This window comes from Aeromonas caviae, from assembly GCF_000819785.1.
In the GTDB taxonomy this organism is placed as follows: domain Bacteria; phylum Pseudomonadota; class Gammaproteobacteria; order Enterobacterales; family Aeromonadaceae; genus Aeromonas; species Aeromonas caviae.
Map to the genome: position 1 here is coordinate 1 of NZ_CDBK01000090.1, position 57,671 is coordinate 57,671.

A 57,671-nucleotide genomic window follows, 5' to 3' on the forward strand; every position below is an offset into this window, starting at 1 on the left:
CTGGTGGACAGCGACGGGGACTCGGCCTCGAACACCTTGAGCGTGCAGATTGTCGATGACGTGCCGACGGCCAACGATGATGCTGACAGTGCTACTGAAGGTGTGTTCACTCCGGTGACGGGGAATGTGATTACCGGGGCGGGTACCATCGGCGGTACAGCCGGTGCTGGGGTGGACGTCATGGGGGCTGATGGTGCGGCAATCAGCCAGGTCGTGAGCTCGAACGGCAATTCAGACAGTAATCCTGCCGGTGGATTCACAGTGACCGGGCTGTATGGGACGCTGACCATGGGGCTGGATGGCGAATACAGTTATACGCTCACGGCGGCATCGGTTCCCGTGGGGGCCTCGGAGGTATTTACCTACACGCTCAAAGATGGCGATGGTGATACGGATCCGGCAACTCTGACCATCAATATTGCTCAGGATACCCGTGTCCCTGTATTGACCATCGGCAATGCGACGGTTGATGAGGAGGGACTGCCTGAGGGGACGGCTGCCAGTGGTAATTCGGAGATATTCAATGGCAGCTTCACCATCAACACCCAGGGGGAAAATCTGACTACCTTGACCATCGGTGGGCAGACTTACAACTTGACCAGTGGCGGCAGTCAGACCTTGATCAACAATACGGAAGGAATGCTGACGGTAACCGGTGTCAGCGGACCCACGGCCGGTGTCTACACGGTGAACTATACCTACACGCTCAAAGACAATGTGCTGACTCACAACGTTCAAGGCAACAGTGATACAGCGAATGGTCCGAGTTTCGTCGTGTCGGCTACGGATGCCAGTGGCGACAGTGGCACGGGTAACCTGCAGGTTGTGATCAGCGATGATGCCCCCATTGCCAATGCTGTTACCAATGCAGGCCAGGCGACTCAGGTGCAGAACACGAATCTGATGTTGATCCTCGATATCTCCGGCAGTATGGGTGATCCATCGGGCTATCAAGGCATGACTCGGATGCAGGTGATGCAAAAGTCCGCTTTGGAGCTGCTGGACAAATACAGCGCCTACGGCAGCGTCATGGTCAATATCGTGACCTTCTCCACTTCAGCCGCCAATCCGACCGGGGTGTGGGTCTCGGTCGATGTAGCCAAGGCCATCATCCTTGGCCTTACCCCCACGGACTCGACCAACTACGATGATGCACTGAACGAGGCAATCAAAGCCTTTGGCGATACAGGTAGACTCGCTAATGCGCAAAATGTCTCTTACTTCATGTCGGATGGTCTGCCAAATGCCAGCTCGTTGAGCGGTACCCCCGCCACAGTTCCTGATGGCAACAACTCGCTTGGCGGTGGGAACGGGATCGATGGTGACGGCACGACACTGAGCGGTGAAACCAAGGACTGGGCCGATTTCCTGACGGCGAACAACATCAATTCATACGCGCTCGGGATGGGCTCGGGAGCAACCCAGTCTGCACTGGATCCCATCGCCTACAACGGGGTCAGTGGTGCCAGTCCGGCGAATACCACCGCAGTGGTGGTGACTGACTTCAGTCAACTGACCGCGACCCTTTTGAGCACTGTGGTAGCTCCGCCCCTGGCAGGACAACTGATCAACGGGGTAGCAGCGAGTGCTGGGGCCGACGGTGGCTGGCTCAATGCCATTACCGTGGGTGGGGTGACTTATACCTACAACCAGAAGACGGACTCCGCTGGCGTCTCGGGAGGAACATCAGTCGGGACTTTCAATACAGCGACCAATGAATGGACCATTACACTTGCAGGCGGCATCCTCAAGGTGGATATGGACAACGGCGCGTACACCTATACTCCGCCGACATCCATTCCGGTCGGGGGGATAAACCAGGTCGTGGGTTACAGTGTGATAGACAACGATGGGGATACTGCGTCCAGCACCCTGTCCATCGTTATCAACCCGGCGGTCGGTCCTACCGTGGTTCGTGATGACTTTATCATCACCAACCAGGACCCCGCGACCATTCCGGATTGGGCCCTGCTTGCCAATGACACCGGGCCTCTGGCTGCGACCCAGATGATCACGAGCGTCTCGGGAGCTGTGGGAGGAACCGTCACAGACAATGCAGGCTCGGTATCATTTGATGATACCTCCGGCAATGCGACTCCCAACTCTTACGAGGGTTCGTTCAACTACACCAATAGCACGACCACAGATACGGCCAAGGTGTATGTGGATGTGCAGAGCGGTTCGACACTCACCGGGAGCTATCTCGACGAGATCCTGATCGGGGGATCTGGAAACGATACGCTCAACGGCAATGCCGGGAACGACATCCTGCTTGGAGGACTCGGTAACGACACCTTGAATGGTGGTGAGGGCAATGATCTCCTGATCGGTGGCGCTGGCAACGATACCCTGAACGGCGGCAACGGCAATGATACGGCCAGTTACTTCGACAGCGCTGCTGGGGTCACGGTCACAGTCAATGGTGCCAGTCAGAATACCGGAGGGGCGGGGACAGACAGCCTGAGCAACATGGAAAATCTGGTAGGGTCCATGTTCAACGACAGCCTGACCGGCGATGGCAATGCCAACGTCTTGAGCGGACTGGCAGGTAACGACATCTTGAGTGGTGGTGGTGGCGACGACCTGCTGATTGGGGGTACCGGCAGTGATACCCTGACTGGTGGGGCTGGCAAGGATACCTTCAAATGGATGGCAGGTGATGCAGGAGGCACGGATACCATCAAAGACTTCACCACGGGGGCCAATGGAGATGTCCTGGACCTGAGTGAACTGCTCAGTGGTGAGCATGCCGATGCGAGCACATTGGATCACTATCTTACCTTTGCTCCTGGTCCGGGCAGTGGCAAGTCGACACTGACCATTGATCTGGATGGAGCGGGAAGTGGCACCACGACTCATACCATCCTCTTTGACAACGTGGATCTGACGGCCGGTAAATCCAATCTGCAGATCATTCAGGATCTGCTGGATCAGGGCAACCTCAAGGTCGATCCGTAAGCAGGGTATGGGGGCCGGGTGTGCCCGGCCCCTGTTATTTGGTGGAGTGGGCAGATAAGATAGCTGCAGTATCAGGAGAGGGTCACCATGCAGTCATTCAACTGGGTCGACATCGACGGCATTCGCTACAGCTGGAACGGGCAGGACAATATCGTCTGCACCGGCCGCTTTGGCTATCAGGCCACGATGACGGGTGACACGCTCAACGGTCTGGAGCTGGAGAGCGAAGATGGTGAGGTGGCGGGGTTGCTCAATGTGGACTTTGCCGCCTCTCGTATCAGCTTCACGCCAGCAGAAGATGCCCCCCTGCCCCACATGATGGTGCTGGTCGGCCATGAGTGGGGGCAGCAGGAGTATTCGTTGCAGAGCCTGAGCGATACCTCCTTGCAGGGGCTGCTCAGCCACGGTGAGGAGCTTGACTGGGGTGTGCTGGCCATCGTGACGACGTCCGAGTCGAATCTGCCATCACAAGGTCATGTTCTGTCGTGGGATTCGTTCCACTTTGAGGATGAATCGCTGTTTGGCAGCCAGGCGCCTGCTCCCGTGATGACAAGCCATGGCAATTCAGGAGGAGGGGAGATCAGCATCAATATCGACATGACCAATCAGGTGCTGGACCAGATCCCGCCGACACACGATATATGAATCCCAATCGACGACATGCATAATGACCTCCATCTAAATGATGGAGGTTTTTTTATGTGGCGTCCCCTTCTTACCCTGTCCGCGCTGGTTGTCAGTGCTCCGTTGCTTGCCATCGAGGTTCCTCAAGCCCCCCATCTGGTCGTCAGTGGCTATGCGGAGCAAAAGGCTGAACCAGACATGCTGACGCTCAATGTCGCCGTCACGGCATTGGAGAAGCAGGGCATCAAGGCCAAACAGCAGGTAGATACCAAGGTTGCAGCCTTCTTTGGCCAGCTGGAGAGCCTGGGCATCAAGCGCAGCGACGTCGAGGCGGGCAACCTGGTGATCTCCCCCGAGTACCAGTACCCCCAGAACAAGCAGCCTGAAATGGTGGGTTACCGTGCCCAGCGCCAACTGGCCGTCAAACTCTATCAACTCGACAAACTCAGCCAGTTGATGGATACCGCCCTCAAGGCGGGTCTGGAGTCCGTGACCCAGATAGAGTACGGCCTGAAGTCACCACAGGTCATCAAGGAGCAGGCCCGGCTTGGTGCTGTCGCTGATGCCACGAGCAAGGCGGAATCCCTGGCCAAGGCTTTCGGCATGAAACTTGGCAAGGTGTATAGCGTCGAATACCGCAACAGTTCCCCCATGCCGGTCTATACCCGTGCCATGAAGGCCGCGGGAGCCCCTGCCGCCGACATGATGGAAAACAGCTATCAACAGCAGCAGATCAGCATCACTGACAATGTAGAAGCCGTCTTCCTGCTGGAATAACACAGCCCCTTTGTCCATCACTCAAACCCGAGGCAACCCCTCGGGTTTGTCATTGCAGGGGCTGGCAGGACAAGCGAGCCGCTAACTGGGTCAGGTGAAACGGGAATGGAGTAAAAAAATGCCGGTCACTGACCGGCATTTTTGTTGGAGGAGGCTCGATGCCTAGCCCAGGTTGGTCGCCAGCTTGCGTTGGCTCTTCTGTTTGAGCAGATAGCCGACACCGAGTACCAGGACCCAGGCCGGGATCAGCTCGACCGAGATGCGGGTGCCGTCGTTCATGTACATGATCACCAGGATGGCGGCCATGAAGGCGAGGCAGAGGTAGTTGCCAAACGGGCTCCACAGTGCCTTGAACTTGGTGGTGACCCCTTCTGCAGCCTTCACCTTGCGGAACTTGAGGTGTGCCAGGCTGATCATGGCCCAGTTGATGACCAGGGCGGAGACCACCAGAGACATCAGCAGACCAAAGGCCTTGCCCGGGATCAAATAGTTGATGAGCACACACAGCAGGGTGGCCGCGGCCGAGATGGTGATGGCGGTCAGGGGCACGCCGCTCTTGTTGGTCTTGAGCAGGGCCTTGGGGCCGTTGCCCTGCTTGGCCAGGCCAAACAGCATGCGGCTGTTGCAGTAGACGCAGCTGTTGTACACCGACAGCGCGGCGGTCAGCACCACCAGGTTAAGTACGTTGGCTACCAGGTTGCTGTCGAGCGCATGGAAGATCATCACGAACGGGCTGCCGCCTTCCACTACCTTGCCCCAGGGATAGAGGGAGAGCAGTACGGTGAGGGCACCGATGTAGAAGATGAGGATGCGGTAGATCACCTGGTTGGTGGCCTTGGGGATGCTCTTCTCGGGATTGTCCGCTTCCGCTGCCGTGATGCCGACCAGCTCCAGACCGCCGAAGGAGAACATGATGAAGGCCATGGCCATCACCAGCCCGCCGACGCCGTTGGGGAAGAAGCCACCCTGGGCCCAGAGGTTGCTGACCGTGGCCTCGGGGCCGCCGCTGCCGGAGAACAGCATCCAGCCGCCGAATCCGATCATGCCGAGAATGGCGACCACCTTGATGATGGCGAACCAGAACTCCATCTCGCCGAACGCCTTGACGTTGGAGAGGTTGATGGCGTTGATCAGCACGAAGAAGAAGGCCGCCGACATCCAGGTCGGGATCTCGGGCCACCAGTACTGGACATAGATACCGACTGCCGTCAGCTCGGCCATGCTCACCAGCACATAGAGCACCCAGTAGTTCCAGCCGGAGGCGAAGCCGGCGAAGTCACCCCAGTACTTGTAGGCAAAATGGCTGAATGAGCCGGCAACCGGCTCTTCCACCACCATCTCGCCCAGCTGGCGCATGATGAGGAAGGCGATGAAGCCGCCGATGGCATAACCCAGCAGCACCGCAGGGCCCGCCATCTTGATGGTGTCGGCAATGCCGAGGAACAGGCCGGTACCGATGGCACCGCCCAGTGCGATGAGCTGGATATGGCGGTTTTTCAGACCGCGCTTGAGCTCCTCGCCGTGTTGTTGAAGATCCATGCTTCCTTCCTTACGTCGCTGAAATCACTCGGCTCGCGTCCCGTCAGCCACAGCACGTCCTCTGCCTGGCGCGGCATCTTGTGCCGAAAACGTGACGAAATCCGTATTTATATCGTTACGGTTTGCCGCTGGCTGTTTTTTGTAGCGGCTACCAACCCGAGCAGAATAGTGATAATCGACCGTCCATGCACCTGTTTTCCTCATCATTGGCTGCTGTTTTGTGCGCCATGCAGGTTTTTCATGATCTGGAAAGGGGTTTTGAGAGTGATTGCTGGTTTTGTGTTCGAATGGATTTCCATCTCTTGACTCAGTTTGGTTTTCATGGCGTTGTTTCCCTTTGATAAAAAGGGACTCATATGATGGAGCGTATAGTCGGTGGCCTGGTGATGGTCGTGCTCTGGCTCGGGATCTGGCTATCCCCCATGTTGCTGACGATGGCGATGAGCAGCCTTGTTGTCTGGGGCTGGTTGGGAGCGGGTTACCTGGTTAACCACGTCGCCATGGTGCTCATCCTTGCTGCCGGGATGGGGCTGGTGCCAGCCTGCTGGCTGAGCGAGCGAGTCCGCAAGGGCAGGGGACTCATCCATTTTCACGGCATGTTGATGAACAACAAGGAGCTCAACAAGCCCTGAGCCTGCTTGCCCCGCGAGTGATAGGATGCCAGCGATGATGCTGGCATCATTTTTTCATCCTGTTTCTCTGTTTCGTTATCTTGCCACTCATCTATTTCATGGTGCGTTGTGCTGTGACAGCCTTGCAGGTTAGCAGAGCTGGCGGCGAAGGCCGGTCGCTTCCAGGATCTTGGCGCTGATCTCCTCGACCGAGTGGGAGCTGGTATCGAGGAAGCGGATCGCCTCCTGGCGGAACAGCCTCTCGACGCTGGCCAGCTCCTGTTTGCATTGATCAAGCGAGGAGTAGCGGCTGTTGGCGCGGCGCTGGTTGCGGATCTCGTGCAGCCGCTGCGGCATGATGGTGAGGCCGAACAATTTGTGGCGATTGGCCTTGAGGGCGGCGGGCAGCTCCAGCGATCCCATGTCCTGCTCGATAAAGGGATAGTTGGCGGCGCGAATGCCAAATTGCAGTGCCAGATAGAGGCTGGTCGGTGTCTTGCCGCAACGGGAGACCCCGATGAGGATGATGTCTGCCTCGTCATACTCCCTGGTGGTGATGCCATCGTCGTTGGCCAGCGCAAAGTTGACCGCTTCGATGCGATCGTCGTACAGCTTGCGGTTTTCCATGCCATGGGTGCGATGCAACCTGGGTTCGGCCTTGATACCGAGCTCCTGTTCGAGAGGGCTCACGAAGGTGTTGAGAAAATCGTGGCTGCTGGCCTGGGCCTTGAGTACCTCTTCACGCACCATGGGGTCGACGATGGTGTGAAAGAGGATGGGGCGCACCCCGGTCTGGCGAAACTGTTCGTCAATACGTGCCCGTACCTGGCGCGCTTTCTCCTGGGTCTCGACAAAAGGGATGGTGATCTGTTCGAAGGCCAAGGGAAACTGGCTCAACACTGCGTGGCCGAAGACTTCGGCGGTGATGGCGGTGCCGTCGGATACATAGAATACGGTGTGCACTGCGGACTCCTGTGGTGCGCTCCAGGGGGCGGCGAGAAATAAGTATCTCTCGAAACCATATCGTTTTTGTCAACAGATCTGCCATGCCCAAGTTGTGAACTCGGTTGCAAACCTGAGTCGTTACCTTTTTGTGTCGCTATTGTAGAATGCCTGTGTCAAACGACCATCCCCAACTCTTGCTCGGGGATTTTTTTGACAATAAATAGAAAACGTTTTCATGGCCGTTGGCAACAGACACTAACAAAAACACACGACTTGGCACAGCAGGTGAATTGTCACCCTGGCCCCCCAACCTGGAGACATGCAAATGCAACAGTACGTACTCTGGTACGAACAGCTCGGTATGCAGGACGTTGAACGCGTCGGCGGCAAGAATGCATCCCTTGGCGAGATGATCAGCAACCTCTCGGGGGCCGGCGTGTCCGTACCGGGCGGGTTTGCGACCACGGCCTTTGCGTTTAACGAGTTTCTGGAGTTAAGCGGCCTCAACGGCAAGATCCATGACTTGCTCGACAGTCTGGATGTGGATGACATCGCCGCCCTCAACCGGGCCGGTCAGCAGATCCGCGACTGGGTGGTGGAAGCACCCTTCCAGCCCGCTCTGGAGCAGGCGGTGCGCGAGGCCTATGACAAGCTGAGCGCGGGGCTCGAGGCATCCTTTGCCGTGCGCTCCTCCGCCACCGCGGAAGACATGCCGGATGCGTCGTTTGCCGGTCAGCAGGAGACCTTCCTCAACGTGCGCGGCATCGATGCCGTCATGACTGCCATCAAGCATGTGTTTGCCTCTCTGTTCAACGATCGCGCCATCTCCTACCGGGTCCATCAGGGCTATGACCACAAGGGGGTCGCTCTCTCTGCCGGGGTGCAGCGCATGGTGCGCTCGGATCTCGCTGCCTCCGGCGTCATGTTCACCCTGGATACCGAATCCGGCTTCAACGACGTGGTCTTCATCACCGGCGCCCAGGGCCTGGGTGAGATGGTGGTGCAGGGGGCCGTCAACCCGGACGAGTTCTATGTGCACAAGCCAACTCTCAAGGCCGGGCGCCCCGCCGTGGTGCGCAAGACGCTGGGCTCCAAGCTCATCAAGATGACCTACTCCGGGGATGCCGGTCATGGCCGTCAGGTGAAGGTGGTCGACACCACCGATACCGAGCGCAACCGCTTCTGCATCACGGACGAGGAAGTGATGGCCCTGGCAAAGCAGGCCCTCATCATCGAGCAGCACTACGGTCGTCCGATGGACATCGAGTGGGCCAAGGATGGTCAGGATGGCAAGCTCTACATCGTTCAGGCCCGTCCGGAAACCGTGCGTAGCCGCCAGGAAGCCAATACTCTCGAGCGCTTTGCCCTCAAGCAAACCGGCAAGGTGCTGATCGAGGGGCGCGCCATCGGCCACAAGATTGGCGCGGGTCCGGCCCGTGTCATCTCCTCCATCAGCCAGATGGATGAAGTGCAGCCTGGCGATGTGCTGGTCACCGACATGACCGACCCGGATTGGGAGCCCATCATGAAGCGCGCTTCCGCCATCGTCACCAACCGGGGTGGACGCACCTGCCACGCCGCCATCATCGCCCGTGAGCTCGGCATTCCGGCAGTGGTGGGTTGCGGCAACGCCACCGACCACATCCAGGATGGTCAGCTCATCACCGTCTCCTGTGCGGAAGGGGACACCGGCTTCATCTATGACGGCGAGCTCGACTTTGACGTGGCGGTGACCGAGGTGGGCAACATGCCGCGCCTGCCCATCAAGATCATGATGAACGTCGGCAATCCGGACCGCGCCTTCGATTTTGCCCAGTTGCCGAATGCCGGCGTGGGCCTGGCCCGCCTCGAGTTCATCATCAACCGCATGATCGGGGTCCACCCCAAGGCGCTGCTGGAGTTCGATCAGCAGACCCCGGAACTCCAGGCCACCATCACCAGGATGATCGCGGGCTACGAGAGCCCACGTGAGTTCTACGTAGCCAAGCTGACGGAAGGGATCGCCACCCTGGCGGCCGCCTTCTGGCCGGAGCGGGTCATCGTGCGGATGTCGGACTTCAAGTCCAATGAGTACGCCAACCTGGTGGGGGGGCGTGGTTACGAACCCCATGAAGAGAACCCCATGATCGGTTTCCGTGGCGCGTCGCGCTACATCGCCGACAGCTTCCGCCCCTGCTTCGCCCTCGAGTGCGAGGCGATGAAACGGGTGCGGGATGTCATGGGGTTGACCAACGTCGAGGTGATGATCCCCTTCGTGCGTACCCTGGGTGAGGCGGAGCAGGTGGTGGAGATACTGGCTGAGAACGGCTTGCGCCGTGGCGAGCGCGGCCTGAAAGTCATCATGATGTGCGAGCTGCCCTCCAATGCGCTGCTGGCGGACAAGTTCCTCGAGCACTTCGACGGCTTCTCCATCGGCTCCAACGACATGACCCAGTTGACCCTGGGGCTGGATCGGGACTCCGGGCTCATCGCCCACCTGTTCGACGAGCGCAACGAGGCGGTCAAGGCGCTGCTGGCCATGGCCATCGCCGCCGCCCGCAAGGCGGGCAAGTACGTGGGGATCTGCGGCCAGGGGCCGTCCGATCACCCGGACTTCGCCGCCTGGCTGGTCGAGCAGGGGATCGATTCCGTGTCGCTCAACCCCGATACCGTGGTCGACACCTGGCTCTATCTGGCCGAGCAGCACAAGGCCGGCTGAGCCGCTTTTGTGCCTGTGTGGCGATAGCGCTGCACTGTGATAAAAGACACGGCGTCCGAGAGGGCGCCGTTTTCATGCCGGCATGCGGTGCATGTCTATGTTGTCCGATGCCTGCCTTCTCCTGCGCAAAAATGGCGTGCCAGATCATGCTGTTACGATCCACAACCTCGCCGAACTATAGGCCAATCTGAGGGCCGGGATGTCGATAAGGGCGTCGGGGGAGGCCGTGCGTGGCCATGAGCCTGAGCCGCAGGCAGGCTAGCAAGTCGCCGCCGCGCCTTGCCCCTGGGGGGCGGGAAATGTGCAGTTGCGGGCAAGCAGATCAAGTTGTGACTTTGGTCCCATTGGTTGGCATAAGTCAGGGAATGAGTGAGGCCGGTGACACTGCGCCCGATGAGAGGGCGCGAGAATGATGCCGTCATGGGCTGCAATCCAAAGCGGGTGCCTCATATTGCCTCTGCCCGGATGGAACCTGGGCAAACACAGTCGTCACCATCGCTGATAACACTCCAATCACAAATAAAGCAATAAGAGGGGTCATGGAGAGAGATATCAGTTTTTTGATGGTCGGTCTCCTTGCCATGATATCAAGGCAAGCCTTGAAAACGCTTTCTCTTGGCGCTCCTCTGTTTTAATAACGGCAATACCTCAGAGTTTAATTCCGAAAAAATTTAAAACTCATTTTTTTATCTTGCTCATTCACGTCCCTTTAGCAGAAATATGTTCATATCTCATTGTTATTAAATGATTTTATTGTTGATGAATGGCAAGGTAATTTGATTGGCATGCACTGGCGGTCTTATTATGTGAGCATAAAACGATTCAGTCTGGATACAGCAATTGAACTGATAATGGTGCCGTATGAGGGGAGATGCCGGTGGGCCAGATAGGGCATGGCTTGATAAAGAGGTAACCATGCTTGAAGTGAATGTCAGCGATGATGAGGTGACCCGTGCCACTTGCTTTTTGCCGTCATTGTGTGGTGGCTGTCGCCATATTAAGCCCAATTCATTCAGTAGGGGGGAATAGCGGGTGACGACCATCATAAGCCATAGCATCGAAGGTCATGATTATATCAGGCATACTATTGAACCCATCGCCAACCTGCATGTCGGGGATATTGTTGCAGTTGAGGTTATTTCATTTTCAGAAAAAAAGGCTGTCTTTTCCAGAGCCAACTTCAGCAACATGACCACCTCCTACGCCGCATGGCTATTTACGCAACAACTGGTGTTCTTTAAAGATCTTAATAAAATCGACAGTCGCCTCTATCAGGCGGTGTTTCTCCGTGTCGATATGCATTTGATGGAATGCTTTATCTCTTGGGAAGATTTCGGTTCGTATATATCGAATTTTGGACTGAGTATGGCCTTTGAGATGGCGGATATTGCTGATGGTATCCCAGATTTGGCATTGAATAATATGGCGAGGCTTAGAAGATTAGGGGTCAAGTTATGGATAAACAATGCCGATGAATCCTTGTTGTCGATGGACCATGTATCCGCAGCCTTGTTCGATGGCATTAGGGTCAATAAACAGTTCTTCTGGCGCTGCTTCACCCGATGTGATGGCACCGCCATGACCAGGCTCACTGCTGACTGGGGACATGACAATGTCATCATCGAGGGGGTCGAAAACAAGCATCACCTCTCATTCCTCAGATTACATGGCTTTGTTCAGGGGCAAGGGTTTTATTGGCGGGCCAGATTATTACGCAACCTCATTTCGAGTCTGTGATTGATGAAAAACCTGACCGGTCCTAACGGAATTAGATGAAAACATATTATGCGTGTTTGGTCGTGATTTAAAAAATAGTTAGAGAAATGCCAGCGCTCTTCACCCTGTAAACAAGGAGCAACGGCAATGAATTACTGCATATTGATGGCTGAGATAAATATCAACGTGATGTCGTGTTGCATCAATGAATTTCCCTGACCTGAGAGAACCTTGTCGATAATATGGACAAGACGGGCAGATGCCGGCTTTATCGCGAGCGGGTCGGGGGACCATACCACAGATGTATCGAGGGTCTCCTGCATGTCTCACACCGCCCGTCCAACGACCAAATACGCCTTTAGTACCAAATATTTCTGGTTACTTGCCATGCCCATGTTGCTGGGGATCGGCGGGGTGTTCGCACTCTCTATTTTCAATCATCGCGCCGCGGTGGAGCAGAAGCTGGTTATTCTCAATCACGCCATTGCGATCGCCGAAGCGGAGAGCCTCGAGCAGGTGGAGCAGGTGCTGGCCACCGAGGTCAATGCTGACCAACTGCGCCCCCTGACCTTCTCCGACGAGACCAAAGCCTTCAGCCGCAATCTGTGGAATGGCAAGGTGACGCTCGGCGAGCAACTGAACCTGATCTACTACGCCGATGCGAGCGGACAGAGTTTTTCCAACGACGAGGAGCAGGATCTGGCCTGGGACACCACCCAGCTTGACTCGACGAATCGTGCCTGGTTCAAGGGGGCGCTCGGCACCTCCGGCTTCAGCTGGACCGGGGCCTATCAGGATGCGCTGACCGGGGCCTATACCCTGACCGTCTCCCATCGGCTAAGGCCCTTTGGGGGGGTGAAGGAGCGTGTCATCGGCCTCGACATCAACCTGCCCGCCTGGTCGCAGCGGCTCAGCACCATGCTCTATCGGGACAACGGCTTGAATCACCTGCTGTTTGACCGATCCAGCGGCCAGATCCTGGTCCATTCCCAGGCCGAGTTCAATGGTCAGGTCATCGCCTATCCCTGGCTAGCGCGGCTGGAGGGGGCGTCCGGCACCTTCTTCTCGGATGAAGTCGGCCAGTATGTGGCTTATCAGGCCCTGCCGGGGCGCTCGAACCTACTGGCCATCACTATGCAGCCGAGGCGAGACGCGGTGGCCCTAGTGGGGGGCGGTGCCGTCATTGTGCTGCTGCTGTTGTCGAGCGCTCTGTTCATCGTGATGGCGATCCTCTTTCGCTTGCGGCTGTCGACGCTGATCGGGGGGCTTATCCAGATGGTGCGCCTGCTGCGTTTGAGCTCGACGCAGGAGAGGGCGACGATGATACTGCCTGATTTCCCGGAGATAGCGGAGCTGCACGAGGAGCTGAATCTGGTCTCCGATCGCTTGCAGGCGTCGCACGATGCCGCCAACCGGGATGCACTGACCGGTCTTTACAATCGCCGCTTCCTGGATGAACGGCTCAGGCAACTGCACAGCGAGGGGAGGCCGTTCGTGCTGGCACTGGTGGATCTCGACAACTTCAAGAGCATCAATGATGGCCATGGCCATGCCGTCGGTGATGTGGTGTTGCGCCGCTGCGCCTCGCTCGGGCAGGAGCGGCTCGCCAATGCGGCCTCCCTGTGCCGCTATGGTGGCGAGGAGCTGGTCGCCCTGTTCGAACACTGCACCCTGGCCGAGGCCGAGTGGCTGATGGCACAGTGGCGCCAGGGGGTGGGTGAGATGAGATGGCGGGATGAGGCGATGAAGGTGACCTTCAGTGGCGGCATCGGCGCGACCGAGGGGCGTACTCCGGAAGCGTTGATGGAGCAGATCGATCAGGCCCTGTACCGCGCCAAGCAAGATGGCAAGGATCGTATCTATCGCGCCACCGGGCTTTGATGGCACAGTCCGGCAGCCCTTCTCTGTGGTGGTGCAATTGGGGGCTGGCCAGCCAACACGATCAGGGGGCGTGACAGAGGGGGCCCGGATGCCCCTTATCGATACGCTCTCACCCCTCAAGCTGTTAAGGTAGCGACAGACAGGTTAACTGGATGGACTCATGACCCAATTGCAGTGGCACAAGGCCAGGCTGGCCCTTCACGGCAGCCAGACCCTCTTCATTCCCGAACTTGAGCTGGCGCCTCAAGCGTGCTGGGCCTTTGTCGGCAGCAACGGCAGCGGCAAGACGGCGCTGGCGTCGGCCCTGTGCGGCGAGCTGGCCGTGCGTGCCGGAGCGGTATCGGGTCGAGTCCGGGCCGAGCGACTCTCGTTCGAGTCGCAGCAACAGCTGGGGGAGCAGGACTGGCAGCGGCGCAATACCGACATGCTGGGAGAAGAGGAGGAGGCGGGGTATCGGGTATCGACCCTGATGCTGGAGGCGGGGGGTGAGGAGCATGAGGCCCACGCGCTGCTGGCCCGTTTTGGCATTGAATCCCTGTGGGAGCGCCCCTATCGCTACCTCTCGAGCGGGGAGGGGCGCAAGCTGCTGCTGGCCCGGGCCCTGCTGGGGCGACCCGAGCTGCTGGTGCTGGACGAACCCTTCGATGGCCTGGATCAGGGGGCCAGGGCTTCTTTGATGATGTTGCTGGCCGACCTGGTGTCAGAGGGGCTGCGCCTGGTGGTGATCGTCAACCGTTTTGACGAGATCCCCCCCTTTGCCACTCACCTCGGCCTGCTCGGCGAGTGTCGTCTGCTGCTGGCGGGGGAGCGCGAGGCGGTGCTCGGCAGCCAGGAGGTGGCCCAGCTGGCTCGCGCCGAAACCACGTCCCCCCGTTTGCCGCCACCGCTGACGACACCCGAGCCCTTGCCTCCCGGCCCTCGGGTCGTCATGAAAGCCATGCGTATCGCTTACGGGGATCAGGTGATCATCGACGGGCTCGACTGGACCATTGACGAGGGGGAGCACTGGCAACTGGTGGGACCAAACGGCGCTGGAAAGTCGACCCTGCTCTCCCTCATCACCGGGGATCACCCGCAAGGTTACAACAATGAGCTCCATCTGTTCGGACGGCGGCGGGGCAGCGGCGAGAGCATCTGGGAGATCAAGCGCCACATCGGGCTCGTGAGCCCGGCGCTGCATCTGGACTATCGTGTCAGCTGCCCGGTGCAGACAGTGATCCTCTCCGGTTTCTACGACTCCATCGGGCTTTATACCCGGCCGGGGGATCGTCAGCTGGCGCTGGCGAACGCGTGGCTGGCCCTGCTGGGGCTGGCCGATCAGGGGGCGCAGCCTTTCCACTCTCTCTCTTTCGGTCAGCAGCGACTGGTGCTGATCGCCCGTGCCCTGGTCAAGCATCCGCCGCTGCTCATCCTGGACGAACCCCTGCAGGGACTGGATCCCCTCAACCGTCACCTGGTACGGGAGATGGTGGCGCGCCTCGTTGGCGAGGGAACCCAGCTGTTGTTCGTTTCCCATCATGCGGATGATGCGCCCCCTGGTCTGACCCACAGGCTGAGCTTTGTGCCAAGGGAGGAGGGGGGATACGACTATCTGCAGGAGCGTCTGGGGGGCTGAGCCGTCCGGGCGGCATGGTCAGAGAGGGGCTGGTTCGGCAAGGAGCGGCGGCATCCCCAGCAGCGTCCACCACAGCCCGAAGAAGAGCATGATCCCCAGCCAGAGCCAGGCAAGATAGTGACGGGTGGCCGCCATCCCCGTCACCGTCACCATGAGTGCCGCCCCGAAGGCGATGAGGGCGAACAGAAAGGGCGCCATATTGTCCATCATGGCGGTCATTTCACCAGGGAGAGGATCTGGCGAAATGCCGGATGGCGGCAATCCCTCATCAGCGCGTAAAGACACATCTCCACCGACGTCAGCGCAGCTCCCCTGGCCGCAAGCTGGCCGATGGCGAGATCCCGGTTGGCAGCGCAGCGAGACGACACCGCATCCACCACCAGCGAGACCCGGGCACCGCTGGCCAGAAGCCCCAGCACGCTCTGGTAGACGCAGATATGGGTCTCGATGCCACATACCAGCCAATGCTCGATCCCACTCTCGGCCAACGCGGTCGCCACAGTGGGCTCCCCCAGGGCGCCGAAGCTGTATTTGGGCAGCACAAGATCGCCTGCCTGCAGCGACTGCAATTCGGGCACGGTGGCACCGAGCTTGTCCGGGTTCTGCTCCAGCCAGACAACCGGCAGCCCCAGCACCCTTGCCCCTTGCACCAGCCTGGCGGTATTGGCAATCAGGGCGTCGCTCTCCTCGACCAGGCGGGCCAGCTTGCCCTGGATATCGACGACCAGCAGGCCGGTGGTGTTTTGCTCAAGCATGAATGTCTCCTTGTTTGTGGCGGACAGCCTCGCCTGAAGGCTTTCGTTGGCTGACTGAGTGGCGCTGCTTCACTCGCTTGCCGTGTCTGGGCATTCAAGGTAGGTCATCGCCTCGATGTTGTTGCCATCGGGATCGCGCAGGAAGGCGGCGTAGTAATTGGGGGCATAGTGGGGACGCAGTCCCGGCAACCCATTGCAGGCAAAGCCTGCCTTGATCCCCGCGTGATGGAACGCATCCACCTGGGTCGCGTCGTCGGCCCTGAATGCGAGATGGCAGGAGGCGCCCTGCTGCCCCCGCTCAATCAGGAAGCCCACGTGATCGCGGCCCATCAGGCCAAAACCGGCTGCCGCCTCATCAGACCATTTGAGTTCTATCAAAAGAGGAGCCAGCACGGTGGCGTAGAAGTGCTGACAGGAGTCAAAACGTACCACCTTGATTTCAACATGATCGAACACGGTGACTCCTTGTGTTGCCTGGGTGTAGAGCAGCCCATCAGGCCCTCATGGGAACCCGTTGAAATGGGTATCGAATGACCACAATAAGTCAGTTTGACGCCAGGCAGGGAGAGGGCAAGGCGCATAACTGCGTGCTCCGTCAAAGATTTTTCATCCAGTTGCGGGATGCGCTTTACATCGTGCTGGCCAAGTTTGCCCGGTTTTGTTGCTTGGCGAAGGCTACGAGCTCTGTTATGGTGTGCTCGGTTAGCCGTTTGGATGGCTAGATGGTTGTGCGCTGACTGCATGTTCGCGCCCCCGACCGCTCACCGTTTTGATGATCATGTTGACAGGGAGTTTTTATGCAACGTCGTTCCTTCTTCACCCTTTCCGCCCTGGCGTTGCTCGCCAGCAGCCTGCCGCTGTCCGCCTTTGCCATCGATGAGGCGAAGAAAGAGATCGTCATCGGCACCACGGTTGGCGACTTTGCCGACATGGTCACCGACGCCATCAAGCCGCAGCTCGAAGCCAAGGGCTACAAGGTCAAACTGGTGGAGTTCACCGATTACGTGACCCCCAACATCGCCCTGGCGGACGGGTCGCTTGACGTCAACTGCTTCCAGCACAAGCCCTATCTGGAGAGCTTCGCCAAAGACCGGGGTCTCTCTCTGGCGCCCATCACCCAGGTGCCGACCGGCCCCATGGGGCTCTACGCCGGCAAGCTGGGGGATCTGAAGGCGGTGAAAGAGGGAAGCACGGTCGCCATCCCGAACGATCCCACCAACCAGGCCCGGGCACTGCTGATGTTGCAGGATCTGGGCTGGCTGAGCCTCAAGGAGGGGATCAATCCCCTCAAGGCGAGCGAGTTCGACGTGGTGAAGAACCCCCACAACCTCAAGCTGGTGCTGCTGGAGGCGGCGCAGCTGCCGCGCTCCCGTGAGGATGTGGATTTCTCCGTCATCAACGGCAACTTTGCCGCCTCAAGCGGGATCCCGTTCAGCTCCGGCCTCTTCCTCGAGCGCAGCTATGACTTCATCAACTGGGTGGTGGTAAAGAGCGCCGATGCGGGCAAGCCGTTCGCCAAGGATGTGGCGGCCGCCTACAACTCCCCTGAATTCAAGGCTTATGCCGCCAAGCGCTTCGTCGGCTACAAGTATCCCGAGGGCTGGCAGCAGAAGGGGTGAGTGGCGTACAAGCGATAAAAACGGGCACCCAGGTGCCCGTTTTTTATTGGAGGTCAGTAGTGGCGCAACCACCAGCGGGCGGCCAGGAGGGCGGTGAGGCTGCCAAGCAGGGCGCTTGCCAGTACATCCAGGGGCCAGTGCATGCCGATAAGGGTGCGCGAGAGGCCAATCCCGATGGCCCAGAGTGGCAGCAGCCAGGCCCCGGCGGGAGCCCGGGCCAGCCAGATCAGGCCGAAGAACTGGGCGAGGCTCATGGCGGCGATGCTGTGACCGGAGGGAAAGGCGTAGTTGACCTCTGCCTGCCAGTGCTGGCCGAGCCAGGCGGGCAGCGCCAGCAACTGGGTCGCGGCGTGGACCTGTTCACTGCGAAGGGCCTGGCTTCCTCCATAGAACTGGCGGATGGCGGGGATCAGCTCCTGGCTCTCCAGCCAGATGAGGTAGGGCCTGGGCTCCTCGGTCAGCAGCTTGATGAGGCTCTTGATGACCCAGTCGCTCGCCAGCACGGCAAAGAGGGCGCCAGCCAGCGCCAATATGGCGCGACCGTCCAGCGTCAGCTTGTGTCTTGTGAGCAGCAGCAGGGCGGCGATGGTGAAGACCAGCCCCGGCAAGTCCACCATGCGGGTGAGGGCGTAGGGCCACCATAGCCAGCCCGATTGCAGGGCCTGGGTCATGAACGGCTGCCAGGGCAGGCAGACGAGCAATAGCAGGGGAAGGAGCAGGAGGGCATTGAAATGAAGCACCTTGCGGCGTGGCAACGAAGAGGAGTGAGTCGGCATCAAGGGGTCCGGTTCGGTGGCGCGAGCGGCTAAAAAGAGGCGTCATTGTGCCAGTCAGGTTGCTCTGGTCAAGGCGAAGGGGGCGAGGGCAACAGGCTGTTACATATGATGCTGCCGGGCATCGTGCCCGCACCTGAGGCCGGGAGGCGAAAAGATGGCCGCAGAGCGGTCTGCCAACAAGCCTCTGAAAATCCGTCGCGTTTGGGCTAGAATGGCGCGCCTGTGGCCCTTGTGGACGAGATGCGTGCCGATGAAGATCGTCGTTGATGAAAATATGCCCCATGCGGTGGAGCTGTTTGCGGAATTTGGTGAAGTGGTTCCCCTGCCGGGACGAGAAATAAAGGCCGCGGATCTGCAAGAGGCGGATGTGCTGCTGGTGCGCTCCGTGACCCGGGTCAACGAAGCGCTCCTGGCGAGTTGCCCCAGGCTGGGGTTTGTCGGTACGGCCACCATCGGTACGGATCACATCGATCAGGGGCTGCTGGCGGCGCGGGGCATCCCCTTCTTCAGCGCCCCCGGCTGCAACAAGGTGTCGGTGGGGGACTACGTGCTCTCCGCCCTGCTGGTTCTGGCGGAACGCCATGAGCTGACCTTGAGCGAGATGAGCCTCGCCGTCATCGGCGCCGGCAACACCGGCGAGAGCGTGGCCGGCAAGGCCGAGGCGCTCGGGATGAAGGTGCTGCGCTGCGACCCGCCCCTGGCCCGTAGCGGCGCCGCTGGCGACTTCGTGGATTTCCGCACTGCCCTGGATGCCGACATCGTCAGCTTCCATGTCCCCTATCTTCGTGAAGGGGATGAAGCCACCTTCCACCTGCTGGGAGTCGAGGAGATCGCCGAGCGTCCGGCCGGGCAGATCCTCATCAACGCCTCCCGCGGCGAGGTGTGGGACAACCGTGCCCTGCTTGTCCGCCAGCAGGGGCCCCATCCCCTGCGGCTGGTGATGGACGTGTGGGAAGGAGAGCCGGAGCCCCTCAAGGAACTGGTGCCCCATACCGAGCTGGCCACCCCGCACATCGCCGGTTACAGCCTGGAAGGCAAGGCCCGTGGCACCTGGATGCTCTATGAGGCGCTGTGCCGGCAACTGGGGCGCACCCCGCGCCAGGATCTGCAATCCCTGCTGCCTGCCCCCGAGGTGCGCGAGCTGACGCCGGGGCAGCCGGCGGATCAGGCGCTCATCAAGCAGCTTGTCCACCTTGTTTATGACGTGCGCCGGGACGACGCCCGTTTTCGCAACCGGATCGGGCTGCCCGGCAGCTTCGATGAGCAGCGCAAGCGCTACCCCGAGCGGCGCGAATTGGGCGCCTTGCAACTGAAAGGGCCCTTCGCCGACGACAGACTGGCCCGACTGGGCTTTGCCGTCTCGAAGCAATAAACCCGATTTCAACAAGGGGAGGGGCTTGCCCAGGCGGCGCTTCCCCCCGGCCCGGCATCATGGCGGGCCTGTCATCAAACCGATACGCGTGCCAGCCGGGGCCCTCATGCCCGGCCCCGACGGGCCGCATCACAGGAGAACAGATCAGTGAGTCAGCAATTCAACGTAGCGGTATTGGGTGCCAGCGGCGCCGTGGGTCAGGCCATGATCGAGATCCTGGAGGAGCGCGCCTTCCCGGTAGCGACCCTCTATCCGCTCGCCTCCAGTCGCAGCGCTGGGGACACGGTGCGTTTTGGCGGCAAGAACGTCGACATCCTTGATGTGGAGGCCTTTGACTGGAGCCAGGTGGAGATCGCACTCTTCTCCGCCGGTGCCGAGGTCTCGGCCAAATGGGCGCCCATCGCCGCCGAGCACGGCTGCATCGTCATCGACAACACCTCCTGCTTCCGCTACGACGAGGACATTCCCCTGGTCATTCCGGAAGTGAACCCGGACGCCCTGGCCGATTTTCGCAACCGCAACATCATCGCCAACCCCAACTGCTCCACCATCCAGATGCTGGTGGCCCTCAAGCCCCTGCACGATGAGGTAGGCATCAGTCGCATCAACGTGGCGACCTACCAATCCGTTTCCGGCTCCGGCAAGGAAGGGGTGAGCGAGCTGGCGGGCCAGACCGCCCACCTGCTCAACGGCCGCCCGGTGGAGCCGACCCTCTATCCGCAGCAGATCGCCTTCAACCTGATCCCGCAGATCGATGCCTTCACCGACAACGGCTACACCCGGGAAGAGATGAAGATGGTGTGGGAGACCCAGAAGATCCTGGGGGATGCCAGCATCGCCGTGAACCCCACCTGCGTGCGGGTACCGGTCTTCTACGGTCACGCCGAGGCAGTTCATGTGGAGCTGCACCAGCCGCTGGACGCCGAGCAGGTCAAGGAGCTGCTGCGCAATGCCCCGGGGGTGACCCTGTTTGATGATGAAGGGGACTACCCGACCCCGGTGCGCGATGCCACCGGCCAGGATGATGTGATGGTCGGGCGGGTACGCCAGGATATTTCTCATCCGAGTGGTATCAATATGTGGATCGTGGCCGATAACGTTCGTAAGGGCGCGGCAACCAACAGCGTGCAGATTGCCGAACTGCTGGTACGCGACTACCTCTGAGGCCGGATGTCGGCCCCGGGCGGGGAGGGAACCCCGCCTTGATGTGGGCGCCCTGGCCCCGGGATGTGACCGGGAACCCACTCTCCGGTTTTTGGAATACCGTGTGATATCAGTGGACTAGGTTTTTTTCTACACTCTGGTTCGCGTCTGGGGCTGCTTTCTGGTCGCCGCCGGGCGCGAAATATGTCGGATCGCTGGCTTGAGACCGGCGCCTGATTTATATTGAGCCGATTGTTTTGGGGTAACTATCCAGATTTTTCAATGTGATAGGGCCGTCATACGAAGGAACGAATATGGGACATTCCCGCATAACGCTGGCAACGCTACTCGCATTGGGGCTTCTGGGCACGGTTCAGGCCGAAGAGGGGGCGCGAGAACCCTTCTTTGTCGAACTCAAGGGACCGGATGGCTCACCGCCCCCCGCGGTGCAACCAGAGCCCCGGGCCCAGCCCGTGGCGCCCGTCACCCTGCCCAGAGCCCAGCCCATCGTGCGTCAGGTGCCTGCTGCGTCGGCTGGCAGTTATGGTCCCGTGCGTCCCACCGATACCCTCTGGAGTCTGGCGAGCAAGCATCGCCCGTCCAACCGGGTAAGTGTCTACCAGACCATGGTGGCCATCTATGACAAGAACCCCCGAAGCTTCGCAGACGGCAACATCAACCATATTCTGGTGGGTTCCCACATCCTGCTGCCCACCGCCGCAGAGGCGGGGCGCATCACGGATGCCGAAGCACGCCGTCGCTTCAACAGCGACAACGCGAGCTGGAAGGGGCTGAGCCCCAAATACCTGGCCAACAAGCAATCCCACGTCGCCCAGCCGGTGGTGAGCAAGCCTGCTCCGGCCAAGCCGGCTGTGGTGGCCAAGAGCACACCGCCCAAGGCGGCGCCGATCCCGGCGGCACCCAAGGCAACGGCTCCAGCCCCCGAGGTGAAGGAGACCGCCAAGGCGGCTGTCTCCACCCCCGTGGTGGTGAGCGCTGCTGCGAGCAGCGCCGCCAGCACGGCGCCGGCGCCCCTGCCCGCCACTGCGGTGGGCAAACCCTCTACCGAGATGGCGCTGGCCCTGGAAGATGCCAACGCCCAGCTCGGCCAGGTCACCGAGATGAACCACAGGCTCAAGCTGCGTCTGCAAGCCCTGACCGAAGAAGTGGAGACCCTCAAGGCCCAGTTGCAGGATCAGACCGCCCTGCAAAAAGAGGTGGCGGAACTCAAGGCCAATCCGACGCCTCCCGTGGTGGCGCCGGTGCCCAAACAGAGCTGGCTGATGGAGCTGCTCTCTTCGCCGCTCAATCTCGCCATGATCATCCTGCTGCCGGTGCTCCTGGTGCTTGCCCTGGTCACGCTCTGGCTGCGTGCTCGTGCCCGCCGCGAGCTGGAAGAGCAGGAGAAGAGCCTCTCCGAGTCGACCTCCATGGTCATGGGAGACGAGAACAGCGAGTTTGAGCAGTTGATGACGGTGGGCATCGCGGATGACGAGCCCCTCCATGGCATGCCGGATCTCAACGAGCCGGAAGTGAGCAGGAAGCAAGATGGTGCCAGTGCTGCCGCCGATGTCATCTTCCGGGATGACGAGACGGCGCTCTCCGCCTTTGATGTGGAACCTGCGGTGACGACGGCGAACCGGGATCCGGATCTGGTGCCCGAGCTGGATCTGGCCCATGAGGGGGACTTCGATCTGCCCGTGGTGCCGGAACTCGATCTCTCCGACGAGCCCACCTCCTCTGCTCGTGGTCATGACGAGATCATGACCGAGGAGGAGCTGCAGGCCGCCCTGTTTGCCGAGCTGGACGCGGATCTGGAAGCGGATCTGGCCCAGGCCCAGAAGGAGAGCCGCAGCCAGCGTGACGAGACACTGGCCAACTTCGATCTGAGCGATCTAGAGACCGGGTTTGGCGAGCCGACCGACGATGAGCTTGCCACCAAGGCGCCGCACATCGACGAGACGGGGTTTGGCAAGGACGATGTGGACGACATGCTGGCCGAGCTCGGGCTGGAGCCCACCAAGCCGACGGCGTCCGAGTGGGATCCCAGCGAGCTGGCCCTGGCGGATTTCGAGGATGCCTTCGCCGAGGTGGAGTCCCATCAGGGGGAGGTGAAACCCCGCGAACAGGTGCAAGACAGCGACTTCGTTGAAATCGACAAGCTGCTGGCCGATGCCGATGCCAGCAGCACGGAGCAGGAACCCTATCAGGGCTTCTCCCTGGATGTGGGGCTGGACGGTTTCCCCGAGGTGCTGCCGGAGTCCAACGGCTTTGATGTGGATGCCGATGACGGCGGGGTGGGGGCCAAGCTGGATCTGGCCCGGGCCTACCTCGAGATCGACGACAAGGAGAGCGCCCGCGAGCTGCTGGAAGAGGCGGTGGCCCAGGGCAGCGAGCATCAGCGCAGCGAGGCGCAGAAGCTGCTCAAGCGCCTGGGCTAGGCAGGCCCTTGTCATCCATGCACCAGAGAGGGCAGCCCGCGGGCTGCCCTCTCTCTTTGGGGGCCCCGCACCGCGGTCTCGCCCGGTCTGGGACTTTTGAGCCCGAGCGCGTATAATCCGCCCCGTTTCTTTCACTGCATCCTTTCATCAGAAGACACCGTTACCCATGCGAATTGCCCTTGGTATTGAATATGACGGCAGCCGGTACTTCGGCTGGCAGCGTCAGCGCGAAGTGATCAGCGTCCAGGAGGAGCTGGAAAAAGCCCTCAGCCGCATCGCCAATCACCCCGTCTCCATCCAGTGTGCCGGTCGCACCGATGCGGGGGTGCATGCCACCGGCCAGGTGATCCACTTCGATACCGAGTCGAACCGCGCAGAAGGCGCCTGGACCCTGGGGCTCAACTCCAACCTGCCCCCTGACATCGCCGTGCGCTGGGTCAGGGAGGTGGACGAGCATTTCCATGCCCGCTTCAGCGCCACCGCCCGTCGCTACCGTTACGTCATCTACAACCACAACTACCGCCCGGCGATCCTGGGCCAAGGCGTCAGCCACTACCACGAAGCCATAGACGCGGCGCTGATGCATCAGGCGGGCCAGAGCCTGCTGGGGGAGCACGACTTCAGCACCTTCCGGGCTGTCGCCTGTCAGTCCAACACCCCCTGGCGCAATGTGACCCACCTGTGTGTCAGCCGTTCCGGCCCCTACATCGTGCTCGACATCAAGGCCAACGCCTTCCTGCATCACATGGTGCGCAACATCACCGGTTCCCTGCTGCTGGTGGGGCAGGGGCTTCAACCGGTGGAGTGGATTGCCGAGGTGCTGGCGGCGAAGGATCGCAACCTGGCGGGCCCGACCGCCAAGGCGGGCGGCCTCTATTTGGTGGATGTGGATTACCCGGCCGAATTCGGGTTGCCCCGGCCGCCCCTCGGCCCGCTGTGGCTGCCGGACTCGGCACCGGGTACGACCAGTTTTTAGTAACTGGGCCCGAAAATTTGTGGTTTAATGATCCGTCGTTTATTGCCATCGAGCCGTTAAGTCATTGAACAATCAAGGCTCGATGTGTTTTGTCAGGCACAAATGCATTAAGGAATTCCATGAGCTGGCTTGAGAAGATCCTTCCCAAGAGCAAGATCACCACACCGCGTCGTCACAACATTCCGGAAGGGGTGTGGACCAAGTGTACTGCTTGCGAACAGGTGCTCTACCGGGCAGAGCTGGAGCGCAATCTCGAAGTGTGCCCCAAGTGTGACCATCATATGCGCATCAGCGCACGTGCCCGTCTCGAGAGCTTCCTCGACGCCGAGGGACGCAGCGAAGTCGCGGCCGAGCTGGAGCCGCAAGACATCCTGAAATTCAAGGATTCCAAGCGCTACAAGGATCGTTTGTCTGCCGCCCAGAAAGAGACGGGCGAGAAGGATGCGCTGGTGGTGATGAAGGGGACCCTCAAGGGGGTACCGGTCGTCGCCTGTTCATTCGAGTTCTCCTTCATCGGGGGCTCCATGTCCTCCGTGGTCGGTGCCCGCTTCGTGCGCGCCGTCGAGGAGAGCATCAAGGAGGGCCGCGGTCTGGTCTGCTTCTCCACCTCCGGTGGTGCGCGGATGCAGGAAGCCCTGTTCTCCCTGATGCAGATGGCCAAGACCAGTGCGGCCCTAGATCGCCTCACCAAGGCGGGCCTGCCCTTCATCTCCGTGCTGACCGACCCCACCATGGGTGGCGTCTCCGCGAGTCTGGCCATGCTGGGTGACATCAACGTAGGCGAACCCAAGGCGCTGATCGGCTTTGCCGGCCCCCGCGTCATTGAGCAGACCGTGCGCGAGAAACTGCCAGAAGGCTTCCAGCGCTCCGAGTTCCTGCTGGAGAAGGGTGCCATCGATCTCATCATCGACAGGCGCGAAATGCGCAACCGTCTGGCCGGTCTGCTGGCCAAGCTGATGAACACTCAGGTCATCGAAGACTGAAGATGAGTTCACACATGCAACAATCCCAAAGCCGGTCGCTGGTCGACTGGCTTTCTTATTTGGAGCAGATCCACCCGGCCAACATCGACATGGGGCTGGAGCGGGTCGGCACGGTTGCCCGCCGCATGGGCCTCACCGAACTGCCGTTCAAGGTGATCACGGTGGCGGGCACCAACGGCAAGGGCTCCTCTTGCGCCATGGCGGCCAGCATCCTGATGGCCGCCGGCTACCGGGTCGGTGTCTACTCCTCCCCCCATCTGCTGCGCTTTACCGAGCGGGTGCGCGTCAATGGCCAGGAGCTGGACGATGGCGATCACTGCGCGGCCTTTACCGAGGTGGAAGCCGCCCGGGGCGACATCGCCCTCACCTTCTTCGAGTTCGCCACCCTGGCGGGTCTGTGGCTGTTTCGCCGCGCCGCGCCCGATGTGCTCTTGCTGGAAGTGGGGCTGGGGGGGCGGCTCGATGCCACCAATGTGGTGGAATCGGACGTCGCCCTGATCACCTCCATTGCCCTGGATCACTGCGACTGGCTCGGGGATACCCGGGAGGCGGTGGCGGTGGAGAAAGCCGGCGTCTATCGCAAAGGTAAACCCGCCATCAGCGGGGAGCCCAATCCGCCGTCGACCATCGCAAGCGAAGCGGCGCGCCTCGGCGCCTGCCTGCGTCAGGTCGGCATCGATTATCGTGGTGACGAGCATGAAGGTGACTGGGATTATCACGGCCTGCACCATTGGTCGGGATTGCCCAAACCGGCCCTGCCGCTGATGAATGCGGTCACCGTGCTGGCGGCGCTGGAGTCCCTCGGTCTGCCATTGGCGGAGTCCGCCATCCGCGACGGCCTGGCCAATGCCCGCCTGGCTGGCCGGATGCAGCAGTTGCAAACCTCGCCGCTGGTCATCGTCGACGTGGCCCACAATCCCCACTCTGCCGCCTATCTCGCCAGCCAGCTGCGTCAGCGCCCCGGCAAGGGCAAGCGCCGCGCCGTGGTTGGCATGCTCAAGGACAAGGACATGGCGGGGTCGCTGGCCGAGCTTGACGGTCTGATTGACGAGTGGTTCCTGGCAAGCCTCCACGGCCCGCGCGCGGCCACGGCCGACCAGTTGGCGACGGCCCTTGGCAGCGGCCGGGGCGCGGCGCTCACCTTTGCCAGCGTGGGGGATGCCTACGGCGCCGCCTTGGCCGCATCGAGTCCTGACGATATGGTCATTGTGTTCGGCTCGTTTTACACTGTCGCCGACGTACTGGCTCTGGGCTCGGTCTGAGCCGTTCGCTCCCCTGGCTCCGTCAACGTGACGACGGGCCGGGTTTTGCACTGGATAATCCCCTTTCAGGCCAAGTGGGTGGCGAGGGACCCGGCTTCGCCAGCCGGCGTGAGGGGAGGCGTTCTTTGCGAAGTGTGCAAGATTGCAATGGATCCTAAGTAACATGGGTGGAAATTAACTTGGCTTCGAAGTTTCAAAACAGATTGGTGGGGACCGTCATCCTGGTCGCCCTGGTGGTCATCTTTCTGCCGGACCTGATGGACGGTAACAAGCTGGAGCAGAAGGACGAGGCCTTCGCCAAGATCCCCCTGCGTCCGGAGCTGGAGCCCGCCAAGCCTGCGCTTCAGGTCTCGGCGGCGAGCACCCTGCCGGCCGAGCATCTGGCGAGTCAGCAGCAGGCCTCTGCCGCGACCCAGTGGCAAGTAGAGGAGATTGGCGATACCGTGACCCTGGCCAATCAGGGGGGAGCCAATCCAGCGGGAGCCAGTCAGGCTCCCATCACCCAGCAGCAGCCGGTACAGGCCGTGGCACAACCCAAGCCCCAGCCCAAACCCGAGCCCAAGCCGGAAGTGATCGCCAAGAAACCGGTGGAGCAGCCCAAACCCAAGCCGGTGCCAACCAAGCCGGTAGAGGTGCAAAAACCGGTGGAGGCCAAGCCACAGGCGGGCCAGATCAAGACCATGGATGATCTCATCGCGAGCAAGATGGCCCAGCCGACTACGGCACCGGCAGCAGCCCCGGCTCAGGGGAGCTGGATCCTGCAGCTTGGCGCCTTCAAGAATGCAGACAGCGTCAATGCCCTGGTGAGCAAGCTGAGGGCGGCGGGCTACTCGGCCCAGACGTCGCCGAGAACTCCGGTGCAGGGGCAGATCAACCGGGTCTTCATCGGGCCGGATGTCTCCAAGGCTAAGTTGCAGGGCATGCAGAGCCGGATCAGCCAGATGACGGGCTTGAGCGGCTCCGTGGTGGCCTACAACCCCTGACAGCATGATGAAATGAAAAGACCGCGCCTCATGGCAACATGGGCGCGGTCTTTTTTTGTGTCCAACACGGGGGAGGCAGTGTGGCTATCGGGCTGCCGAGGAGCCCTAGATGCACTTCACCGGCTTGGGGAGGCCTGCGATCTTGGTGGCCTGCTTGGCGGGGCCTTCCGGGAACAACTTGTAGAGGTAGCGGCTGTTGCCCTTCTCCGGGCCATACTGCTTTTCCATTGCCTTGACCAGGGCGCGGATGGCGGGGGAGGTGTTGAACTCCAGATAGAAGGCCCGTACGAAACGCACCACTTCCCAGTGGGGATCCTCCAGCACTATCCCCTCTTTCTCGGCCAGCACCAGGGCCAGCGCCTCGCTCCATTGCTCGCTGTGGCGCAGATAGCCCTGGGCATCGGTCTCGATGAGTTGGCCGTTGAACTGCAAATGATGTGCCTCGGACATGACGCTTCCTCGAAAAGGCTATCTCAATGGGGCGGGCATGGTAGCGCCTTGTGTCCCGTCCGGCAACCGGGGCAGAGCTTGGCGCCTGCCTCGGGCGGGACTGGCCCGGCGGCTATGTCCGGCCCTGATCTGTCAGCAACTGGCCGTCGTTGGCCAGCACCAACAGCTCGTCTGCCAACTGGCTGATGAGGGAGAGCTGCTGGCTCAGCATCAGCTGTTCCTCGCTGCTCTCAGGAGCGATGGCCGGACAGGCTCCCGCGAGCGGCGTCGGCATCTCCCCCGCCAGGTGACCGGCGGCCTGCTCCAGGGTCTGGCTGATGTGGCGGCTTATCTCCTCCAGCCCCTCGATGGGCTCGAGTTTGTCGCGATGGGCCCCGAGCGCCGAGATATAGGAGAGCAAGGCATGGTTGCGCCAGGTGAGGGTAAAGCAGAGATCCAGGAAGCGGCGGCGCTTGCTCGGCTCCACCAGCATGCTCTGCCAGGCCATGGCCAGCTCGCTGTCGGCGAGGTGGGCACACTTGCGGGCCACCCGGTAGTCCAGGGATTCATCCCGTTGGCGATGCAGGCTGGCGAGTACCGCCGAGAGGTACTTCGCATTGGCGGACAGGGAGTTGGCGATAAGGGTCGGCAACCGCTTGTATTGCCAGTCGGGCCAGAGCCAGGCCACCAGGGCGTAGGAGAGCAGGCAGCCGAGCAGGGTATCGAGCAGCCGGGGTCCGAGGATGGCGAAGCCGATGCCATCCAGCAGGTTGAACGCCATCAGCACGTAGAGGGTGATGAAGCAGACGGCGGCGCTGTAGTTGCTGCGTACCTGGGTGAAGAACAGGAAGGCGGCAAGCCCCATGATCCCCAGTTGCAGGTGCAGCTCGGGGAAGAACCAGAGCACGGGCACGCCGATGAGGATACCGGCAAAGGTGCCGAGCATCCGCTGCACCAGACGACGGCGGGTGGCGCTGTAGCTCGGCTGGCAGACGAACAATACGGTGAGCAGGATCCAGTACCCCTTGTCCAGGTGAAACGCCTGCAGAATGCCATAGCCCACTACCAGCCCGAGGGAGAGCCGCAGGGCATGGCGAAACACCATGGAGTTCGGGGTCAGGTGCTGCCTGAGCAATGCCAGCAGGGGCAGGGCGACCGGCCGTGCCAGGGGAGGCAGGCTGGTGGGCGGCGCGGCGGGGTTTTGCAGCTCTTCGGCGCTTTGCAGCAACTGGTTGATGCTGGCTAAGTTGCGACGCAGGAACTTCATCGGTGTCAGCAGGGTCTTGGGGTAGTGCTGCTTGAGGTGGGTGAACTCCAGCTGATCGCCGAGGGCCTCCAGGGTCCAGTGAATGCGTTTGTGGTGGGTGTAGGGCTTGTGCACCAGGATGGCGTAGCCAAGCTGCTGACAGGCGTCGGCAAGCTGTGACAGCACCTCCTGGAAGCCGTCGAGGACGATGCCCTGCTTGAGCTCTGCTTCCAGCTTGCTGTAAGGGTAGTGGCTGGAGGTGGCCCGCTCCTGGATCTCCAGGGCAAGCAGGTAAAGGCGCAGCAGGCCCGCGAGCTCGGGGGCCACCCCGTGGCGGCCGGGGGCATGAAGACGGGCATTGAGCGCCGTCTTGGCCTGGTTCAGGGCATTGACCAGGTTGATGTTGAGCTGGGCCAGATTGTGGCGGATGGCCTGGGCGCCGTGTTCGTCGGCCGGGAAGAAGCGGGATTTCTCCTGCAAGTAGCGGGCGAGGGCGAAGTAGCTCTGGGCCAGTTGCTCGTGCAGGGTCTTGTAGGGCAGCAGCCAGAGCCAGACCAGGGACACCAGGCCGTACCAGAGGGCCCCGGCGCACAGGGCCAGCGGCTGATAGAAGAGATCCGGCGCCTTGGCGGCCCCCAGCATGGTGTAGATGGCAATCAGCAGGGAGCCGAAGCTGATGGTGGCGTAGCGTTGGCCGAGGGCCCCCACCATCACGAAGATAAAGGTGGAGCCCGCGAGCCCGATGGCAAAGAGCCAGGGGGTGGGGAAGAGATACTGTACGCACAATGAGGCAAACAGGAAGCAGAGCAGGGTCATGGCGAGGTTCTTGACCCGGCCCCAGAGGCTGTCGTCGGTCTCGGCGATGGCGCCGGCCACCACCCCGAGGGAGAGCAGCACGGTGAGCTGGATGTCACCGGTAGCCAGCGCGAAGGCGAGCAGCCCCGCGATGGCGAGCAGGACCTTGAGAGCGAAATAGATGTGGCTGTCTGTCAGCAGCCGGCGCAGCAGGCCGGAGAAATCCATCGGCATGCTAGGCACCACCCTTGAACGAGGTGAAATCGATGTGGCTGTCTGTCAGCAGACGGCGCAATAAACCTGAGAAGTCCATGGGCATGGGATGAAGGCAACCCTTGAGCGAAACGAAAGCGACAGCATAACCCGTCGGCAACGAAACGGCCCTGATTTGGATCAGGGCCACTTCGCTTCATATCCTTGATTTGCAACTTATCCTGACAGAAATGGGCGCCAATAAAAACCCCGCCGAAGCGGGGTCTTGTGCATATCAAGCATCCATCAGTTGCGGTTGCCGCCAAGCAGGCTCAGCAGGCTCAGGAAGATGTTGTAGATGGAGACATACAGGGTGACGGTGGCAGAGATGTAGTTGGTCTCGCCGCCGCGCACGATCTGCTGGGTGGTCAGCAGGATGGCGCCGGAGGAGAAGAGCATGAACATGGCGGACAGGGCCAGGCTCAGGGCGCTCATCTGCAGGAAGATGTTGGCGACCATGGCTACCAGCAGTACCCAGAACCCGACGAACAGCATGCCGCCGAGGAAGGAGAGGTCCCGCTTGGTGGTCAGGGCATAGGCAGACAGGCCGAAGAAGGTGAGCGCAGTACCGCCCAGCGCCGTCATCACGATCTCGCCGCCGCCGTTGTTCATGTACATGTTGATGATGGGGCCGAGGCTATAGCCCAGCAGGCCGGTCAGGGCGAAGGTGAACACCAGCCCCATGCCGTTGTCACGGTTCTTCTCGGTCAGGAACATCAGGCCGTAGACACCGATGAGGAACACGGCCCAGTGCAGGGGCGGCATGTTCATGACGGTCGCTACCCCGGCTACCACGGCTGAGAAGCCAAGAGTGAGGGAGAGCAGCATGTAGGTGTTGCGCAGCACCTTGTTGGTGTCGCGCACGGCACCCTGGGTGCCAGTGTAGATAGAACGGGTATCCATCTTGATGTCCTCTTGATTTCCGGGGTGAAGCGACCAAGTGTGCTTCGTTAACGCATTGTATGCACTGAATGTGTGGATGACGAGCGCTGATTTCAAGCGCCACCCCACCTGCGTGGTGCCTACTATCCCAGAGCAAAGATGTATTGCGCATGAACAAGGAGGCTCAAGGCGTTGCAGAGGGCGCCTGCTCCTGCTCTTTACCCTGTTTGGCGATCCGCGTCGGCGAGAAGCCGAACTGCTTTCTAAACGCCGTGATGAAATTGGCCACATGGTCATAGCCGGCGTGGGCGGCGGCCCCTTGCAGAGAGAGGCTGCGCGCCTCCAGCCTGGCCCGCGCTTCTTGCAGCTTTCGCTGGCGAAGGTAGCGCTGCAGGCTCATGCCCAGCTCTTTTTTTGCGGCTCGCTGCAAGGTGGAGACGCTCATGCCGAGGGTGGCCGCGATCTCGGTCAGGGTCATCTCGTCCACTTTTTCATCCCTGAGCAGCATCTTGAGGCGCGTCGGTTGCTCGTTCTGGCGCTGGCAACAGGGGGAGGCGGCCTGCTGGAGGTGGGTCATCAGGCTCTCCCAGACACTGAGGGCAAAGGCCTTGCGCATCAGCATCTCGGAGGCGTTCTGGCTGCTGGTGAGATTGAGCGCTTCCGCAATCTGTCCAAGCGCCGCGGGCAGGGTCCAGTCGACGCGGCTCAGATGGCGGCTGAAGGTCTGTGCGAAAGCCTTGCGATGCGCCTGTGCCAGGTTGTGGGCGAGCCAGGTGTGGTCCAGGGAGAGGACGATGCTGCGGCTGCGCACCTGGGCTTTGGCCGCTCCCTGCACGATGTCGGGCTCGGTATAGAGGATGGCGGTTGCCACTATGGGGTCGGACTCATGGAAGCGGCACCCCTTGAGCCTGTGAGTGGCGCCATAGGTCATCAGGGCACGGCTCTCGAGAGGAATGGCGATGATCAACTGCGGCGGCAACTCCCGCTCGGTGGCGAAGTCTGCCTTGTGAACGATGTCCTTGTTGTGAAAGCGAAGACCCTCCTGGATCACCAGGTTCTCCACCCTGCCGGTGAAGCGGCCCCGCTGGCGTGCGCTGGTATCCCTTGCCACTGTGTCAGTCATGTGCAATTTGACCATGTCGAAGAGTGAAATGACCACACCGCAAAACTGCGGCGGAAGATGGAGTGATATATTAGCCCCCGGAAAATTAAATGAAAATGATTATCATCTCTATCTTGGGGTCACTGTTACTATGGTTGTCTTGAAGGATAAAGCGCGAAGCCCGCTGGCTCTGGCCATCTCTGCCGCTCTGGCCGTCACCTTTGCCGCCCCGGCAGGGGCACACACACCGGACATCAAGCCGGACGAAACCCTGGTCGTCTATGGCAATCCACTCTACGGGATGTCGCCGTCGGAGGAGACGGGAGGCTATGGGGTCGACTCGGCCACCGTCGGCACCAAGACGCCGGCGGCCCTCAAAGACATCCCCCAGTCGATCACCGTGTTGACCAACGACTACATCGAGGAGCGCAACTTCGTGGCGGTGGACGATCTGGCCAAGTACACGCCGGGTCTGCGCACCCTGGTCAACGACAGCGGTCGCTCCTCCATCTTCTCCCGCGGCTATGAATACGACGAGGTGAACCTCAACGGCCTGCCATCGCCCATGCAGAGCAAGTACGGCACCCTGCCGTCGCTGGCGGCGGTGGATCGGGTGGAGATCATGCGGGGCCCCTCCGGCCTCTTCAACAGCACCAGCGAGCTGGGGGGCGTGATCAACATGGTGCTCAAGCGTCCGACCGACGCCTTCAAGGGCTCGGTCACGGCGCGCTATGGCAGCTGGGACAGGCACTACCTGGAGGCGGACATGGGGGGCGCACTCAACGACGAGGGTTCCCTGCGCGGTCGCGTCGTGGTGGCCAACGCCGACATCAAGAACCAGGTGGACTACAACAACAACGACAACGGTACCTACTATGGCACCCTGGAGTTCGATCTCTCGGATCGCACCCGCCTCTCCGTCTACGCCCTGCACCAGACCAAGGACATCCTGCCTACCAACGGCCTGCCGGCGTACAAGGACGGCTCCCTGCTCGACATCGGCCGCAGCACCTACCTGGGGTCGGCTGAAGACTTCTTCGACGCCGACACCACGGATGTGGGGGCCTCGCTGCAACACGCCTTTGCCAACGGCGGGGTGGGTCAGGTCTCGGCCCGCTACATGGATCACGACATGCGGCTGGAGCAGACCTTCACCAACGGCCCCGTGGATGCGGCGGGCAACACCGGGCTGATGTTCAACGGCCAGGGGAACCAGCAGAAGAACATGGCCTTCGATGCCAACTACAGTCAGATGTTCGATCTGTTGGGGCACAAGAGCGAGTTTGTGCTGGGCTCCGACTACAAGCGCTACGAGTCGGACATCCAGACCTACACCAACCGCAACCTCGGCAAGATCAATGTGTTCGATTTCGACCCGACCCGGGTCGCCAAGCCGGACTACAGCTACACCAAGAATGATCATGAGGAGCAGTCGGAGCTCGGTCTGTATGGCAAGGTGAGCTGGCGTCTGCTGGAGCCGCTCGCGGTGATCACCGGGGCCCGCGTCTCCTGGTACGATCTGGATGCCGTCAGCACGACCCTGAGTTCCGGAGCCCAGAGTGGCGAGTCCAGTGCGTTCAACGGCAAGCTCACCCCCTACGCGGGGGCCGTCTATGACCTGAGCGACGAACACGCCTGGTATGCCAGCTACTCCAAGGTGTTCAAGCCCCAGACCAGCCAGGACGAGAGCGGCAACCTGCTCAAGCCTCGGGAGGGCAGCCAGTGGGAAACCGGCATCAAGTCCTCGCTGCGTGACGGCCTGCTCAACACCCGGGCGACCCTCTTCCTGATGAAGGACGACAACATCGCGGCCCAGGCCTACGACGATCAGGGCATTGCCATCACCAACACCTACTGGGCCACCGGCAAGGTGGAGACGCAAGGGGTCGAGCTGGAGGCGAGCGGCTATCTCAGCCAGAACTGGATGGTGATGGCCGGCTATACCTTCACCGACATCGAGGAGAAGGCCGGGGATCACAACCCGAAATTCGACACCATCCCCCGTCATGCCCTCTCACTCTGGACCGACTACCACCTGGCCGACTGGGTGCAGGGGCTGCACCTCGGGGCCGGGATGACGGCGGTGAGCGACTACGGCTTCAACCAGAAGGGGGTCGAGACCCATCAGGGGGGCTATGCCCTGTTCGATGCGGCGGTGCGTTACGAGATCAACGACAGGATGCAGGCGACCCTGAACCTCTACAACCTGCTCGACCGGGAGTACTTCTACCGGGTCGGCTCCACCAGCACCTTCAACATGTACGGCGAGCCGGCGAACCTGATGGCAGGCTTCACCTACAAGCTGTAACGACCGACGACAGCAGGGTCTGCGGGCCCTGCTGCCGTCTCTGTGCGCCGCCCTACGGGGGATCCCCAAGGTTGGCGACACAATTCTGGTTCATCCCATGACAAGACTCATCATCCTGCTGCTCACCATGATCACACTCTCTTCTGCCCAGGCAGACATGCTCCACTACGCCCAGCGCTTCACCCACCATTCGGCCCTGCTGGGGGAGACGCGGCAATACAGCGTCTCCCTGCCCCAGGAATATGAACGCGAGCCCGGGGCTCGGTTCCCCGTGCTCTATCTGCTCGACGGGGAGAAGAGTCTGCTGGAGGTTGTCGGCATCACCCGGGCCCTGCGGGCCGGGCTCAATCCGGCGATTCCCCCCCTCATCATCGTCGCGGTCCACAACACCGACCGGATGCGGGATTACACCCCGAGCCACACCATGACCTTGCCCAATGGGTCACCGGCGGGGCCCGGCTATGCCGTGACGGGGGGCGGGCCCCGATTCCTGCGCTATCTGAGTGAGGAGCTGCGCCCCCTCATCGAGGAGAGGTTTCGGACCCGGGCGCCGGCCCTGCTGGTGGGCCACTCCCTCGGCGGCCTGCTGGCGCTCGATGCACAGGCGCAAGACGGCGGCCAGTTCCAGGGAGTGATCGCCATCGACGCCAGCCTCTGGTTCGATTACCCCCGCAATTACGAGCGCATCGCGTCGGAGTTGACCGGGCCGCTCAAGCACGCCTCCTCGCTGTTCATGGCGGTGGCCAACAACCCCTTCACCCCGGGATTCGGGCGCTCGGCGTTTCACCGGGATCGCCTGCAGCAGTTTGCCCGGCAGGTGGTGGCAGCGCCCGGCGCAAACCTGAACGTCACCAGCCGCTACTTCGAGGAGGAGGATCACCACAGCGTCTACCACCCCGCCGTCTATCAGGGACTCCAGTGGCTGTTTCAGGGCTATCGGCTGGATCTGGCGCCCGGTCACTTCAGCCGACAGGGGGTGATCGCCCGCTTTGATGCCCTGAACCGCCACCTCGGCAGCGCACTGCGCCCGGAGCTGGGGAGCCTGCGGGACATCAGGGAGAAGGCCGTGCGCTGGCCGCAGATGGCGATCTCCGTGGACGAGGCCGATGCCCTACTGACCCACTACTACGGGTCGAAGCCGTGAAAAGCCGATATTTTTGCCTGTGTCTGGAATCGTCACAACGGCGCCGGAGACGGGTGTCGGTCCGGCGCCATCTCTGGGTAGACTGCCGAAACGAGGGGCGCTGGGTCGGTGCCCCGACAGAGGCAGGGAGTGAGCGATGGCGGTTGCAGGAAAGAGGGGAGGCATGCTGGCTCTGTGGTGCGGCGCACTCCTGATGTCGGGGTGCAGTGGGTTTGCGCCTGCGCCCATTCCCGTCACCTATCTGAGTCAGGATCCGCCCCCAGGCAGGCTGCCCCTTGGGGAGACCGCCTATGTGGATGACGGTCGCTGCCCACCCGGGCAGGTCAAGCGGCTCATCGGCGGGGACGCGAAGCACAATGTGCCAAGAAAGGTGGAGTGTGTGGCAAGACCGCAATGATGATGTGATTTTCACAGCCTGAAACATCCAAAAAAGAGCCCTGAGGCAGTCGCCTTGGGGCTCTTTTCGTCTGGCTGGCCTGGTCGGTGTGATGCCGCAGCGGGCTAGAAGGCATCTCCAGGGACCCGCACCCAGCCTTCCATCAGGATGCGGGCGGAGCGGGACATCACCGCCTTGGTGACCGTCCACTGTCCCGCGACCTGCTCTGCCTGGGCTCCGACTCTCAGAGTGCCGGAGGGGTGACCAAAGCGCACCGCTTCGCGCTCGCCGCCCCCGGCGGCCAGATTGACGAGGGTGCCGGGAATGGCCGCCGCCGTGCCGATGGCCACTGCGCAGGTGCCCATCATGGCGTGGTGCAGCTTGCCCATGGAGAGGGCCCGCACCAGCAGATCGATCTCGCCGGCAATAATCTCCTTGCCGCTGGCAGTGCGGTAATCCTTGGCGGGTGCGACGAAGGCAATTTTCGGGGTGTGCTGGCGAGTGGCCGCCTCTTCGGGGCGCTTGATGAGCCCCATGCGCAGGGCACCGGCAACCCGGATTGCCTCGAAGCGGGCGAGCGCTTGCGGATCTGTGTTGATCGCCTCGCGCAGTTCGGTTCCCTCATAACCGATGTCCTCGGCGTTGACGAACACCGTGGGAATGCCTGCGCTGATCAGGGTGGCTTTTAGCACGCCGCTCTTTACAACAGATGCGGGTACCTCCAGATCGTCCACCAGATTGCCGGTGGGGAAGAGGGCGCCGCCCTCCTCACCCTCGTCGGACGGGTCGAGAAACTCCAGCACGATCTCGGCGGCGGGGAAGGTCACCCCGTCCAGCTCGAAATCGCCTGTCTCCTGCACCTGGCCGTTCGTCACCGGCACGTGGGCGAGGATGGTCTTGCCGATATTGGCCTGCCAGATCCGCACCTCACAGGTGCCGCTCTCCGGGATGCGGGACGGGTCCACCAGGCCGGCGTGGATGGCGAAGGCCCCGGCGCCGGTGGAGAGGTTGCCGCAGTTGCCGCTCCAGTCCACGAATGCCTTGTCGATGGCGACCTGGCCGTAGAGGTAGTCCACATCGTGATCGGGTTGCTGGCTTTTGGAGAGGATCACGCACTTGGCTGTGGAGGAGGTGGCCCCCCCCATGCCGTCCATGTGGGCGCCGTAGGGATCGGGGCTGCCGATGACCCGCAGGAAGAAGGCATCCCGTGCCGGGCCCGGCTGCTGGCAGCGCTCGGGCAGGTCAGATAAGCGAAAGAAGACCCCCTTGCTGGTGCCGCCGCGAAGGTAGGTGGCCGGGATTTTGACTTGTGGTTGGTGGGCCATAGAAATCGTCCAAAAAAGGGTGAAAGAAGCTTCTCTGCTGGAGAGAAGGTGCCCGAAGGGGGAGTCGGGTGAGGGAGACGCATGTTCCCTCACCCAACCCTCTCCCAAAGAGAGAGGGTGCTTTATGCCTTCCCCTTTTTCAAAGGTGCGGAGTGGGGTTGCGATTTAGCTTGCGGCCTTTTGCGCGGTCGACGCCAGGAAATCCTGGGCGAAGCGTTGCAGCACGCCGCCCGCCTCATAGACCGAGACCTCCTCGGCGGTGTCGAGGCGGCAGGTCATGGGCACCTGGATCACTTCGCCGCTGCGACGGCGGATCACCAGGGTGAGATCGGTGTGCGGCTGGCGCTCTCCCACCACGTCATAGGTCTCGGTGCCATCCAGGCCAAGGGTCAGCCGGGTGGTGCCCGGCTTGAACTCGAGCGGCAGCACCCCCATGCCGATCAGGTTGGTGCGGTGGATGCGCTCGAAGCCTTCTGCCGCTATCACCTCCACCCCGGCCAGCCGTACCCCCTTGGCAGCCCAGTCACGGGACGAACCCTGACCGTAGTCGGCGCCGGCGACGATGATGAGCGGCTGCTTGCGCTCCATGTAGGTTTCGATGGCTTCCCACATCCGCATGACCCGGCCTTCCGGCTCGACCCGGGCCAAGGATCCCTTCTTCACCGCCCCGTTGACCACCGCCATCTCGTTGACCAACTGGGGGTTGGCGAAGGTGGCGCGCTGGGCGGTCAGGTGATCGCCGCGGTGGGTCGCATAGGAGTTGAAGTCCTCCTCCGGCAGGCCCATCTTGTGCAGGTATTCCCCCGCCGCGCTGCTGCGCAGTATGGCGTTGGAGGGGGAGAGGTGGTCTGTGGTGATGTTGTCCGGCAGCAGCGCCAGCGGCCGCATCCCCTTGAGGGTGCGCTCGCCCGCCAAGGCACCTTCCCAGTAGGGCGGGCGGCGGATATAGGTGCTCTGGGGGCGCCAGTCATACAGGGGCGCCACTTTCGGGCCCAGGTCTTCCTCTATGGTGAACATGGGGATGTAGACCTGACGGAACTGCGCCGGTTTCACCGCCGCGCGCACCACGGCGTCGATCTCCTCGTCGCTCGGCCAGATGTCTTTGAGGCGAATTTCCTTGCCGTTCACCACCCCCAGCACATCCTTCTCGATGTCGAAGCGGATGGTGCCGGCGATGGCGTAGGCCACCACCAGGGGCGGGGAGGCGAGGAACGCCTGCTTGGCATAGGGATGGATGCGGCCGTCGAAGTTGCGGTTGCCCGACAGCACCGCCGTGGCGTAGAGGTCGCGATCGATGATCTCCTGCTGGATGGCGGGATCCAGCGCGCCGGACATGCCGTTGCAGGTGGTGCAGGCGAAGGCCACCACGCCGAAGCCGAGTTGCTCCAGCTCCTCATCCAGTCCCGCCTCTTTCAGATACAAGGCGACTGTCTTGGAGCCGGGGGCCAGGGAGGATTTCACCCAGGGCTTGCGCACCAGACCGAGCCTGTTGGCGTTGCGGGCCAGAAGGCCTGCGGCAATCACGTTGCGCGGGTTGCTTGTGTTGGTGCAACTGGTGATGGCGGCGATGATCACGGCGCCATCGGGCAAGAGGCCGTCCGCTTCCTGGGCGCGAGCCTTGTCCAGATCCACCGCGATTCCGCGCTCCGCCAGGGCGGAGACCGGCAGGCGGCGATGGGGGTTGGAGGGGCCGGCCAGGGTGCGCACCACGGTGGACAAGTCAAAGTACAGCACCCGCTCGTATTGGGCACTTGCGAGGGCGTCGGCCCAGAGGCCGGCTTCCCTGGCGTAGGTCTCCACCAGTTTCACCTGGTCGTCGTCACGGCCGGTGAGTCTGAGGTAGTCGAGGGTCTGCTGGTCGATGAAGAACATGGCCGCGGTGGCGCCATATTCCGGCGCCATGTTGGAGATGGTGGCTCTGTCGCCCAGCGTCAGGGCGGCGGCGCCCTCGCCGCGAAACTCCAGATAGGCGCCGACCACCTTCTGCTGGCGCAGGAATTCGGTGAGCGACAGGACCAGATCCGTGGCGGTGATGCCGGGTTGCGGCTTGCCGGAGAGCTCCACGCCGACGATCGAAGGCAGCCGCATCCAGGAGGCGCGCCCCAGCATGACGTTCTCGGCTTCCAACCCACCCACCCCAACGGCGATGACGCCGAGGGCATCCACGTGGGGGGTGTGGCTGTCGGTGCCGACGCAGGTATCCGGGTAGGCGAGGCCGCGATCGGCGTGGATGACCGGCGACATCTTCTCCAGGTTGATCTGGTGCATGATGCCGTTGCCTGGCGGGATCACCTCGATGTTCTTGAACGCCTGCTTGGTCCAGTTGATGAAGTGGAAGCGATCCTCGTTGCGGCGATCCTCGATGGCGCGGTTCTTCTCGAACGCCTGGGGATCGAAGCCGCCGCACTCGACGGCGAGCGAGTGATCGACGATGAGCTGCACCGGCACCACGGGGTTCACCTGGGCGGGATCACCCCCCTGCTCGGCGATGGCATCGCGCAGGCCAGCGAGATCCACCAGGGCGGTCTGGCCCAGGATGTCGTGGCACACCACCCGGGCCGGGAACCAGGGGAAGTCGCGATCGCGCTTGTTGTGCACTATCTGGCCGAGGCACTCGCCGAGGATGGCCGGTTCGCACTTGCGAACCAGGTTCTCGGCGTGCACGCGGGCGGTATAGGAGAGCCTGTCCCAGGCGCCGGGGGCGATGGCGTTGACCGCCTCCCTGGCGTCGAAGTAGTCCAGCGCAGTGCCGGGCAGGGGCTTGCGGTATTGTGCGTTGATCATCACTTGCGCTCCTTGAGCGGGACGAACACCAGATCTTCCGGACCGACGTAGTTGGCGCTCGGGCGGATGATCTTGCCGTCGATGCGCTGCTCGATGACGTGGGCGGACCAGCCGGAGGTGCGGGCGATGACGAACAGCGGGGTGAACATGGCGGTGGGCACCCCCATCATGTGGTAGCTGACGGCGCTGAACCAGTCGAGGTTCGGGAACATCTTCTTGGCCTCCCACATGGTGGACTCCAGCCGCTCGGCGATGTCGAACATCTTGGTGTTGTGCTGCTCCTGGCTGAGGGCGCGGGCCACCTCCTTGATCACCTTGTTGCGGGGATCGGAGACGGTGTAGACCGGGTGGCCGAAGCCGATGACCACCTCCTTCTTCTCGATGCGGGCACGAATGTCGGCCTCCGCCTCGTCCGGATTCTCGTAGCGCTTCTGGATCTCGAAGGCCACCTCGTTGGCGCCGCCGTGCTTGGGCCCGCGCAGGGCACCGATGGCTCCCGTGATGCAGGAGTACATGTCCGAGCCGGTGCCGGCGATGACGCGGCCGGTGAAGGTGGAGGCGTTGAACTCGTGCTCGGCGTAGAGGATGAGGGAGGTGTGCATGGCGCGCACCCAGGAGTCCCGTGGCTTCTCGCCGTGCAGCAGGTGCAGGAAGTGGCCGCCGATGGAGTCATCGTCGGTCTCCACATGGATGCGCTTGCCGTTGTGGCTGAAGTGGTACCAGTAGAGCAGCACGGAGCCTAAGCAGGCCATCAGCTTGTCGGCGATGTCCCGGGCGCCCGGGTGGTTGTGATCGTCCTTCTCCGGCGACAGACACCCCAGCACGGAGACGGCGGTGCGCATCACGTCCATGGGGTGGGCGCTTGGGGGCAGCTGCTCCAGGGCGGTCTTGACCCCGGTGGGCAGGCCGCGCAGGGCCTTGAGTTTGGCCTTGTAGGCGGCAAGCTCCGCCACATTGGGCAGATGGCCGTGCACCAGCAGGTGGGCTATCTCTTCGAATTCGCAGCTGGTGGCCACGTCCAGGATGTCGTAGCCACGGTAGTGCAGGTCGTTGCCGGAGAGGCCGACGGTGCACAGGGCGGTGTTGCCGGCGGCGGTGCCGGAGAGGGCGACGGATTTTTTCGGCTTGAAGCCGGTGGTTTCGGGAATGGCGCTCATCACATGTTTCCTCATTCAGTCCGTTGAAGCGCCAGCCGCCAGCATGAGGCGGCTGGTCGCGGGCTTATTCCTTGGTGAACAGTCTGTCCAGGGTCTGCTCGTAGTGGTGGTAGCCGAGGAAGTCGTAGAGAGACTCCCGGGTCTGCATGGTGTCGACCACGGCGCGCTGGTGGCCGTCGCGGCGCAACTGCTGATAGACGTTGAGGGCGGCCTGGTTGGCGGCGCGGGCGGCGCTTAACGGGTAGAGCACCATGTCGACGCCATGCAAGGCGAGCGCCTCCTTGTCAAACAGCTCGGTCTTGCCGAACTCGGTCATGTTGGCGAGGATCGGCACCCCGGCCGCCTGCTTGAAGCGGTCGTACTGATCCAGCTCGGTGACGGCCTCGGCGAAGATCATGTCGGCGCCCGCCTCCACATAGGCAGCGGCGCGCTCCAGGGCCGAGCCCAGCCCCTCTACCGCCAGGGCGTCGGTGCGGGCCATGATGACGAAGCTCTCGTCCTGGCGGGCATCCACCGCCGCCTTGATCCTGTCCACCATCTCGGACAGGGAGACCACGGCCTTGTTGGGCCTGTGGCCGCAACGCTTCTGGGCCACCTGATCCTCCATGTGGACGGCGGCCACCCCGCCGCGCTCGAAGGCGCGGACGGTGCGGGCGATGTTGAAGGCACCGCCCCATCCGGTGTCGATATCCACCAGGAGCGGCACTTGCGTGGCGGCCGTGATGCGCTCGGCATCGATCAGCACGTCGTTCATGGAGGTCATGCCGAGATCCGGCAGGCCGAAGGAGGCGTTGGCCACCCCGGCACCGGAGAGGTAGAGGGCCTTGAAGCCGCTGCGCTCGGCCATCAGCGCCATGTAGGCGTTGATGGTGCCGACGATCTGCAGGGGCTTCTCATTGGCCAGGGCGGTGCGAAAACGCGTGCCGGCCGAGGGGGATAGGTTGGACATTGTGACTCCTTTCATGGGGTGCTTGTGTGCTGCGGATGCTGGCTGTGAACAGGTTCATCTCACACTACGTTGACGTTAACGTCAATCATGCTTAAGTCCAAGGCCCGTCAATGGGCGGGCACCAGCGGTTGCTTCCTGTATAACTTCATGTAATTCAATCAAGTAGCTTCCCAATTTGATTCATGCCCGGCCACTGTCACCTCGCCGTCATGGGGGAACAGGGCCGATTCTGGCCTCTTCCCCGAGGGGGGGCAACGGATTCGAAGGGGGGTGTCATGAGATGAAAAGTGGCTGTCGCCCGATGCAAAGCGGACGTTTACGTTAATCCCTAGATTCACTCTGGACGATGTTTTCACCCACGAATGAATCTGGAGAACCGCCATGGCCAACGCCATTCGCTTTTATGAAACCGGGGGCCCCGAGGTCTTGCGCTACGAACAAGTGGCGGTGGGCGAGCCCGGGCCTGGCCAGGTCCGCCTGCGCCACGCCGCGGTCGGCCTCAACTATGCCGACACCTATTTCCGCAACGGCACCTACCCCATCCCCATGCCCAATGGCCTCGGCGTCGAGGCGGCCGGGGTGGTGGAGGCGGTGGGCGAGGGCGTCACCAACGTCGACGTCGGCGATCGCGTCACCTACACCGGTTTCATCAATACACTCGGCGCTTACTCGACCGAGCGCCTGATCCCGGCCGCGCCGCTCATTCGCCTGCCGGACAGCATCTCCTGCGAGACCGCCGCCGCCATGACCATGCGCGGCCTCACCTCCGCCTACCTGATGCGCCGCATCCACGCCTTCAAGCCCGGTGACAGCATCTTGCTGCACGCCGCGGCGGGCGGGGTCGGCCTCATCGTCGCCCAGTGGGCCAAGCTGCTGGGGCTGACGGTGATAGGCACCGTCTCGAGCGGCGCCAAGGCCGAGCTGGCCCGTGCCCACGGCTGCGACTTCACCATCGACTACAGCCGGGAAGATGTGGCGACCCGGGTGCGCGCCCTGACCGGCGGCGCCGGGGTTGACGTGGTGTTTGACAGCGTCGGCAAGAACACCTTCCTGGGCTCGCTTGATTCCCTCAAACGCCGCGGCCTCATGGTCTGCGTCGGCACCGCCTCCGGCCCCATCGACGGCTTCAACCCCCAGTTGCTGGCCATGAAGGGTTCCCTCTATCTGACCCGACCGGCCCTGGCGGACTACATCGCCGACCCGGCCGAGAAGGAGGCCCTGGCCGGCGAGCTGTTCGATCACGTGGCCAGCGGGCGGATCAAGATCGAGGTCAACCAGAAGTACGAGCTGCAGGACGCGGCGCAGGCCCACCGGGATCTGGAGTCGCGCCAGACCACGGGCTCCTCCGTTTTCATCATCTAGGCCAAGGATCTCAGGCCAGCCCGCACTCGATGGCGGCGCCTGAGCGCACCGACTTGTCATTCAGGGAGAGAGACATGCGTGTAGAACAACTGACCTGCCATATCGGCGCCGAACTGAGCGGCGTCCAGCTGGCGGATGCGGCCCACGACGCAGGGCTGTTCACCGAGATCCGCGCCCAACTGCTCAGGCACAAGGTACTGTTCCTGCGCAATCAGGAGATGAGCCGCAGCGATCACGTGACCTTCGCCCGCCGCTTCGGCGAGCTGGAGGATCACCCGGTGGCGGGCAGCGATCCGGATCACCCCGGTCTGGTGCGCATCTACAAGTCGCCGGATGTGCCCAACGATCGCTACGAGAACGCCTGGCACACCGATGCCACCTGGCGCGAGCAACCGCCCATGGGCTGCGTGCTGCGCTGCGTGGAGTGCCCGCCGGTGGGGGGCGACACCCTCTGGGCAAACATGGCGGCGGTCTACGCCGCGCTGCCCGAGGAGATCAAACAGAAGATCGCCGGCCTGCGCGCCCGCCACAGCATAGAGGCGAGCTTCGGGGCGGCCATGCCGATGGAGAAGCGGCTCGCCCTGAAGGCCATGTTCCCGGACGCCGAGCACCCCGTGGTGCGCACCCACCCGGAGACCGACGAGAAGATCCTGTTCGTCAACGCCTTCGCGACCCACTTCACCAACTACCACACCCCGGCGAATGTCCGTGTCGGCCAGGACTACACCATGGGTGGCAGCGATCTGCTGCGCTACCTCATCAGCCAGGCCTATATCCCCGAGTTCCAGGTGCGCTGGCGCTGGCAACCGGGCAGCGTGGCCATCTGGGACAACCGCAGCACCCAGCACTACGCCGCCATGGATTACGCCCCCTGCCATCGCAAGATGGAGCGGGCCGGGATCATGGGCGACACGCCTTACTGAGTCGTAACATCCCAGTGATACCGCTAATTTTCAATAACTTGAGGCAATAGACATGAACTTCCTTGACGGTTCTCTCTTCCCTGAAAATCAGGACAAGTTGGTTATTACCGTAGCCCCGTATGGCCCTGAATGGTTCCCTTCTGACTATCCGGAAGACATCCCGGTGACCATGGAAGAGCAGATCCAGAAAGCGGTCGACTGCTACGAAGCGGGCGCCGCCGTACTGCACCTGCACGTGCGTGAACTGGACGGCAAGGGCTCCAAGCGCCTGTCGATGTTCAACGAACTGATCGCTGGTGTGCGCAAGGCCGTGCCGGACATGATCATCCAGGTCGGCGGCTCTATCTCCTTCGCGCCGCCAGAAGATGGCGCGGCCGCCAAGTGGCTGCATGACGACACTCGGCACATGCTCGCCGAACTCGAGCCCAAACCCGACCAAGTCACTGTGACCGTCAACACCACGCAGATGAACGTGGTCGAGCAGATGGATAAGCGTGACTACGCCGGCACCTCCATGGGGACCGATACCTACGAAGCCTACCGCGAGATGATCGTGCCTTCCGGCCCTGGCTTCATCGAGGAGCACGTCAAGCGTCTGAGTGCCGCCGGCATCCAGAGTGCCTTCCAGTTTTACAACATCAACAGCTACGAGTCGGTGGAGCGGCTGATCCGCCGCGGTGTCTACAAGGGTCCGCTGGTATGCAACTGGGTGGCGATTGGCGGTGGCATGGACCAGCCGCATATCTACAGCATGGCCAACTTCCTGCGCGCCATTCCTGACGGCACCATGCTGACGGTGGAAAGTTCCATGCTCAACACCCTGCCAATCAACCTGATGGGCATGGCGATGGGCCTGCACGTGCGCTGCGGTATTGAGGATAACCTCTGGACCCAGGACCGTTCGCGTAAGATGACCTCCGTCGAGCAGATCGAACAGTTGGTGCGCCTTGCCAAAGAGATCGGCCGTCCAGTTGCCAACGGTAAGGAAGCCCGCGAGATCCTCAAAATCGGTGTTTTCTATGAGACGGTTGAAGAAACCCTTGCAGCCAACGGCTTCGCTCCGAATCCAAAGGGCGGTCAGCAGGGCTTCCTGAAGAAGTGATGTAATACCCACGCAGATCTGCGTGTCAGGGCGCAAGGCCCCAAGCCAAGCGCCCTAAGAACCTGTTTGCCAAACGCCGGTTGTCCTTGCACTATGCAGCACGCAGGGCAACTGAGTGATGAGTCAATATTGTCTGGCCGGGGGCCTTTCCACCGGCTGGTTGACCGAATACCCAACCCAATTTGCAGTAGCGCGAGGGAATGTATGGCTACGTTTCATATCGATGACGACCCCGAGGCCGGCAAGGTTGCCGTGCCCCGTCGTTATGCCTGGATAGTGTTTGCGCTGACCTTCGGTCTGCTCATCTCCGATTACATGTCGCGCCAGGTGCTCAACGCCGTCTTCCCCATGCTCAAGGGGGAGTGGGCACTCTCCGACACCCAGCTCGGCCTGCTCAGCGGCATAGTCGCGCTCATGGTCGGCTTGCTCACCTTCCCGCTCTCCCTGCTGGCGGACCGGTTCGGCCGGGTCAAGAGCCTGGCCATGATGGCCGCGCTCTGGAGCCTGGCGACCCTGGGCTGCGCCCTGGCACAGAACTACGAGCAGATGTTCATCGCCCGCTTCCTGGTGGGAGTGGGGGAGGCCGCCTACGGCAGTGTCGGCATCGCCGTGGTGGTCTCGGTGTTCCCGCGGGAGATGCGGGCCACCCTCTCCGGCGCCTTCATCTCCGGCGGCATGTTCGGCTCTGTGCTCGGCATGGCCTGCGGGGGCGTGCTGGCGCATCTCCTCGGCTGGCGCTGGGCCTTCGCCGGCATGGCCCTGTTCGGTCTGGTGCTGGCGGCCATCTATCCCCTCATCGTCAAGGAGGCGCGGATCTCCCAGGCCAGCCGGGCGGCCCAGGGCAGCAAGGCGGGCCGCAACCCCCTGCGCAGCCTCTATTCCAGCCGCTCGGTGATCTCGGCCTACGTGGGCAGCGGCCTGCAGCTGTTCGTCGGCGGCACCGTCATCGTCTGGATGCCGAGCTATTTCAACCGCTACTACGGGCTGGACACGGACAAGGCGGGACTCATGGCCGCCATCATAGTGCTGTGCAGCGGTGCCGGCATGATCCTGTGCGGCATGCTGAGCGATCGGCTGTGCCGCAACCGGCCGGATCGCAAGATAAGCCTCGCCATCGCCTATTGCCTCGGCAGCTGTCTCCTGCTCTCCCTGGCGTTTGCCCTGCCGGCCGGCTTCCCCCAGCTGGTGCTGATCGGTCTGGGGATGTTCATCGCCACCGGCACCTCGGGCCCCGCCGGCGCCATGGTGGCCAATCTCACCCACGCCAGCGTGCACGGTACGGCGTTTGCGACCCTGACCCTTGCCAACAACCTGCTGGGGCTGGCCCCCGGTCCCTTTATCACCGGCAAGGTGTCCGATCACATCGGGCTGGACAACGCCTTCCAGCTGGTGCCCCTCATCAGCGTCGCGGCGGCTGCGGTCTTCTTCTACGGCAAGCGCCACTACCACAAGGACGTGGCCAAGATTGAAGGGGACGCCCGCCAGGTCGTCGCCGGCCCCCAGGGCAGCGAGGTGAGGGCATGAGGCTCAGCATCGAGGTCTATTTCGATTTCATCTGCCCCTGGTGCCTCATCGGCAAGCGTCAGCTGGATGAGGCGCTGGCCCAGCTGCGGGTGGAGCGGCCCGAGGTGCGGGTCGATGTGAGCTGGCGCGGGGTGCAACTGCTGCCCGCGCTGCCGATGCAGGGGGAGGATTTTCACGCCTTCTATCTGCGGCGCCTTGGCAGCGAGCAGGGGGTGCGCCTGCGCCAGGCTCAGGTGCGGCAGGCGGCGGCCAGCGTCGGCGTTGAGCTGGACTTTGACAAGATCCCCCGTATGCCGAACACGGCCGATGCCCACCGCCTGTGGCAACGGGCCTGCCAACTGGGATCGCCGGCACAGTTGGAGAGTCTGCTGGAGTGGCTGTTTGCCTGCCACTTCCTGCACGGCGGGGATCTGGGGGATGGTGCTACCTTGCTGGGGCTGGCCGAGGCGGTGGGCTTCTCGCCTGCCGATCTGGTGGGCAGCCTGCAGGGAGACGGAACCCCCTTTTTCTGCGATCAGCCAGAGGCGGCTCGGCAGGGGGTGCCGAGCTTCGTGCTGGGGAAGGGGCGCGTCCTCAGCGGTGCCCAGCCCGTGGCGCAGTTGCTTGCCGGCTTGCACCAGGCCGTCGCGGCGATGACCCGGGCGCAGGCGCGAGTCTTGGTGCCGGCCGAGCGGGTGCCCGCGCCGGGCCAGCGCGTCCTCATCGAGGACTTGGGCAAGAGCCTGGTGCTGTTCAACGTCGATGGCCGTTTCCATGCCATCGATGACGGCTGTCCCCACCAGGGGGCGTCCCTGTGCGGCGGCCGGCTGGAGGGGGAGGTGATCCAGTGCCTTGCCCACGGTCTGCGTTTCAACCTGACGACCGGGTTGCTGCTGAACTCGACACAGCTCAGGGTGCGCCGCTACCCGGTCGAGCCGGCGGGGGAGGGGTTGTCCATCGTCATCGAGTCCCAGGAGGCCATCCCATGCTCACCCTGACCATGACGGATCGCTTCCAGCGGGTGCGGATACTGGCCCCCGGCATGGCGGTCAGCATCACGGTGGCGGCCGCCGCCACCTTCCTGTCGGAGCACTACGGCGCCCCCGTGCTGCTGTTCGCCCTGCTGCTCGGCATGGGGTTGAACTTCCTCAGCGGCGAGGGAAGCTGCAAGGCGGGCATCGAGTTCACGGCGCGCAGCGTCTTGCGCATCGGGGTCGCCCTGCTCGGCATGCGCATCACCCTCGGCCAGATCGCCGAACTCGGCTGGATGCCGGTGCTGCTGGTGGTCACCCTGGTGGTGGTGACCATCAGCCTGTCGGTGGTGGTGGCCAAGGCGATGGGCTTCCAGCGCCTGTTCGGCATGCTGACCGGGGGCGCTACCGCCATCTGTGGTGCCTCCGCCGCCCTGGCCCTGGCCGCCTCCCTGCCGAACCATCCCCAGAAGGAGCGCGCCACCCTGTTCACGGTGATCGGGGTGTCGGTGCTCTCGACGCTCGCGATGATCCTCTACCCCATGATCGCTCGCTTCTTCGAGTTGACGCCGGTGGAGGCGGGGGTCTTTCTCGGTGCCACCATTCACGACGTCGCCCAGGTGGTGGGGGCCGGCTACAGCATGTCCACCGAGACCGGGGACGTGGCCACAGTGGTCAAGCTGATGCGGGTCGCCATGCTGCTGCCGGTGATCCTGGTCGCCGCCATGATCACCCGGATGCAGGGGGCGGATCCCGCGTCCGGCAAGCGGCCGCCCCTGTTGCCCCTGTTTGCGGTCGGCTTCCTGGTGCTGGCCTGCATCAACAGCACAGGCTGGGTGCCCGCCCTGGTTCAGGGGGGGGTCAACGAGCTGTCGCGCTGGTGCCTGGTGATCGCCATCGCCGCCATCGGCATGAAGACCCAGCTCAAGGAGCTGGCGGCGGTCGGCATCAAACCCATCCTGCTGATGGTGGGGGAGACCGCCTTCCTGGTCGCCCTGGTGCTGACCCTGATGCATTGGGGCATCAAGCCTTAGGCATATCAGGAATGTCATGAATGCCGCGAACGTCCGAATAGGCTTCGCTACCCGAACCTACCAACTCAATTGACTGCGTAGGTTCGATTAGCCGCGTAGCGGCGTAATCGGACGATCGCGATACGAGATCAATCAGAAAAACCGCAATAAACGAACGCGCCCCTGTGGCCAACGGACTAGCCAGAGAGCAGAGAGGTAGTTATGAACAAGGTTTACCCCAGCGCCCAGGCCGCTCTTAGCGATCTGGTGCAGGACGACATCACCATCGCCTCGGGGGGCTTCGGCCTGTGCGGCATCCCGGAGCAGCTTATCGAGGCGCTGCAGGAGAGCGGCAAACGCGGCTTCACCATCATCAGCAACAACTGCGGGGTGGACGAGTTCGGCCTTGGGCCTCTGCTCCATAGCCGCCAGATCAAGAAGATGATCTCCTCCTACGTGGGGGGCAACAAGGAGTTCGAGCGCCAGTATCTCGCAGGGGAGCTGGAGCTGGAGTTCACCCCCCAGGGGACGCTCGCCGAGAAGCTTCGCGCCGGCGGCGCCGGCATTCCGGCCTTCTTCACCCGCACCGGTTACGGGACCCTGATCGCCGAGGGCAAGGAGACCCGTCAGTTCGATGGGGATTGGTACGTGATGGAGCGATCCCTCACCGCGGATCTCGCCATCATCAAGGGCGCCAGGGCCGACAAGGCGGGTAACCTGATGTTCAACAAGACGGCGCGCAACTTCAACCCGCTCTGCGCCAAGGCGGGCCGGGTCTGCGTGGCCGAGGTGGAGGAGATCGTCGAGGTGGGGGAGCTGGCCCCGGACGAGATCCACCTGCCCGGCATCTATGTGCAGCGGCTGGTGCACAACCCCAATCCCGAGAAACGCATCGAAGTGCGCACCGTCATGGAGAAGAAATAAGATGGTTTTGATCCGTGAAGAGAGGGCGCTGTGCATCACCCAGGCGCTGGTGGTGGCTTCCTGTTTTCAACAGCCTGCAGTAAGGAGCTAAGTCATGGCCTGGACCCGTGAAGAGATGGCGCAGCGCGCCGCCAAGGAGCTGCAGGACGGCTTCTATGTGAACCTCGGCATCGGCCTGCCGACCCTGGTGGCCAACTACATCCCGGATGCCATGGAGGTGTGGCTGCAGAGCGAGAACGGCCTGCTCGGCATAGGCCCCTTCCCGAGTGAAGAGGAGCTGGATCCCGATCTCATCAACGCCGGCAAGCAGACCATCACCACCTTGCCCGGCAGCAGCTTCTTCGACAGCGCCGAGAGCTTCGGCATGATCCGCGGTGGCCACATCAACCTGGCGCTGCTCGGGGCCATGCAGGTCTCGGAACGCGGGGATCTCGCGAACTGGATGATCCCCGGCAAGCTGGTCAAGGGGATGGGGGGGGCCATGGATCTGGTGGCCGGGGTCAAGCGGGTGGTGGTGCTGATGGAGCACTGCGCCAAGAACGGTGAGCACAAGATACTGGAGTGGTGCAACCTGCCCCTGACCGGGGTCGGGGTGGTGGATCGCATCATCAGCGATCTCGCCGTGCTGGACGTGACCCCAAGCGGCCTCAAGCTGGTGGAGCTGGCCCCCGGCATCGAATTTGAGCAGTTGCAGGCCGCCACCGGCTGCCGCATCTGCCGCTGAATCGCGTGTGGGCCGACTCGTCGGCCATTTTCACGGCGGAGTGAGGATGCTTGGGCCTGCTCCGCCGCTTTTATGCTCTCCGTGACGGCGCAGATGCTCTGCCTGCTGCCTCTCGCCCCGATAACAGACTGCCATCACCCACCCACTCACTGGACACGCCAGCCCCTTGGCGGACCCCTGTCCTTCACCATGGTCCCTGGCTGAGCCCCGAGAATCCCTGCGCGGATGCCGTCCGACACCCCTTTCGCGCCGCTTGTTCGGCGCCGCCACTCCCTGTCATCAAATGAAAAGTGGCTGACGTTCAATGGCAAGCAAGGGGGTTGGGCTGGCCGTAGAGTCGGTAGCAACAACACAGAGCGCACCCGGGGGAGGAACCCGCAAGGGGAGGAGGCAAACAGAGCGCCCCCTCATCCCCAAGGGAAGCGCCGACACTGGCACAACAGCCAAGCAACAAGCCAGACAATAAAGCCAGACAATAAAGCCAACGGAAACGGCGACTAGACACAAAACAACAAACAACAGATGACGACACTCGGAGAGACTGTAATGGATTACAAGCACACGAGTCATGGTTGCGGTGCCCTGCGCCTCAGCCTGCTGGCGACGGCCATTGCGGCCGTGCTCCTGCCCACCGCTCAGGCGGTCGAGATCGACACGGACAGTGAAGAGTGGTCCGTGCGTTTCGACAACACCGGCAAGTTCAACTACGGCATGCGCACCGAGAGCGCCGACGAGCGGATGCTCGCCACCCCGAACAGCAACGATGGGGACTACAACTTCAAGGATGCCGGCGACACCGTCACCACCCGCTTCGATCTGTTGACCGAGCTGGACGTGGTGAACAAGGGCAACACCGGTTTTCGCATCAGTGCGGCGAGCTGGTACGACTATGCCTATGACGACGTCGGCGCGAGCGACAACCCCTTTTTGAACAACAACGGTGATGCCTCCGGCATCCCGGGCTGGGGCGCCAACCCCGCAAGGTCGACCATGTTTGGCCAGCCGGGACTGAGCGATTATGCCGATCGCTACTACAACGGCCCCTCCGGCGAGATCCTCGACGCCTTCGTGTTCCACAACATGGAGATAGGTGACGAGTCGTTGCTCGGCGTCAAGATAGGCCAGCACAACATCTTCTGGGGCGAGACCCTGCTCAACCCGGTGCACTCCATCAGCTACGGCCAGTCTGGCCTGGATCTCGCTAAGCTCGCGGCGTCCCCGGGCACCGAGGCAAAGGAGCTGTTCATGCCCCGCAAGCAGATCTCCGCCTCCTTCACCCTGAACCCGGAGTGGACCTTCGCCGCCCAGTACTTCTTCGACTGGGACGCGGCCCGTCTGCCGGAGGCCGGCACCTTCTACGGTGGCTCCGATCTGGTGGGCTACGGTGCCCGCGCCTTCCTGCTGGGTCACACCGGCGGTCCGGGCCTCGCCGGGCCGAACGGCACCCTCAGCAACATTCGCCGCGGCGCAGACATAGAGCCGGGCAAGCACGGTGACTGGGGCTTCATGACCAAGTGGTCCCCCGAGGCGCTGGATGCCACCCTGGGGGCCTACTACCGTCGCACCGCCGACATTCTGCCCCAGGCGGTACTGGACGCCCGTGGTCTGAGCGTCCGCGGGACGAATCCCCTGCCGGCCGGGGCTATTCCCAACCTGCGTAACTCGATTGCCAACACCAGCTATTCCCTGGCCTACGGCGAGGACATCGACATCCTGGGTCTGAGCCTGTCCAAGGACATCGCCGGGGTCAGCGTGGGCAGCGATCTGAACTATCGCCACAACATGCCCCTCTCCAGCATCCCGGCGCTGCTGAGTGCCTCGGGTCCACTCGGGCTGAAACAGGGGCTCGGCGCACTGCCTGCCCGTAATGACAGCACCGGGGTGATCACCGACGACAGCGACGGTTACAGCGCCACCGGCGAGACCCTGCACTGGACCCTCAACGGCCTGATGACCATGGCCGACACCCCGCTGTTCGACGGTGCCGCCCTGCTGGCCGAGCTCTACTACAGCAACCTGCTGAGCCTCAACGATCACAACAAGGCGCTCTACAAGGGCGAGGACAGTTACCAGGGGCTCGACAAGTCGACCACCGACAACTGGGGCCTGGCGATCAACTTCACCCCGACCTGGTATCAGGTGTTCCCCGGCGTGGACATGAGCATGCCGCTGTCGGTCAACCTCGGCCTGGCGGGGGTGTCTCCCGTGCAGGGCGGCGGTGCCAAGGACACCGGCAACTACGCCCTTGGCCTCGGCGCTACCATCTACAACCAGTATTTCGTCGATCTGAAGTACGTGGACTCCTTCGGCAAGTCTGCCGACTGTAACGACGGCGCCACCGATGGCTCCACCCCCAACGCCCTGGATGCGACCCAGCGCAACACCTGTTATGCCGGCGGTTACTCCTCCTTCTCCGGTGGCGGCGCCACCACGGAAGACAGAGGGGCCGTCTACCTGACCCTCAAGACCACTTATTGAGTCAAGCGACCGAGTCGGAGAACAAGATGATGAAACATAAACAGACCATGCTGGCCCTGTCCCTCGCCCTGGCCTTCACCAGTCAGGCCCAGGCGGCCGTCTCCGCCAGCGAAGCGGGCAAGCTGGGCACCAGCCTGACCCAGGTCGGCGCCGATGCCGCGGCCAACGCCGACGGCTCCATCCCCGCCTATACCGGCGGCCTGACCACGGCGCCCGCCGGCTTCAAGGCCGGTGACAGCATGCGCCCGGATCCTTATGCGGGCGACAAGCCGCAGCTGGTGATCGACGGCAAGAACGTGGCCAAGTACAAGGGTGAGCTGACCGCCACCACCGCCGAGTTGCTGAGCCGCTTCCCGGACTTCAGAGTCGATGTCTACCCGACTCACCGCAGCGTGGCGCTGCCCCAGGCGGTGCTGGACAACACCAGGCAGAACGCCCTGAACGCCAAGACCCTGGAAGGGGGCATGGCGGTGGATCAGGTGCTGCCGGGCATTCCCTTCCCGATCCCGCAGACCGGCGCCGAGGCGATGTGGAACTTCCTGCTGCGCTACCAGGGGGTGAACATCGCCACCAAATACGACTCCTGGAACGTCGATTCCGCCGGGGTAGCGGCGCTCTCCACCACGGGGCAGGCGTTCATCAACTACGCCATCTACGAGGACATGAAGAAGCCCATCGCGGCCAAGGACACCTACTACCAGATGAAGCTCTACTACACCGGGCCCGCCCGCCGTGCCGGTGAAGCCATCATGCTGCGCGATGCCGCCAACCCCCTTGAGCAGCCGCGCAAGGCCTGGCAGTACCTGCCGGGGCAGCGCCGGGTCAAGCTGGCACCGAACCTGGCCTACGATACCCCGAACCCGGGCACCTCGGGCGCCGGCACCTATGACGACGTCTTCGTCTTCAACGGCGCGCTGGACCGCTTCGATTGGAAGCTGGTGGGCAAGCAGGAGATGATAGTTCCCTACAACACCTACAAGCTGACCTATGAGCCCGATGCCCGGGCGCTGACCACCCCGAACTTCCTGTCGCCGGATCACGTGCGCTGGGAGAAGCACAGGGTCTGGGTGGTGGAGGGCAACCTCAAGGCCGGCGAGCGCCACATCTATGCCAAGCGTCGCTTCTATCTGGACGAAGACAGCTGGGTGGCCCTGGCCTCGGATCAGTACGACGCCCGTGGTCAGCTCTATCGCGGCTCCTTCGCCTTCCTGAGCCAGAGCTACGACAAGCAGACCCCGGATGCCACCCCCTTCATGATCTATGACCTGGTGGCGGGGACCTACAACATCAACGGCGTGGTGGGACCCCATGGCGGCATCAAGTACGGCGATTCGCTGTCCAAGGCGAAGTGGTCGCCGGAGTCCCTGGCGGGCGCGGGTATCCGCTAAGCGTTGATGATCTCCACTGACCCCCCTCCCGGCCTCCCCCCTTCGAAAGGGGGAGGAGTGAAGTGCGCCCTCCCCTCGCCAAGGGGAGGGCCGGGGTGGGGTTGTTGCGACCATCCGATGGGTTTTGAAGACAAGGAAGTGGTATGGGTTCATTCAACAAGTTGGCGCCCTGGCTGTGCGGCGCCCTGCTGATGGCAGGGCCCGCGCAGAGCGCGGAGACGATCACGGCGGCGACGGCCTATGTGGACGTGCTGGACTTGCCGGCCAAGCCGAGCGCGCTGGCCAAGCAGAGCCCCTTGCTGGATCTGGCCCGTGCCGGCAGCCGGCTGGTGGCGGTGGGGCAGCGGGGTCACATCCTCTACTCCGACGACGAAGGCAAGGGTTGGCAGCAGGCCAGGGTGCCGGTGAGCTCGGATCTCAATGCCGTCGTCTTCCCCAGTCCCGAGCAGGGCTGGGCCGTGGGGGGGGACGGGGTCATCCTGCACAGCCAGGACGGTGGCGCCAGCTGGCAGAAACAGCTGGATGGCCGCCAGATAGGCGACCTGGTGCTGCAATACTACTCGGCCAAGGCCCAGTCCGAGCCGGACAACGAGCAGTGGGCCGCGTTGGTGGAAGAGGGCCAGCGCCTGGTGGAGGAGGGGGCCGACAAGCCCCTGCTCGACGTCTGGTTCCAAGACGACAGGGTTGGCTACGTGGTCGGGGTGTTCAACCTCATTCTGCGCACCCAGGATGGCGGTCAGCACTGGACGCCGATGCAGGATCGCACCGACAACCCGGATGGGCTGCATCTCAATGCCATCGCCCTGGCCGGGGAGAGCCTCTATCTCGCCGGCGAGCAGGGCTTGCTGCGCAAGTGGGATCCGGGGACGCAGCGCTTCGTCTCACTGCCAAGCCCCTATGACGGCAGCTTCTTCGGCCTCATCGGTCGGCCCGGCGAGCTGCTGGTCTATGGGTTGCGGGGCCATGCCTATCGCAGCACGGATGGCGGCCAGCACTGGGCGAGACTGGCCAGTCCGCTGCCCATCAGCCTCAGCACTGCTATGCAGGGGGCAGATGGCCAGTTCCGCCTCTTTACCCAGGCCGGCCATATGCTGCGACAACGGGGCAACGAGCCGCTGACTCTGGAACCCCTGGCCGAGCCATCCCCGGTGGCGGGCGCCCTGCTGACGCCCCAGGGCACCCTGGCACTGGTGGGCTGCCGCGGTGTGCGCACCCTGGCGGTGAATTAAGGCGGTCACAAGTATTGCCAAATCAGGCCGTCACCGGATGACGGCCCAATAACGATAACGAGGATCCAGACATGGGCCATGTGAAGCAAGATGCGATGCCGGTGATCCGCGAGCTGGCGCAGTTCGACAGGCGCTCCGGCAACCTGCTGGAGCGGCTGGTGTTCAACCACAGAGCGCTGTTCATGCTAGTGATGACGCTGGCGACCCTGGTGTTTGGCTACATGGCGACGACTCGCCTGGCGTTGGCGCCCAGCTTCGAGAAGATGATCCCCCAGAGCCAGCCCTACATCAAAAACTTCCTGGAGAACCGCCAGTCCCTGCGTGGCCTCGGCAACTCGGTGCGGGTGGTGGTGGAGAACACCCAAGGGGACATCTTCGATCCCGGCTATCTTGGCGTGCTCAAGCGGGTCAATGACGAGCTGTTCCTCACCGAGGGGGTGGACCGCGCCTGGATGAAGTCCCTCTGGAGTCCGGCGGTGCGCTGGACCGAGGTGACCGAGGAGGGCTTCCAGGGCGGCCCCGTGATGCCGGACGCCTATCAGGGCAAGCCCGCCGACATCGAGCAGTTGCGCCAGAACATCAACCGGGCCGGTATCGTCGGCAGCCTGGTGGCGAGCGATTTTAAATCCACCATGCTGATCGTGCCCCTGCTTGACAAGGCATCGGCCACCGGCAAGCCCCTCAACTATCACGAGTTCTCCCAGCGCATCGAGAAGTTGCGCAGCCAGATCGAGTTCGACGGCAAGCCCCACAAGGCGGGAGAGGAGGGGACGGGTCAGTACAAGATCCGGGTCATCGGTTTTGCCAAGCTGGTCGGCGATCTCATCGATGGCCTCATTCAGGTGATCATGTTCTTCGCCCTGGCGGTGGCGACCTCGCTTCTCATCATCTTCCTCTACACCCGCTGCGTGCGCAGCACCCTGCTGGTGGTGGGTTGCTCGCTGATCGCCGTGGTGTGGCAGCTCGGCCTCGTCGCCTGGCTCGGCTACGCCATCGATCCCTATTCGGTGCTGGTGCCCTTCCTCATCTTCGCCATCGGGGTCTCCCACGCGGCCCAGAAGATGAACGGCATCATGCAGGACATCGCCCGCGGCACCCATCGCCTGATCGCCGCGCGCTACACCTTCCGCCGGCTGTTCCTGGCCGGAGTCACGGCGCTGCTCGCCGATGCGGTGGGCTTCGCGGTGCTGATGCTGATCGACATCCCGGTCATTCAGGATCTCGCCATCACCGCCAGCATCGGGGTGGCGGTGCTCATCTTCACCTCCCTGCTGTTGATGCCGGTGGCGCTCTCCTATGTGGGAGTGGGCCACAAGGCGGCCGAGCGGGCGCTGGCCATTGAAAATAACGCCGCCGCCAACCAGGGCTTCGGCAGGCTCTGGACGCTGCTGGACCGCTGCACCGAGCGCAAGTGGGCCACCTTTGTGGTGCTGCTGGGCCTGGCCATGGGGATCGGCGGCTACCTGGTCAGCCTGCACCTCAAGATTGGCGATCTGGACAGCGGCGCACCCGAGCTGCGCGCCGATTCGCGCTACAACAAGGACAACGGCTACATCACCAGCCACTATGCGCTCTCGAGCGATCTGTTCGCGGTGATGATCAAGACGGCGCCGGAGGGGTGTCTCAATTAC

General features: G+C 62.5%; 45 protein-coding genes (1 of these 45 running past the window's edge). 31 read left to right on the plus strand and 14 right to left on the minus strand.

The window, feature by feature from the left end:
- The 3 genes from BN1120_RS15965 to BN1120_RS15975 all read left to right on the plus strand — a co-directional run.
- Window positions 1–2,958 (plus strand): type I secretion C-terminal target domain-containing protein (locus BN1120_RS15965; RefSeq protein WP_155397122.1); only part of this gene is annotated, 2,958 nt, incomplete at its 5' end.
- Between the two features lie 87 nt (window positions 2,959–3,045).
- Window positions 3,046–3,603 carry a hypothetical protein gene (locus BN1120_RS15970; RefSeq protein WP_042016907.1) on the plus strand — a complete coding sequence of 186 codons (558 nt, stop codon included), beginning with the start codon at window positions 3,046–3,048 and terminating at the stop codon, window positions 3,601–3,603.
- Between the two features lie 54 nt (window positions 3,604–3,657).
- A complete protein-coding gene (locus BN1120_RS15975) occupies window positions 3,658–4,359 on the plus strand; it encodes an SIMPL domain-containing protein (RefSeq protein WP_042016908.1) in 702 nt (233 codons plus the stop codon).
- A 162-nt stretch (window positions 4,360–4,521) separates the two neighbouring features.
- Here BN1120_RS15975 and BN1120_RS15980 read toward each other — a convergent pair whose 3' ends face one another.
- Entirely contained in the window at window positions 4,522–5,898 is a 1,377-nt protein-coding gene (locus BN1120_RS15980) for an amino acid permease (RefSeq protein WP_042016910.1), read from the minus strand.
- Between the two features lie 356 nt (window positions 5,899–6,254).
- On the opposite strand from BN1120_RS15980, the gene BN1120_RS15985 reads away from it, so the two are divergent.
- Complete coding sequence (locus BN1120_RS15985) at window positions 6,255–6,530, plus strand: hypothetical protein (RefSeq protein WP_080768065.1); 276 nt, start codon at window positions 6,255–6,257, stop codon at window positions 6,528–6,530.
- 129 nt (window positions 6,531–6,659) lie between these two features.
- Here the strand turns inward: BN1120_RS15985 and ppsR are convergent, their stop codons facing one another.
- Window positions 6,660–7,472 (minus strand): posphoenolpyruvate synthetase regulatory kinase/phosphorylase PpsR, encoded by an 813-nt coding sequence (gene ppsR / locus BN1120_RS15990; protein ID WP_041213081.1) that lies wholly within the window; start codon window positions 7,470–7,472, stop codon window positions 6,660–6,662.
- Window positions 7,473–7,779: 307 nt separating this feature from the next.
- On the opposite strand from ppsR, the gene ppsA reads away from it, so the two are divergent.
- The 4 genes from ppsA to modF all read left to right on the plus strand — a co-directional run bounded on the left by ppsA (window position 7,780) and on the right by modF (window position 15,364).
- Window positions 7,780–10,152: a phosphoenolpyruvate synthase gene (gene ppsA, locus BN1120_RS15995; protein WP_042016911.1), complete on the plus strand. Its 2,373-nt coding sequence runs from the start codon at window positions 7,780–7,782 to the stop codon at window positions 10,150–10,152.
- Window positions 10,153–11,184: 1,032 nt separating this feature from the next.
- Window positions 11,185–11,889, plus strand: coding sequence for an EAL domain-containing protein (locus BN1120_RS16000; RefSeq protein ID WP_039038809.1), 705 nt, complete (start codon window positions 11,185–11,187; stop codon window positions 11,887–11,889).
- 300 nt (window positions 11,890–12,189) lie between these two features.
- Window positions 12,190–13,749, plus strand: coding sequence for a sensor domain-containing diguanylate cyclase (locus BN1120_RS16005; RefSeq protein ID WP_080768066.1), 1,560 nt, complete (start codon window positions 12,190–12,192; stop codon window positions 13,747–13,749).
- A gap of 160 nt (window positions 13,750–13,909) precedes the next feature.
- The gene (gene modF, locus BN1120_RS16010; protein WP_042016912.1) at window positions 13,910–15,364 is read left to right on the plus strand and encodes a molybdate ABC transporter ATP-binding protein ModF; all 1,455 of its coding nucleotides are present in this window, start codon (window positions 13,910–13,912) and stop codon (window positions 15,362–15,364) included.
- An 18-nt stretch (window positions 15,365–15,382) separates the two neighbouring features.
- Here the strand turns inward: modF and BN1120_RS16015 are convergent, their stop codons facing one another.
- From BN1120_RS16015 to BN1120_RS16025, 3 genes are all read right to left on the minus strand, one after another.
- Entirely contained in the window at window positions 15,383–15,574 is a 192-nt protein-coding gene (locus BN1120_RS16015) for a hypothetical protein (RefSeq protein ID WP_223915819.1), read from the minus strand.
- Window positions 15,575–15,579: 5 nt separating this feature from the next.
- Complete coding sequence (locus BN1120_RS16020; RefSeq protein WP_042016914.1) at window positions 15,580–16,119, minus strand: isochorismatase family protein; 540 nt, start codon at window positions 16,117–16,119, stop codon at window positions 15,580–15,582.
- 69 nt (window positions 16,120–16,188) lie between these two features.
- Window positions 16,189–16,575 (minus strand): VOC family protein, encoded by a 387-nt coding sequence (locus BN1120_RS16025; RefSeq protein ID WP_042016917.1) that lies wholly within the window; start codon window positions 16,573–16,575, stop codon window positions 16,189–16,191.
- A gap of 341 nt (window positions 16,576–16,916) precedes the next feature.
- Here BN1120_RS16025 and BN1120_RS16035 point away from each other — a divergent pair, with 341 nt between their 5' ends.
- A complete protein-coding gene (locus BN1120_RS16035; protein WP_010675145.1) occupies window positions 16,917–17,738 on the plus strand; it encodes a MetQ/NlpA family ABC transporter substrate-binding protein in 822 nt (273 codons plus the stop codon).
- A gap of 53 nt (window positions 17,739–17,791) precedes the next feature.
- Here the strand turns inward: BN1120_RS16035 and BN1120_RS16040 are convergent, their stop codons facing one another.
- Window positions 17,792–18,514 (minus strand): phosphatase PAP2 family protein, encoded by a 723-nt coding sequence (locus tag BN1120_RS16040; RefSeq protein WP_042016921.1) that lies wholly within the window; start codon window positions 18,512–18,514, stop codon window positions 17,792–17,794.
- A gap of 250 nt (window positions 18,515–18,764) precedes the next feature.
- Between BN1120_RS16040 and BN1120_RS16045 the strand changes: the two genes are divergently transcribed.
- From BN1120_RS16045 to dedD, 7 genes are all read left to right on the plus strand, one after another.
- Window positions 18,765–19,886, plus strand: coding sequence for a 4-phosphoerythronate dehydrogenase (locus tag BN1120_RS16045; protein ID WP_042016923.1), 1,122 nt, complete (start codon window positions 18,765–18,767; stop codon window positions 19,884–19,886).
- A 147-nt stretch (window positions 19,887–20,033) separates the two neighbouring features.
- On the plus strand, window positions 20,034–21,050 hold the full coding sequence (locus BN1120_RS16050) for an aspartate-semialdehyde dehydrogenase (protein WP_041214974.1): 1,017 nt from the start codon (window positions 20,034–20,036) through the stop codon (window positions 21,048–21,050).
- Window positions 21,051–21,343: 293 nt separating this feature from the next.
- On the plus strand, window positions 21,344–23,470 hold the full coding sequence (locus BN1120_RS16055; protein ID WP_042016927.1) for a FimV/HubP family polar landmark protein: 2,127 nt from the start codon (window positions 21,344–21,346) through the stop codon (window positions 23,468–23,470).
- 166 nt (window positions 23,471–23,636) lie between these two features.
- Window positions 23,637–24,446 (plus strand): tRNA pseudouridine(38-40) synthase TruA, encoded by an 810-nt coding sequence (gene truA, locus BN1120_RS16060; RefSeq protein ID WP_042016930.1) that lies wholly within the window; start codon window positions 23,637–23,639, stop codon window positions 24,444–24,446.
- 119 nt (window positions 24,447–24,565) lie between these two features.
- Entirely contained in the window at window positions 24,566–25,429 is an 864-nt protein-coding gene (gene accD, locus BN1120_RS16065; RefSeq protein ID WP_010675139.1) for an acetyl-CoA carboxylase, carboxyltransferase subunit beta, read from the plus strand.
- A gap of 2 nt (window positions 25,430–25,431) precedes the next feature.
- Window positions 25,432–26,691 (plus strand): bifunctional tetrahydrofolate synthase/dihydrofolate synthase, encoded by a 1,260-nt coding sequence (gene folC, locus BN1120_RS16070; RefSeq protein ID WP_042016933.1) that lies wholly within the window; start codon window positions 25,432–25,434, stop codon window positions 26,689–26,691.
- Between the two features lie 179 nt (window positions 26,692–26,870).
- Window positions 26,871–27,674 (plus strand): cell division protein DedD, encoded by an 804-nt coding sequence (gene dedD, locus BN1120_RS16075; protein ID WP_029314728.1) that lies wholly within the window; start codon window positions 26,871–26,873, stop codon window positions 27,672–27,674.
- A 105-nt stretch (window positions 27,675–27,779) separates the two neighbouring features.
- Here dedD and BN1120_RS16080 read toward each other — a convergent pair whose 3' ends face one another.
- The 4 genes from BN1120_RS16080 to BN1120_RS16095 form a co-directional block, all read right to left on the minus strand.
- Entirely contained in the window at window positions 27,780–28,124 is a 345-nt protein-coding gene (locus tag BN1120_RS16080; RefSeq protein WP_029314727.1) for a TusE/DsrC/DsvC family sulfur relay protein, read from the minus strand.
- 112 nt (window positions 28,125–28,236) lie between these two features.
- Window positions 28,237–30,378: a YccS family putative transporter gene (gene yccS / locus BN1120_RS16085; protein ID WP_042016936.1), complete on the minus strand. Its 2,142-nt coding sequence runs from the start codon at window positions 30,376–30,378 to the stop codon at window positions 28,237–28,239.
- Between the two features lie 264 nt (window positions 30,379–30,642).
- Window positions 30,643–31,299 (minus strand): Bax inhibitor-1/YccA family protein, encoded by a 657-nt coding sequence (locus tag BN1120_RS16090; RefSeq protein WP_010675134.1) that lies wholly within the window; start codon window positions 31,297–31,299, stop codon window positions 30,643–30,645.
- Window positions 31,300–31,462: 163 nt separating this feature from the next.
- Window positions 31,463–32,401 carry a helix-turn-helix transcriptional regulator gene (locus BN1120_RS16095; protein WP_226044075.1) on the minus strand — a complete coding sequence of 313 codons (939 nt, stop codon included), beginning with the start codon at window positions 32,399–32,401 and terminating at the stop codon, window positions 31,463–31,465.
- Between the two features lie 130 nt (window positions 32,402–32,531).
- Between BN1120_RS16095 and BN1120_RS16100 the strand changes: the two genes are divergently transcribed.
- The 3 genes from BN1120_RS16100 to BN1120_RS21990 all read left to right on the plus strand — a co-directional run bounded on the left by BN1120_RS16100 (window position 32,532) and on the right by BN1120_RS21990 (window position 36,229).
- Complete coding sequence (locus tag BN1120_RS16100) at window positions 32,532–34,688, plus strand: TonB-dependent siderophore receptor (protein ID WP_042016938.1); 2,157 nt, start codon at window positions 32,532–32,534, stop codon at window positions 34,686–34,688.
- Window positions 34,689–34,785: 97 nt separating this feature from the next.
- Window positions 34,786–35,832: an alpha/beta hydrolase gene (locus tag BN1120_RS16105; protein ID WP_042016940.1), complete on the plus strand. Its 1,047-nt coding sequence runs from the start codon at window positions 34,786–34,788 to the stop codon at window positions 35,830–35,832.
- A 193-nt stretch (window positions 35,833–36,025) separates the two neighbouring features.
- Complete coding sequence (locus BN1120_RS21990) at window positions 36,026–36,229, plus strand: DUF6719 family protein (protein ID WP_353933824.1); 204 nt, start codon at window positions 36,026–36,028, stop codon at window positions 36,227–36,229.
- Between the two features lie 104 nt (window positions 36,230–36,333).
- On the opposite strand, the gene prpF is transcribed toward BN1120_RS21990, so the two are convergent.
- The 4 genes from prpF to prpB all read right to left on the minus strand — a co-directional run bounded on the left by prpF (window position 36,334) and on the right by prpB (window position 42,423).
- Window positions 36,334–37,533, minus strand: a complete 1,200-nt coding sequence (prpF, locus tag BN1120_RS16115; protein WP_042016943.1) for a 2-methylaconitate cis-trans isomerase PrpF — start codon at window positions 37,531–37,533, stop codon at window positions 36,334–36,336.
- A gap of 165 nt (window positions 37,534–37,698) precedes the next feature.
- Window positions 37,699–40,317: a Fe/S-dependent 2-methylisocitrate dehydratase AcnD gene (gene acnD / locus BN1120_RS16120; protein WP_197713274.1), complete on the minus strand. Its 2,619-nt coding sequence runs from the start codon at window positions 40,315–40,317 to the stop codon at window positions 37,699–37,701.
- A complete protein-coding gene (gene prpC, locus BN1120_RS16125; RefSeq protein ID WP_042016946.1) occupies window positions 40,317–41,474 on the minus strand; it encodes a bifunctional 2-methylcitrate synthase/citrate synthase in 1,158 nt (385 codons plus the stop codon). The genes acnD and prpC overlap by 1 nt, the downstream gene beginning before the upstream one ends.
- A gap of 64 nt (window positions 41,475–41,538) precedes the next feature.
- Window positions 41,539–42,423 (minus strand): methylisocitrate lyase, encoded by an 885-nt coding sequence (prpB, locus tag BN1120_RS16130; RefSeq protein ID WP_039038790.1) that lies wholly within the window; start codon window positions 42,421–42,423, stop codon window positions 41,539–41,541.
- Between the two features lie 381 nt (window positions 42,424–42,804).
- Here prpB and BN1120_RS16135 point away from each other — a divergent pair, with 381 nt between their 5' ends.
- The 12 genes from BN1120_RS16135 to BN1120_RS16190 all read left to right on the plus strand — a co-directional run.
- Window positions 42,805–43,785 (plus strand): quinone oxidoreductase family protein, encoded by a 981-nt coding sequence (locus tag BN1120_RS16135; RefSeq protein ID WP_042016948.1) that lies wholly within the window; start codon window positions 42,805–42,807, stop codon window positions 43,783–43,785.
- A 74-nt stretch (window positions 43,786–43,859) separates the two neighbouring features.
- Entirely contained in the window at window positions 43,860–44,708 is an 849-nt protein-coding gene (locus tag BN1120_RS16140; RefSeq protein ID WP_042016952.1) for a TauD/TfdA dioxygenase family protein, read from the plus strand.
- A 52-nt stretch (window positions 44,709–44,760) separates the two neighbouring features.
- Window positions 44,761–45,810, plus strand: coding sequence for a beta-keto acid cleavage family enzyme (locus BN1120_RS16145; RefSeq protein WP_039038787.1), 1,050 nt, complete (start codon window positions 44,761–44,763; stop codon window positions 45,808–45,810).
- Window positions 45,811–46,014: 204 nt separating this feature from the next.
- A complete protein-coding gene (locus BN1120_RS16150) occupies window positions 46,015–47,334 on the plus strand; it encodes an MFS transporter (protein WP_039038786.1) in 1,320 nt (439 codons plus the stop codon).
- Window positions 47,331–48,311 (plus strand): DsbA family protein, encoded by a 981-nt coding sequence (locus tag BN1120_RS16155; protein WP_111736044.1) that lies wholly within the window; start codon window positions 47,331–47,333, stop codon window positions 48,309–48,311. The genes BN1120_RS16150 and BN1120_RS16155 overlap by 4 nt, the downstream gene beginning before the upstream one ends.
- Entirely contained in the window at window positions 48,299–49,318 is a 1,020-nt protein-coding gene (locus BN1120_RS16160; protein ID WP_042016954.1) for a YeiH family protein, read from the plus strand. Before BN1120_RS16155 ends, BN1120_RS16160 begins: the two co-directional genes overlap by 13 nt.
- A 201-nt stretch (window positions 49,319–49,519) precedes the next feature.
- Window positions 49,520–50,221, plus strand: a complete 702-nt coding sequence (locus BN1120_RS16165) for a CoA transferase subunit A (protein ID WP_039038784.1) — start codon at window positions 49,520–49,522, stop codon at window positions 50,219–50,221.
- Between the two features lie 94 nt (window positions 50,222–50,315).
- A complete protein-coding gene (locus BN1120_RS16170; protein ID WP_039038783.1) occupies window positions 50,316–50,945 on the plus strand; it encodes a CoA transferase subunit B in 630 nt (209 codons plus the stop codon).
- A gap of 546 nt (window positions 50,946–51,491) precedes the next feature.
- Window positions 51,492–53,423 carry a DUF1302 domain-containing protein gene (locus tag BN1120_RS16175; protein WP_042016955.1) on the plus strand — a complete coding sequence of 644 codons (1,932 nt, stop codon included), beginning with the start codon at window positions 51,492–51,494 and terminating at the stop codon, window positions 53,421–53,423.
- Window positions 53,424–53,449: 26 nt separating this feature from the next.
- Complete coding sequence (locus tag BN1120_RS16180) at window positions 53,450–54,811, plus strand: DUF1329 domain-containing protein (protein WP_231959455.1); 1,362 nt, start codon at window positions 53,450–53,452, stop codon at window positions 54,809–54,811.
- A gap of 143 nt (window positions 54,812–54,954) precedes the next feature.
- Window positions 54,955–56,040, plus strand: a complete 1,086-nt coding sequence (locus tag BN1120_RS16185; RefSeq protein ID WP_052455430.1) for a WD40/YVTN/BNR-like repeat-containing protein — start codon at window positions 54,955–54,957, stop codon at window positions 56,038–56,040.
- A gap of 71 nt (window positions 56,041–56,111) precedes the next feature.
- Window positions 56,112–57,671, plus strand: the 5' portion of a protein-coding gene (locus BN1120_RS16190) for an efflux RND transporter permease subunit (protein ID WP_080768069.1). 975 nt of this gene lie beyond the right edge of the window; the window shows 1,560 of its 2,535 coding nt (coding positions 1–1,560); the start codon lies at window positions 56,112–56,114; the stop codon falls past the right edge of the window.

Bases quoted from the DNA above. Each gene is read 5' to 3' on its own strand.
- accD (WP_010675139.1), top strand. From the start codon at position 24,566: ATGAGCTGGCTTGAGAAGATCCTTCCCAAGAGCAAGATCACCACACCG.
- acnD (WP_197713274.1), bottom strand. From the start codon at position 40,317: ATGATCAACGCACAATACCGCAAGCCCCTGCCCGGCACTGCGCTGGAC.
- BN1120_RS16155 (WP_111736044.1), top strand. From the start codon at position 47,331: ATGAGGCTCAGCATCGAGGTCTATTTCGATTTCATCTGCCCCTGGTGC.
- ppsA (WP_042016911.1), top strand. From the start codon at position 7,780: ATGCAACAGTACGTACTCTGGTACGAACAGCTCGGTATGCAGGACGTT.
- BN1120_RS15980 (WP_042016910.1), bottom strand. From the start codon at position 5,898: ATGGATCTTCAACAACACGGCGAGGAGCTCAAGCGCGGTCTGAAAAAC.
- BN1120_RS16080 (WP_029314727.1), bottom strand. From the start codon at position 28,124: ATGTCCGAGGCACATCATTTGCAGTTCAACGGCCAACTCATCGAGACC.
- folC (WP_042016933.1), top strand. From the start codon at position 25,432: ATGAGTTCACACATGCAACAATCCCAAAGCCGGTCGCTGGTCGACTGG.
- BN1120_RS16170 (WP_039038783.1), top strand. From the start codon at position 50,316: ATGGCCTGGACCCGTGAAGAGATGGCGCAGCGCGCCGCCAAGGAGCTG.
- BN1120_RS16185 (WP_052455430.1), top strand. From the start codon at position 54,955: ATGGGTTCATTCAACAAGTTGGCGCCCTGGCTGTGCGGCGCCCTGCTG.
- BN1120_RS16090 (WP_010675134.1), bottom strand. From the start codon at position 31,299: ATGGATACCCGTTCTATCTACACTGGCACCCAGGGTGCCGTGCGCGAC.
- truA (WP_042016930.1), top strand. From the start codon at position 23,637: ATGCGAATTGCCCTTGGTATTGAATATGACGGCAGCCGGTACTTCGGC.
- BN1120_RS16150 (WP_039038786.1), top strand. From the start codon at position 46,015: ATGGCTACGTTTCATATCGATGACGACCCCGAGGCCGGCAAGGTTGCC.
- yccS (WP_042016936.1), bottom strand. From the start codon at position 30,378: ATGCCGATGGATTTCTCCGGCCTGCTGCGCCGGCTGCTGACAGACAGC.
- BN1120_RS16015 (WP_223915819.1), bottom strand. From the start codon at position 15,574: ATGATGGACAATATGGCGCCCTTTCTGTTCGCCCTCATCGCCTTCGGG.
- BN1120_RS16140 (WP_042016952.1), top strand. From the start codon at position 43,860: ATGCGTGTAGAACAACTGACCTGCCATATCGGCGCCGAACTGAGCGGC.
- modF (WP_042016912.1), top strand. From the start codon at position 13,910: ATGACCCAATTGCAGTGGCACAAGGCCAGGCTGGCCCTTCACGGCAGC.
- BN1120_RS21990 (WP_353933824.1), top strand. From the start codon at position 36,026: ATGTCGGGGTGCAGTGGGTTTGCGCCTGCGCCCATTCCCGTCACCTAT.
- BN1120_RS16005 (WP_080768066.1), top strand. From the start codon at position 12,190: ATGTCTCACACCGCCCGTCCAACGACCAAATACGCCTTTAGTACCAAA.
- BN1120_RS16135 (WP_042016948.1), top strand. From the start codon at position 42,805: ATGGCCAACGCCATTCGCTTTTATGAAACCGGGGGCCCCGAGGTCTTG.
- BN1120_RS16165 (WP_039038784.1), top strand. From the start codon at position 49,520: ATGAACAAGGTTTACCCCAGCGCCCAGGCCGCTCTTAGCGATCTGGTG.
- prpB (WP_039038790.1), bottom strand. From the start codon at position 42,423: ATGTCCAACCTATCCCCCTCGGCCGGCACGCGTTTTCGCACCGCCCTG.
- prpF (WP_042016943.1), bottom strand. From the start codon at position 37,533: ATGGCCCACCAACCACAAGTCAAAATCCCGGCCACCTACCTTCGCGGC.
- BN1120_RS16105 (WP_042016940.1), top strand. From the start codon at position 34,786: ATGACAAGACTCATCATCCTGCTGCTCACCATGATCACACTCTCTTCT.
- BN1120_RS16055 (WP_042016927.1), top strand. From the start codon at position 21,344: ATGGGACATTCCCGCATAACGCTGGCAACGCTACTCGCATTGGGGCTT.
- BN1120_RS16175 (WP_042016955.1), top strand. From the start codon at position 51,492: ATGGATTACAAGCACACGAGTCATGGTTGCGGTGCCCTGCGCCTCAGC.
- BN1120_RS16040 (WP_042016921.1), bottom strand. From the start codon at position 18,514: ATGCCGACTCACTCCTCTTCGTTGCCACGCCGCAAGGTGCTTCATTTC.
- BN1120_RS15970 (WP_042016907.1), top strand. From the start codon at position 3,046: ATGCAGTCATTCAACTGGGTCGACATCGACGGCATTCGCTACAGCTGG.
- BN1120_RS15975 (WP_042016908.1), top strand. From the start codon at position 3,658: ATGTGGCGTCCCCTTCTTACCCTGTCCGCGCTGGTTGTCAGTGCTCCG.
- BN1120_RS15985 (WP_080768065.1), top strand. From the start codon at position 6,255: ATGATGGAGCGTATAGTCGGTGGCCTGGTGATGGTCGTGCTCTGGCTC.
- BN1120_RS16180 (WP_231959455.1), top strand. From the start codon at position 53,450: ATGATGAAACATAAACAGACCATGCTGGCCCTGTCCCTCGCCCTGGCC.
- BN1120_RS16095 (WP_226044075.1), bottom strand. From the start codon at position 32,401: ATGACTGACACAGTGGCAAGGGATACCAGCGCACGCCAGCGGGGCCGC.
- BN1120_RS16100 (WP_042016938.1), top strand. From the start codon at position 32,532: ATGGTTGTCTTGAAGGATAAAGCGCGAAGCCCGCTGGCTCTGGCCATC.
- BN1120_RS16145 (WP_039038787.1), top strand. From the start codon at position 44,761: ATGAACTTCCTTGACGGTTCTCTCTTCCCTGAAAATCAGGACAAGTTG.
- BN1120_RS16035 (WP_010675145.1), top strand. From the start codon at position 16,917: ATGCAACGTCGTTCCTTCTTCACCCTTTCCGCCCTGGCGTTGCTCGCC.
- prpC (WP_042016946.1), bottom strand. From the start codon at position 41,474: ATGAGCGCCATTCCCGAAACCACCGGCTTCAAGCCGAAAAAATCCGTC.
- BN1120_RS16020 (WP_042016914.1), bottom strand. From the start codon at position 16,119: ATGCTTGAGCAAAACACCACCGGCCTGCTGGTCGTCGATATCCAGGGC.
- BN1120_RS16160 (WP_042016954.1), top strand. From the start codon at position 48,299: ATGCTCACCCTGACCATGACGGATCGCTTCCAGCGGGTGCGGATACTG.
- BN1120_RS16045 (WP_042016923.1), top strand. From the start codon at position 18,765: ATGAAGATCGTCGTTGATGAAAATATGCCCCATGCGGTGGAGCTGTTT.